Source organism: Clostridioides sp. ZZV15-6597 (assembly GCF_020657815.1).
Taxonomy (GTDB): Bacteria; Bacillota; Clostridia; order Peptostreptococcales; family Peptostreptococcaceae; genus Clostridioides.
In genome coordinates this window covers 1-57671 of sequence record NZ_JAGWCT010000007.1, presented here as the reverse complement: position 1 = coordinate 57671, position 57671 = coordinate 1, and the positions used below count along the sequence as shown (strand labels likewise).

Sequence of the window (57671 nt, the reverse complement as noted above, 5' to 3'; positions counted from 1 at the left end):
ATAGAAGTATTTAAATGTAATGGTATAGATGAAGCTTTAGATATATGTGAGCAAAATCAAGATAGAGATATCTGGTCATACTTTGAAATAAATACTGATGAGATAATATCTCAGGGTGAAATTAAAAAAATGAAAGAATTATTAAAAGACATAATAGAGATAAAACCAATAATAACATCTTGTTATGAACAAGAAAGTGTAGATATAAAAGAAAAGTCTATGGCAGAATTATTCAAAGAATTTTATTCCTTTAGTAGAGGTGTAGAACCAAAAGGAGAACTTATGGATTTATTTCTAGATATAATAAGTGAAGAAGGTGAATCAACAGATGAGACCAATTAGATTAGAACTGACTGGACTTAATAGTTATATTGATAAACAAGTTATAGATTTTGAAAAACTAATTGAAAGAGGTTTGTTTGGAATATTTGGGACTACTGGAAGTGGGAAATCTACAATTTTAGATGCTATAACTATTGCTATGTATGGAAATATATCTAGAAATACAAAAGAATATATAAACAGTGTATGTGATAAAGCAATTATATCGTATGAATTTGAGATAGGAAGCAAAAATACAAGAAGAAGATACATTGTAGATAGAACTATTGTAAGAAGTAAAACAGGAACAAAGACTTCTGGTGCTAGATTAGTAGAGGTGTTAAATGATAATACAAAAAATGTTTTGGCTGATAAAGTTGTTGAAGTAAATGAAAAGGTGGCTCAAGTTGTAGGACTAACATCAAACGATTTTACGAGGTCAGTAGTTTTGCCACAAGATAAATTTAATGAGTTTTTGAGATTATCACGTGCAGATAGAAGAGATATGTTAGAGAGAATTTTCAATCTTGAAAAGTATGGAAGAAGTCTTGGAGATAAGGTAAAAAAGAGAAAAATTTTACATTTGCAAAAGTTAAAAGACTTGAAATCAAAATTAAGTCAATACGATGGAATTACAGAAGAAGTGTATAATGATATCAATCAAGAACTAATAGAGTTAAAAAAACTAGAAAAAGAGAAAAATAAAACTTTGGATTTAGCTCAAAAATCTTATGAAGAGAGTAAAGTAATATATGAGGAACAATTGAAACTAGAGAAAAATGAGCTTAGAAAAAATGAACTCAACCTAAAAAGCAATGAGATAAAGGAAAAGACTAATCTTGTAGAAAATGATAATAATGCAAGAAAAGTGGACCCATACATAGGAACAGTTCAAAATTTAGAAAAAAGAATAGAAGAAGATAGTTTTACAGTAGATAGATTAGATAAAAAATTAGTAATTTTAAATCAAGAACTTGAAATTACAAAACATAGATATGAAAAAATAAGTAAAATTAAAAATGAAGAAGTTCCTAAGTTAAGTGAGGAAAAAATAAAGTTACAACAAGCAATAAAATTAGAAGAAGAATTAGTTTTACTAGATAAGGAATTAAAAGAATTAAAAGAAAACGGTCTTGATTTAAGTAAGAACAAAATGGAGTTAGAAAAACTAAAAAAAGATTCTGAATCTAGAAAAGAAGCAGTTATTAAGTCTGTAAAAGAAATTGAAGGGAAAATAGATAAAGTAAATATAAGTGCAGAATTAAAACAAAAAATATTTTTAGCATATGAATATGAGAAAGATTATAATAAAGTATTAGAAGAGAAAACTCAAAAAATAAATAAACTAGAAGAAATATCTAAGGATACAGAAGATATAAATTTAAAGGTCAGATATATTGATAGAGACAAAAATGACATCAACCGTAACCTAGAAAGTTTGTCTCTTCATTTAGATGTTCTTCTTAAAAAATGTCCTGGCAAAAGTGAAGATTTGCTTTTAAAATCTGAATATGTAACTGAATTAAGGAATAAGGCAAATAATACCAAAGAAAATGAAATTAAGAAAAATAATATACAAGATGAATTAAAAGTAGTTTTAGAAAATAAATTTAATATTGAGAGAGAGTTAAATCTAGTAAATGAAAAGCTTGAGAACAATAGAAAAAATAGAGAAGACCTTGAAAAAGAGTTAGAAGAACTAAAATACTTGAATTTGGCTTCTGAGCTTAGACGTGAATTAAAAGAAAATGTGCCATGCCCAGTTTGTGGCTCAAAGCACCATGAAAATCATAATATAACTAATTATGATGAAAATATAGTTTTTGTTAAAGATAAATTAGATAAATTGGAAAAAGAAAAAGTAAGCATAAGACATAATATTGAAGAATTAAATGCTAAAGTAAGTGGTTATGTGTCTGTAGAAAAAATGAAAACTAAAGAATTGGAAGATGTAAAAGGAAAACTTGGGGAAATTCCATCTAGCCAATTATTTAAAAGACTTGATGACGAACAAAGAAAATTAGCTGTACTTAAGTCTAATATTCAAGAGTGGGAAAAAGAGAAAGAAAGCACCGAAAATAAAATAATATTGGCAAAAGAAGAAAAAAATAGAATTGAAAAAGAAGAATTAAAGATAAACGAAAGTTTGAATAACTATAAGAAATTAATAAAAGATTTAAATATCGAAATTGAAAGTCTGGAACATAAATGTAAGAAATTAAAACAAGAGTATTTAGGATTAAAAACAATCACTAAAGTTTCAAATCTATCATCAAAAGTAGAAGAATTAAGAGAAAATGAAAAAAAATTAGAATTATTAAATACTGGATATTCAAACTTATTAAAAAACAGAGATTTATTAGATATTAAAATAAGAGAACAAGAAAGTAAATTACATGAAATAGAGCTAGAGTTAATAAAAGCTAGAGAGTTATATGTAGAAAAAAAAGTGCATAGAGAAAGTAAATATAAAGAAGTAATTAATATAACAAAAGGTGATTTAGCTAAAAATCTTTTACATAATGTTGAAGAACGTATATGCAAGATACTAGAACAAGAGGAGTCTAGTAAAGTAAAGCTAGAAGAACAGAGGTTAGAATATGAAAAAAATCTTGCTGAGAAGCACAATATAGATGGAAGACTTAAAACTGCTAAAGAACAATATAAAGAGCAAAAAATAATATTAAATAAACTGCTATCAGAAAATAAGTTTGAAAGTATATATGCAGTAAAAAGAGCTTTATTAGAAGGTGAAGAAGTAAAAAAATTGATTGAAGAAATATTGGAATATGAAGAAGAACAAAAGTTATTATCGTTTAAAATAAAATCATCAAAAGAAAAGTTAAATGGAAGAATTATTAAAAAAGAATACTTTGAACAATTAAAAGATAATATTTATAATATGAAAGTAGAAATAGGAAATATATCCAAAGATATTGGAGCTAATCAAAATAAGTTGTTAACATTAAAAGATTCTTTAGATAAGATAAATGATTTTAATAAGGAACTTAGATTAGTTGAACATAAAGTAGATTTGTTAGAAGAATTAGATAAATGTATACAAGGAAATAAATTTGTAGAATACGTCTCTACAAATCAGCTAAAGTATATAGCTTTAGAAGCATCAAAAAGATTAGAAGGAATAACTAAAGGAAGATATGCACTTGAAATTGACTCAACACTCAATTTTGTAATGAGAGATAATTTTAATGGTGGAGAAAGAAGAAGTATTGATACTCTATCTGGAGGAGAGACATTTTTAACTTCACTATCATTAGCACTTGCTCTTTCATCTCAAATACAATTAAAAGGAAGTGCACCGCTGGAATTCTTCTTCTTAGATGAAGGATTTGGTTCATTGGATAGTGAACTTTTGGAGATTGTTATAGAATCATTGGAAAGATTGCATAGTAATAATCTAAGTGTGGGTATAATAAGTCATGTCGAAGAACTTAAAAATAGAGTTCCTGTTAAGTTATTGGTTTCATCTAGTGAAGCTGGAGTAGGTTCAAAAGTAAAAATTGAATACAGTTAGAAACAATATGTTAATTGAATATATTATCTAACATTTCCAAAAAATATATAATTGTGATATAATTAAAACTAATATTAAATTTATTTATAATTAATATCAATATAAAAAAACAAGTAAGTAGGAGTGTGGTAAGTGTTGGAATCGCCCAATAGTTTGGTCCAGATTATAATTTTAGTAGTATTACTTATGGGGTCTGCATTTTTCTCAGCATCAGAGACAGCTTTAATGTCTTTAAGTAAAATCAGAATTAGATATATGCAAGATGAAGGAGTCAAAGGAGCTAAGTTAGTAAGTTCATTAATAGAAAGCCCAAATAAACTTTTAAGTTCTATATTAGTTGGAAATAACGTTGTAAATATAGCAGCAACATCCATATCAACGTCACTGTTTATAGGGTTGATGGGAGAAAAAGGAGTAGCACTTGCTACAGCTGTTATGACAGTACTAGTGTTAATATTTGGTGAAATTACTCCAAAGACAATAGCAGCAAGTAACTCAGAAAAGGTTTCGCTTTTGGTATCTAAGCCTATAAGAGTAATTATATTTGTATTAAGACCAGTAGTATGGGTATTTAATATAATTACGAACGTTATATTTAAATTGTTTGGTATAACACATAAAGGAGCCAAGTCATTTATAACTGAAGAAGAATTAAAAACTATGGTAAATGTAAGCCATGAAGAAGGCGTCCTTGAAATGGAAGAAAGAGAAATCATAAATAATGTATTTGAATTTGGAGATATGCAAGCCAAAAACGCAATGATACAGAGAATAGATATGGTAGCTATAGATATGGAAGATAGTTACGATGAAATCATACAAGTATTTAAAGAAGAAAAACTAAGTAGAATGCCTGTATATGAAGAAACTATAGATGATATTGTAGGAATACTTAATATAAAAGATATTATATTTTTATCAGATGAGCAAATAGAGTCATTTGATATTAAAAATTATATGAGAGAACCATTTTTCACATATGAGTTTAAAAAGATAACACAGCTTCTTGAAGAGATGAAACTTGAAAAAAGTCAAATGGCTATAGTTGTAGATGAGTATGGTGGGACATCTGGGCTTTTGACTATAGAAGATTTAGTAGAAGTAATTGTTGGTGATATAGAAGATGAATATGATGAAGAAGATGATGAAATACAAGTTATAAAAGAAGATGAGTATATTGTAGATGGAAGTACTAAAATTGGTGATGTTAATGAACTTATAGGTGTAAACTTAGAATCTGAAGAATTTGATTCTATAGGTGGGTTTATAATTGGACACTTAAGCAGATTGCCAGAAGAAAATGAAGTAATTGAAGTTGATAATATAAGATTTTGTATAGAAAGTATAGAAAAAAATAGAATCAAAAAAATAAGAATATATACATAATGTAATAATGTTCTTAAATTTATTATAAGTGCATTGAATGTAGAATTTAAATTCTATATTTAATGCACTTATTTTTATTTTATATTCAAATAAAACTAGTATGAAATGGACAAAATAGAAATATAAATTAGAAGGAAGGAGATTTTTAAGATGAACATATTAGAAAATGATTTTTTATACAAATTAAAAAATAACACTATCTTTTTTTGTATATACACATTGTTGTTTATTTTTATTTATAAAGCATTTCCATACATAGCTCCATTTTTTTTAGGTGGAATAATAGCTCTTATGATTAATCCTATATCACAAAAATTAGAAAATAAGTTTAACATTAATAAGGGTGTGTCTACATTAGTTTTGAGTTTTCTTGCAGTAGCAGTAGTAAGTACAGTTACTACAATAATCGTAATAAATTCAGTGAAAGAATTAATGGGATTTCTAAATAATATATCTACCAACCCTGAAGATATAAGCAATACAATTATGTATTTTTTAAATAAAGTAAATACCTATATGAAATCATTTCAAGAAATAGCTAATTTTGATATAGAACAATTAGTAAGTAAGTTTAGTAATGAAGTAATGCATATTACAAAAAATCTCCTTACAAGTATACTTGGACTGGCTACTTCTATTCCATATATTATAATATTTATAATTACTTTGTTTATTGCTACATATTTTATAGCAAAAGATTTAGATAAAATTGAAAATAATTTCTATAATATGTTTACTGTTGATGTCAGAAAAAAGGTAAAGAATGTAAAGAAGGAAGCAGGTCTTTCTCTTGTAGGATATATAAGAGCTTATACAATACTTATGGCTATAACTTTTTTTGCGATATGGGGAAGTTTCGCTATATTTAGATTAAAATATGGTCTGATAGTAGCTTTTGTAGGAGCTTTAATGGACTTAATTCCATTTTTAGGAATAATAACAATATATCTTCCAATAATCGTGTACTATTTTCTTATAAAAAATTATTTTATAGCTGTAAGCATGACTATAATATTTTTTGTTTTATCTCTAATAAGAGAAATACTTGAACCAAAATTAGTATCAGTAAATGTTGGGTTAAGTCCATTAGCAACATTGGCTGCAATTTTTATTGGAATTCAGGTAAAGGGAATAATAGGAGTAATTTTTTGTTTGGGTTTGGTATGTATGCATGATATACTTAAGAAGGTGGATATCTTTTAGCTATAAATAATTAAGATATTTTTGTAGTAAAATTTTATTCACTAATAAATAAAAATTCCATTAATATTGTAAGAAAGAAGGTATATGCATGAAACAAAAAGTAGTAGAAAGATTTTTAAAATATGTATCATTTGATACAACATCGAATTCTCAATGTGAAAATTGTCCATCTTCAGAAGGTCAAAGAGTTTTAGCTGAGTATATAGTTGAAGAGTTAAAATCAATTGGCATTGATGAAGTAAGTTTAGATGAAAACAGTTATGTAATGGCTACTTTAAAAGGAAATGTTGAAGGTGTAGATACTATAGGATTTATATCACACTTGGATACAATTGAAGATATAAGTGGAAAAGATATTAAACCAAGAATAATAAAAAATTATGATGGAAAAGATATAGTTTTAAATGAAGAATTAAATGTTGTTACATATGTAAAAGATTCTCCAGAATTAGTAGAATTTAAAGGAGATGATTTAATAGTTACTGATGGAACAACTTTACTTGGTTCTGATGATAAAGCTGGAATAGCTGAGATAGTAACTGCAATAGAATATTTAATCAATCACCCCGAAATTAAGCATGGAGATATAAAAATAGGATTTACACCTGATGAGGAAATTGGAAGAGGTGCAAATCTATTTGATGTTGAAAAATTTGGAGCAAAATATGCATATACTTTAGATGGAGGAGTAGTTGGAGAACTTGAATGTGAAAACTTTAATGCAGCAAATGCAACTATTACTATACATGGTAGAAACGTTCATCCAGGTTCAGCTAAGAATAAAATGGTCAATGCTATACATATAGCATCTGAAATCTCAGAAATGTTCCCAGCAGATGAAAGACCAGAAACAACAGAAGGTTATGAAGGTTTTTGGCATCTAAATACTATAAATGGAAATGTTGAAACTGTAAGCATGGCTTATATTATTAGAGACCATTGTAGAGAAAAATTTGAACAAAGAAAATCTATAATGATAGAAAATATAGAGAAAATAAATAAGAAATATGATAATAGAGTGGAATTAGACTTAAAAGATTCTTATTATAATATGAAAGAAAAGATTGAGCCAGTTATGTTCATCGTTGATATAGCCAAAGAGGCAATGGAAGAGGTAGGTATAAAGCCACGTTTAGTTCCTGTAAGAGGTGGTACTGATGGTGCAAGACTATCATTTGAAGGATTACCTTGTCCAAATATATTTACTGGAGGATTAAACTTCCATGGTAAAAATGAATGTATTCCAGTTAGTTCTATGGAGAAAGCTACTAAATTAGTTATAAGAATAGCTGAAAAATATGCTGAAAGAGTTTAGTTAAAAAGTATTCAAAAATTAAGAGTTTAAAGTTATAATAGCTATATCATTCTTTATAAAACAAACTGATTGTAAGCTTGTTTTGTATTTAAGATGATGTAGCTATTTTTATAATTATTTTGATAAAAGGTAATTATATTCACTTTGGGGTATAAATAAGTATTGCAGAGTAACAATAAGTATTAATATTTTAAATAAGGGGGAATTATATTGAAAATTAAATCTAAAAAAATAATGGTATTTGCACTTGTATTAGGGCTTGTAATGCATAGCTGTGTATATGCAGATACAACTAGCAAGAATCAAAATTCGCAGGAAAATATGAATAGCTATATTCAAAATAGAAAATCTCCAAAGGGAGAAAAGTTAATTGGGGAAGATAGATTTGATACAGCTATAAAAATATCTCAAAGTGGATGGAATAATGGTTCAGAAAGGGTTTTTCTAGTAAATTCAAATTCATTACCAGATGCACTAGCTTCAACTCCTTTAGCAAGTAAATTGGATGCTCCAATACTACTTACTAATAAAAATAATGTACCAGAAAATGTAGAAGATGAGATAACAAGACTTAATCCTGAAGAAATTATTTTAATTGGAAGTGAAGGAGCAATCTCATCAAGTGTAAAAAAATATCTTGAAGATACAGGTATTTTAGTAAGTAGAATTGGAGGAGCAGACAGAGAAGAAACTTCTTTGCTTCTTACTAAACAATTGGATGATACAGGAGATTTAGGCGTTTCAAAAATAGCAGTAGTTAATGGATATAATGGTCTAGCAGATGCAACTTCTATATCAAGTCCAGCTGCAAGTGATAATATGGCTATAATATATGCAAGTAAAGATAGTATAAGAAGTGAGGCTAAAAGTTTTATAACACAAAATTCAAATGAGACATACATAATAGGTGGAGAATATAATATAAGCAAAAAACTTGAGGGACAACTAGTAAATTCAGAAAGACTAGCTGGAACAGATAGAAAAGATACAAATGCTAAAGTTTTAGAAAAATTTTATGGAAAATTAAGTAAGGTTAGTAATATGTATTTTGCAAAGGATGGAAGTGGTAGAGAAGCTGATTTAGTTGATGGGCTTGCTGCTGGAGTATTGGCGGCAAAAACAAAGTCACCTGTCATTCTTGCAAGTGGAAGTCTAAGTAATGGACAACAAAGTTTTATAAAGAAAGTAAAAGCAGATAAATTTGTACAAGTTGGTGGAGGAAAAAATAGTAATCCTTACACAGAAGCATTAGGATTACAGTAGTTTTATCAATTAGTAATATTATGTTCAATAATTAGTAATATTATATAATAAAGATAAGTAAACTAAGTTATGTTTAATTAGAAGTTTGAATTGATGTATTTGAAATTCTAATTAAGTTGCAAATAGCTTAGTTTACTTGTTTTTGTGCTAATAGATACTTTACAATACAGTAGGTTATACAGTTTTCTAATGATATAGAAAAGACACCTCAATGTGAAGTGTCTATCTATAATATATTTTTCTTTTCAATTAAATTTACTATATATGTTTTAAGTATTAACCTTTAATGTTTTTCATACATTCTTATGGAATACTACATTTAGTTAATATTGATTATATTTCCAGTATTAATATCGATTAAATTGATATCAAGTTCAAGCTCATCTTCATCATCAGTTTTTATAATATCTATAATTGCTACAGAATGGCTTCCATCTTTGGGGATAGAAGTACTTCCTGGATTTATAACTATTAAATTATCATCCATATATAGTTTCTTTACATGAGTATGTCCTAAAACTAATATGTCAGCACCCATTTTCTTTGATTTATCAATAATTTCTTCTTCTGTTTCTGTATAACCATGATTTAATATAATCCTAATTTCTCCAAATTGGCTCATGACATAAGGACTTTGGATAGGATGTTCTATTACCATCTGGTCGACATCTGCATCACAGTTACCTTTAACAATTATAATATTTTCTAATTTGTTTAACACTTCTATAAATTTTTTAGGATTATATCCTTCTGGAATATCATTTCTAGGACCATGATATAAGACATCTCCTCCATGTAAGAGAATATCACAATCAGATAATACATTTAATGCTTTTTCAAAGTAAAGTAAACTACCATGAGTATCACTCATTATTCCTATTTTCATATTAAAATCCTCCTAAGTGCAGTCTATAAAAATTTTTCAGATACTCTATGCCAAAACTCGTAATTTGACATCCTAAGTAATTTTATTTTTGCATCAGACATGCTAACTTTTATATTTTCGATTTGTCTAAATCTGTGCTCAACACCATCAACAACAATCAACAATGAATCTTCAAATCTGTATTCTGGTGCAATCTTTATAACAGATTCATTTGAACATATTATACTTGATGTAAAACATCTATATGCATTAGTGTTTATTGGATGTAAAGGTGTAATCTGCATAAGTTCAAGTTTTATATCAACAATACTACCGCCAGCAGAATAGTTGTAGGCGGTTGAACCTGTGGAAGTAGAAATAATCATACCATCTCCACTAAAATTTTGTATATGTTTATCATCAAGGCTTAGATTAAGATGTATAGTTCTAGACTTGTCTCCTCTTATAACAACTTCATTTACAGCAAGCATGTTAGAACCGCTAGTAGTTGTATATACTTCAGCATTAAGAAGTGACATTTCTTGAATAATATAATCCTTTTTTATATAAGCTTCAATAAAGCTATCAATCTTATCTGGTAAAATATCAGGAAAAAATCCCAGATGTCCTGTATTTATACCCATTATGGGAATTTCAGGAAAATCGAAATCTCTAACTGTTCTTAAAAAAGAGCCATCACCGCCAATTGATATAATAAGTTCTGTATCTGGATAAATATCTGAATACACCTCAAAGCCAGCATTGACAAGTTTTCTAGTTAAGAGTTCTTTAGTCTCAAGGGACTTATTTAATTGGTTTGCATTTATAGTTATAATTCTTTTCATATATTCACCTCTTCATACTTTGTATTATAACATAGTTTTATAATTCTTAATTTATAAATTTATAAATGACCTAGCTTGTTGTGAATGTGTTAAAATATGTATAGGGGGTATAAAAAATTATATAAGAGGTGAAGACGTGTTTAAGGTAAAGAATATCACAAAAAAATTAGGTAAATTTAAATTAAATAATATAAACTTGGAATTAAAAGAAGGAGATATTATTGGAGTTATAGGACCAAATGGTTCTGGAAAGACAACTTTAATAAAAATTATAATGGGCATTATTGATGCTGATGAGGGTGAAATTGAACTTTGTAATGAAACAATTAACAATTCTCCAGTAAGTTTTAAAAACAATATTGGTTTTGTATATGATTCTTTACAATTTTATCCGCATTTGAAGGTGAAAGAGTTTAGAAGAATAGTATCTTTATTTTATAGTAATTTTGATAGAGAAAGATTTGATGAATATCTTGAAAAATTTGAGATAGAAGAAAATATACATATTAAGAATTTATCCAAAGGACAATCTGAGAAGCTTATGCTAGCAAATGCACTTAGCCATAATGCAAAACTACTTATTCTGGATGAACCAACTGCTGGAATAGACCCAATTGTAAGAAAAGAAATAATGCAGTATCTAAAAGATTTTGTGAAAAATGGAAATAGTAGTGTAATAATTTCAACTCACAATACTGATAATTTAATTAGGATTGCGGATTATCTTATTTTTATAAATAAAGGAAATCAGATTTTTACAATAAAGAAAGATATGTTAGAGCAGGAGTATAAAATAATTAGGGCAAATAAAGCAGAATTAGAAGAAATTAAAGAAAATATAGTTGGTGTAAAAGAGTATAAATATTATAGTGAAGCACTACTGAAAGTTGGAGATAACTTAAAAGTAAAAAGCTTATTGATAGAAATTGATAAGCATAAAGTTAAAAATCCTACTATAGAAGAACTAATGTATTATTATATAAATGAGGTGAAATAATGTTCAATTTGATAAAAAAAGATTTAATAATAGGAATTAGTTCAGATGGTGTTCGTAATTTAAAGTACATATTGCTGTTTTTTGTTTTTTATTTTTTCCTTAACTCAATTTCGTATTATACAGTAAGTGTTGTCATAGGTTATTTAATTTTTGTAAATACATTTGAATGTGATTATGAAAGTGATTCGAGAATATTTATAAGAAGTATGCCAGTTAGTATCGAAGATATAGTGTATTCAAAGTACTTATTAGGTGTGGGATTAATAATTTTTATAACAACAATTGTATCTTTAATAAGTAAATTGACATCATTAGTGTTTTTTAGAAGCATGGTTTTAAATGATGTATTCTTTTCTATAAATATATTTTTAGCAATTTTATCAATAGTACTTCCTTTGTTTTTTAAATTTGGATATGGGAAAATGAAAATTTGTGGATTAATAATAAGTATTTTAATTTATTTTGTATATGGGAGTCTTTTAAGAATGGTTAGTATGATAGTATATCAAGTAAAGCATGTTAATTATAGTAAGGTAGGAGGCGTATACCTTTCAAATTATATTACTGATATGACTAATACTAGATATATAAATCTATACAGTGTGACGTTTTTGACTATAATAATTTTTATAATATCTATGTATTTCTCTATTAAGATTTCAAAAAAAAATAAGTTTAATTATAAAAGTTTTTAATTAATATTATAGCGTAAAATATAAGGAGATTAGAAATGAATAAGTTCATAAAAGTTTCAATTTTTATTTTGGGAGTTTTTACACTATTCATAGCTATAAATAAATTAGCATATAGAGATATGGTAAGTGTCAAAGATTATGAAATAAATCATTTAGAGGAAATTGTTTTTGATTTTGATAGCAGAAGAAGTGAAGAAATTGGTACTGTAATAAGATTCAAAATAAGTAATAACAGTAAATACAGTTATAGGTTAAACAGTGCAAAAATGAGATTTGAGAATTGTATAGAGAGTAAAAAAGGAGAGAATAAATGCTCTTATTATGTAAATATAGATTTGTTTAATGAAAAAAATTCTATAACTGAAAAAACCTTAAACTATGGGATAAAGTCGAATAATCAAGGCTATGTCGATTTTGTGATTCCAAAGGGGTTAAACTTTGATTATAGGTATTTTAATGACTCTGGTATGAGTGTAGAATATAAGGGCGAATTTACTGTGGAAATACCTATCGCAAAAGGTTTATATCTAGTAGTTGGAAAAAATAATGATGTATGGAATTCTAATGTTATGGAGTAATTTGAAAAAATTGAAAAATAAAGTTATTACATATATAATTAAAATAGTATGAAATTTATAAATATTCAGATTGGGAGGGTGTTCAATGTCAATAAGCAATGTAAGAGAGTACTTTAAAGAATTTGGAAGGGAAGATAGCATACTAGAGTTTGAACAATCCAGTGCTACTGTAGAACTTGCGGCAGAAGCGGCGGGAGTTATTCCAGCTAGAATCGCTAAGACTCTTTCATTTAAAATAGGAGAGGATGCAATTTTAATTGTTACAGCTGGAGATGCTAAGATTGATAATAAAAAATACAAGGATGAGTTTAGTTGTAAAGCTAAAATGTTAGCACCAGAAGAAGTTCTAGACTTTACTGGACATGCTATTGGTGGTGTTTGTCCATTTGGTTTAAAAAAGCCTTTAAAAGTATATCTAGATGATTCAATGAAGAGATTTGATACAGTATTTCCTGCATGTGGGAGCAGTAATTCAGCAATAGAACTTACATGTGATGAAATGGAGAAGTTTTCTAAGTGTGAGAAATGGGTAGATGTTTGTAAAAATTGGTAAAAAATATAGTGAAAATTAGTAAAAAAATATCCCTGTATACAATCTGTGTGGGGATATTTTTATGTGGAAAATATTTATAAATCTAAGAGGAAAATCTAATTTAAACTAATAATCCAAAATAAAGTTAAAAAATTCTGATTTTTCTTCAAAATAATAAAAAAATGACAAAAATATGGAAAAAATGTAGTAAATATTGTTAAAAAAATAATTAGAAATTATTGAAAAATTATCCTTTGAGTGATACTATTATAGATGTAAGATATTTAAAAAACAAAAATAATCACAAAAAATATGATTATTTAGCTCTATTAAAATAATTTTGATATGATAGAAAAAATTTATATATGGGTTGAAATACTAATATACAGAACATTTACTATTGATATACCCTAGAATTAATATCATAAACAAATTATTTTATCTATAGCCATTGTGAGAGAAGTCTTATTATAGCTTGAAATTTCACAAAATTCCAAAAAGCGAGATTTTTTTTAAGCGAAGTTGATTTTAAATTAACAATTTATAATTAAATTAATATCATAATCGGTTAATATAATTGCATATAAATATAGGGCGGACTTTAATTAAGGTTATAAATTTCTCGACGTATACTCAAATACTTTATTATAGATGTTGCCGAGATTTTAATTAATAAATGAAAATAAAATATTTATAAAATACTGAGGAGGCTATTATGGATTTAAATTCTAAAAAATATCAGATGCTTAAAGAGTTATATGTAAGCTTCGCTGAAAATGAAGTTAAACCTTTAGCAACAGAACTTGATGAAGAAGAAAGATTTCCTTATGAAACAGTGGAAAAAATGGCAAAAGCAGGAATGATGGGTATACCATATCCAAAAGAATATGGCGGAGAAGGTGGAGACACTGTAGGTTATATAATGGCAGTTGAAGAATTGTCTAGAGTTTGTGGTACTACAGGAGTTATATTATCAGCTCATACATCTCTTGGTTCATGGCCTATATATCAATATGGTAATGAAGAACAAAAACAAAAATTCTTAAGACCATTAGCAAGTGGGGAAAAATTAGGAGCATTTGGTCTTACTGAACCTAATGCTGGTACAGATGCGTCTGGACAACAAACTACTGCTGTTTTAGATGGAGATGAATACATACTTAATGGCTCAAAAATATTTATAACAAATGCAATCGCTGGAGATATATACCTAGTAATGGCAATGACTGATAAAGCTAAAGGTAATAGAGGAATTTCAGCATTTATAGTTGAAAAAGGAACTCCTGGATTTAGCTTTGGTGTTAAAGAAAAGAAAATGGGTATAAGAGGTTCAGCTACTAGTGAATTAATATTTGAAGACTGTAGAATACCTAAAGAAAATTTACTTGGAAAAGAAGGCCAAGGATTTAAGATAGCAATGTCTACTCTTGATGGTGGTAGAATTGGTATCGCAGCACAAGCTTTAGGTTTAGCACAAGGTGCTCTTGATGAAACAGTTAAATATGTAAAAGAAAGAGTACAATTTGGTAGACCATTATCAAAATTCCAAAATACACAATTCCAATTAGCTGATATGGAAGTTAGAATACAAGCGGCTAGACATCTTGTATATCAAGCAGCTATAAATAAAGACTTAGGAAAACCTTATGGAGTAGAAGCAGCAATGGCAAAATTATTTGCAGCAGAAACAGCTATGGAAGTTACTACAAAAGCTGTACAACTTCATGGTGGATATGGATACACTCGTGATTATCCAGTAGAAAGAATGATGAGAGATGCTAAGATAACTGAAATATATGAAGGAACTAGTGAAGTTCAAAGAATGGTTATTTCAGGAAAATTATTAAAATAGAGATATTAAAATATACACAATAGGTCGATATTAAAATAGATATGGAGGAAGGATTTATGAAGATAGTCGTTTGTATAAAACAAGTTCCAGATACAACAGAAGTTAAACTAGATCCTAATACAGGTACTTTAATTAGAGATGGAGTACCAAGTATAATAAACCCTGATGATAAAGCAGGTTTAGAAGAAGCTATAAGATTAAAAGAAGAAATGGGAGCTCATGTAACTGTAATAACAATGGGACCTCCTCAAGCAGATATGGCTTTAAAAGAAGCTTTAGCAATGGGTGCAGATAGAGGAATATTATTAACAGACAGAGCTTTTGCAGGTGCTGATACTTGGGCAACTTCATCAGCATTAGCAGGAGCATTAAAAAATATAGATTTTGATATTATAATAGCTGGAAGACAAGCTATAGATGGTGATACTGCACAAGTTGGACCTCAAATAGCTGAACATTTAAAACTTCCATCAATAACATATGCTGAAGAAATAAAAACTGAAGGCGAATATGTGTTAGTAAAAAGACAATTTGAAGATTGTTGTCATGACTTAAAAGTTAAAATGCCATGCCTTATAACAACTCTTAAAGATATGAACACACCAAGATACATGAAAGTTGGAAGAATATATGATGCTTTCGAAAATGATGTAGTAGAAACATGGACTGTAAAAGATATAGAAGTTGACCCTTCTAACTTAGGTCTTAAAGGTTCTCCAACTAGTGTATTTAAATCATTTACAAAATCAGTTAAACCAGCTGGAACAATATACAATGAAGATGCAAAAACATCAGCTGGAATTGTAATAGATAAATTAAAAGAGAAGTATATCATATAATTTAAGGGGGGATAAAGAATGGGTAACGTTTTAGTAGTAATAGAACAAAGAGAAAATGTAATTCAAACTGTTTCTTTAGAATTATTAGGAAAGGCAACAGAAATAGCCAAAGATTATGATACAAAAGTTTCTGCATTACTTTTAGGTAGTAAGGTAGAAGATTTAATAGATACATTAGCACATTATGGAGCTGATGAAGTAATAGTAGTAGATGATGAAGCTTTAGCAGTGTATACAACTGAACCATATACAAAAGCTGCATATGAAGCAATAAAAGCAGCTGACCCAATAGTTGTATTATTTGGTGCAACTTCAATAGGTAGAGACTTAGCACCTAGAGTATCTGCTAGAGTACATACAGGACTTACTGCTGACTGCACAGGACTTGCAGTAGCTGAAGATACAAAATTATTATTAATGACAAGACCTGCTTTTGGTGGAAATATAATGGCAACAATAGTTTGTAAAGATTTCAGACCTCAAATGTCTACAGTTAGACCAGGAGTTATGAAGAAAAATGAAGTTGATGAAACTAGAGAAGCTGTAATTAATCGTTTTAAAGTAGAATTTACTGAAGCTGATAAATTAGTTCAAGTTGTAGAAATAATAAAAGAAGCTAAAAAACAAGTTAAAATAGAAGATGCTAAAATATTAGTTTCTGCTGGACGTGGAATGGGCGGAAAAGAAAATTTAGACATACTTTATGAATTAGCTGAAATTATAGGTGGAGAAGTTTCTGGTTCTCGTGCAACTATAGATGCAGGATGGTTAGATAAAGCAAGACAAGTAGGTCAAACTGGTAAAACTGTAAGACCAGACCTTTATATAGCATGTGGTATATCTGGAGCAATACAACATATAGCTGGTATGGAAGATGCTGAGTTTATAGTTGCTATAAACAAAAACCCAGAAGCTCCAATATTTAAATATGCTGATGTTGGTATAGTTGGAGATGTTCACAAAGTACTTCCAGAACTTATAAGTCAATTAAGTGTTGCAAAAGAAAAAGGTGAAGTTTTAGCTAACTAATTTCTTGGGGAGGGTATTATGAGTACAAGCGATGTTAAAGTTTATGAGAATATAGCTGTTGAAGTAAATGAAAATATATGTACAGTGAAAATGAATAGACCTAAAGCCCTTAATGCAATCAATTCAAAAACTTTAGAAGAACTTTATGAAGTATTTGCAGATATTAACAATGATGAAACTATCGATGTAGTAATATTGACAGGGGAAGGAAAAGCATTTGTAGCTGGAGCAGATATTGCATATATGAAAGATTTAGATGCTGTAGCTGCTAAAGACTTTAGCCTTCTAGGAGCTAAAGCTTTTAGAGAAATAGAAGATAGTAAAAAAGTAATAATAGCAGCTGTAAATGGATTTGCTTTAGGTGGAGGATGCGAACTAGCAATGACTTGTGATATAAGAATTGCATCTGCTAAAGCTAAATTTGGGCAACCAGAAGTAACTCTTGGAATAACTCCAGGATATGGAGGAACTCAAAGACTTACAAGACTGGTTGGACTGGCAAAAGCAAAAGAATTAATTTTTACAGGTCAAGTTATAAAAGCTGATGAAGCTGAAAAAATAGGGCTAGTAAATAGAGTTGTCGAGCCAGAAGTTTTAATGGAAGAAGTTGAAAAACTAGCTAAAACAATAGCCAAAAATGCTCAACTTGCAGTTAGATACTCTAAAGAAGCTATACAACTTGGTGCTCAAACTGATATAGATACTGGAATAGATATAGAATCTAATTTCTTTGGACTTTGTTTTTCAACTAAAGACCAGAAAGAAGGAATGTCAGCTTTTGTTGAAAAAAGAGAAGCTAACTTTATAAAAGGGTAAACAAATCTAATTAAAAATATATTTTCTGTTAACTAGATTGAATAAATACTTTAATCTAGTTAACAGAATATAAATACTAAAATAACAGGAGGTTATAACTATGAAATTAGCTGTAATAGGTAGTGGAACTATGGGAAGTGGTATTGTACAAACTTTTGCAAGTTGTGGTCATGATGTATGTTTAAAGAGTAGAACTCAAGGTGCTATAGATAAATGCTTAGGATTATTAGATAAAAATTTAACTAAATTAGTTACTAAGGGAAAAATGGATGAAGCTACAAAATCAGAAATATTAAGTCATGTTAGTTCAACTACTAACTATGAAGATTTAAAAGACATGGACTTAATAATAGAAGCATCTGTAGAAGATATGAACATAAAGAAAGATGTTTTTAAATTATTAGATGAGTTATGTAAAGACGATACTATTTTAGCAACAAATACTTCATCATTATCTATAACAGAAATAGCTTCTTCTACTAATAGAGCAGATAAAGTTATAGGAATGCATTTCTTCAATCCAGTTCCTATGATGAAATTAGTTGAAGTTATAAGCGGTCAATTAACATCAAAAGTTACTTTTGATACAGTATTTGAATTATCTAAGAGTATCAATAAAGTACCAGTAGATGTATCTGAATCTCCTGGATTTGTAGTAAATAGAATACTTATACCTATGATAAATGAAGCTGTTGGTATATATGCAGATGGTGTTGCAAGTAAAGAAGAAATAGATGAAGCTATGAAACTAGGTGCAAACCATCCAATGGGACCTTTAGCATTAGGGGATTTAATAGGATTAGATGTTGTTTTAGCTATAATGAACGTTCTATATACTGAATTTGGAGATACTAAATATAGACCTCATCCACTTTTAGCTAAAATGGTTAGAGCTAATCAATTAGGAAGAAAAACTAAAATAGGATTCTATGATTATAATAAATAAGAACTTAAATCTAAAAAATTTAACTGATATTGTCTAAAAAAAAACAATCTCAAAAATCTGATAAAAATCTAATTTAATGGGGGTAATGAATATGAGAGAAGTAGTAATTGCCAGTGCAGCTAGAACAGCAGTAGGAAGTTTTGGAGGAGCATTTAAATCAGTTTCAGCAGTAGAATTAGGGGTAACAGCAGCTAAAGAAGCTATAAAAAGAGCTAATATAACTCCAGATATGATAGATGAATCACTTCTAGGAGGAGTACTTACAGCAGGTCTTGGTCAAAATGTAGCAAGACAAATAGCATTAGGTGCAGGAATACCAGTAGAGAAACCAGCTATGACTATAAATATAGTTTGTGGTTCTGGATTAAGATCTGTTTCAATGGCATCTCAACTTATAGCATTAGGGGACGCTGATATAATGCTAGTTGGTGGAGCTGAAAACATGAGTATGTCTCCTTATTTAGTACCAAGTGCTAGATATGGTGCAAGAATGGGTGATACTGCTTTTGTTGATTCAATGATAAAAGATGGATTATCAGATATATTTAATAACTATCACATGGGTATAACTGCTGAAAATATAGCAGAACAATGGAATATAACTAGAGAAGAACAAGATGCATTAGCTCTTGCAAGTCAAAATAAAGCTGAAAAAGCTCAAGCTGAAGGAAAATTTGACGAAGAAATAGTTCCAGTGGTTATAAAAGGAAGAAAAGGTGACACTGTAGTAGACAAAGATGAATATATTAAAGCTGGTACTACAATAGAAAAACTTGCTAAATTAAGACCTGCATTTAAAAAAGATGGAACAGTTACTGCTGGTAATGCATCAGGAATTAATGATGGTGCTGCTATGTTAGTAGTAATGGCTAAAGAAAAAGCTGAAGAACTAGGAATAGAACCTCTTGCAACTATAGTTTCTTATGGAACAGCTGGTGTTGACCCTACAATAATGGGATATGGACCAGTTCCAGCAACGAAAAAAGCTTTAGCAGCTGCTAATATGACTATTGAAGATATAGATTTAGTTGAGGCTAATGAAGCATTTGCTGCTCAATCTATAGCGGTAGTAAAAGATTTAAACATAGATATGGCTAAAGTTAATGTCAATGGTGGAGCAATAGCTATAGGACATCCAATAGGATGCTCAGGAGCAAGAATACTTACTACACTTTTATATGAAATGAAGAGAAGAGATGCTAAAACTGGTTTAGCTACACTTTGTATAGGTGGTGGAATGGGAACTACTTTAATAGTTAAAAGATAGTTTTAGATTATAATTTTTAAAAATTAAACATTTAACCAGGAATTTAACCTGTAAGAGTAACTATTTGTTATTCTTACAGGTTTTTATGGTTAAAAAATAACTATTATCTATTAAACAAAAATAGTGTAAAATATATAATATCATGATTTTGAAGATATAAAAGAAAGTAGGTAAAAGTTTGTTTAAAAAAGAAAATCAAAAATATAATCTTATATCATATACAAATGAAGAAGAAATGACTCTAAAAGAAGTTTTGCTGGACAAGCTAAATTTTTCGGTGAGGTCATTGTCAAAGATGAAAAGAGAAAAAAGTGTATTAGTAAATGGTGTATATAAAAAACCAAGTTTAAAAGTGTCGTGTGGTGATTTAATAGAGGTAAAAATAGAAGAAGAAAAAGCAAATTTTGAGCCACAAGATTTAAATTTACAAATAATATATGATGATTTTGATATAATTATGGTAAATAAGCCACCATTTATGGTAGTTCATCCAACTAAAAGTCACTATGATAATACAATAGCAAATGGTATTAGTTATTATATAGAGAAGCATAAAGAAAATGTAAAAATACGATTTGTGAATAGACTTGATATGAACACTTCAGGGCTTGTTATAGTAGCAAAAAATGCTTATGCACATCATACTTTGTCTACATCAATGAGTGAAAATAAAGTTGAAAAAACATATATAACAGTAGTGAATGGGATTATAGATGAAGATGAGGGAACTATAAATGAACCAATTTATAGACCTGAAGAGGATTCAATAAAGAGAGTAATAGATGAAAGAGGACAAGCATCTGTTACCCATTATAAAGTAGTAGAAAGATTAAAAAATGCAACCATGCTAGAAGTAAAGCTAGAAACTGGTAGAACACACCAAATAAGGGTGCATATGGCTTATATAGGTCATGGAATAATAGGTGATGAGTTATATGGTTATATAGATGAAAACCTTATAAATAGGCAAGCTCTTCATGCATATAGCTTAGAGTTTGAACAACCAAGAACAAAAGAAATTTTAAAATTTAAAACAGATATACCGAAGGATATGCAAGAGTTAATATCGAAATTAAGATAGATGGGGTGATATATATGATAATACATAAATTTATAATACATGTTTTGGATAAAAATAGTGATGTTCCAATATTAAATGATTTTGAAGGTAAAGTTAATCAAGAAGTAGATGGATTTTTTCAAAAAGCAATAAAGAGAATTTCAAAGGATGAAGATTTAAGAAAAGGTATCTTTAAAGATTATAATGACAATTTAATCAAAAATTGTTGTGAACAAATAATATACGATGAGAGTTCATTTTTAAAAAATTCTAAAGAAATAGCATCTTATCTGTTTGAGGTCATGAAGATTAATGCGGCATTAGAATCTTGTGATTTGGCAGTTTGCTTGTATACTGTAAAAGATGAGAAGAGTGTTGCTATATTGAAATTAGATTATAAAAAACTGTATACTCATTCAATTGAGTTTGTAGATGATAAATTTAATATTCAAATGGTATCAAATGAAATTGGAATTCCAGAAACTATAAGACAAAAGCAAGGGGCTTTAATTGGATTAAGTGGAATGAATGATGAGTTTCATCTAAGACTCTTAGACAAAGATGCAGAAAAAGAGGGTTCAGAATCAAAGTTTGTAACAGAATTTTTGAATGCTAAAAAAATAGATGATGATAAGTATAAGACAAAAGTATTTAAAAATACAGCCGAAAATTGGATAACTAATGCTCTTAGCAATGATATAAAGCAAGCAGAAGATGTAAGAAGTATATTAAATTATACATTAAAAGAAAAACATGAAATTGATATAAATGATTTTGTTGATAATTCAATTAAGGATGAAGAATTAAAAGGTAGTTTTAAAGAGCACATGGAAGAAAAAGGTCTTGATGAAGGTTTTAGCATAGATAAAAAATGGGTTGAGAAAAAGCTCAAAAAGAGAAGTATAAAAACTGATAATGGCTTTGATATAAAAGGTAACCTAACTGATTTTGAGGACCCAATGAAATATACTGTAAAGCAAAATCAAGATGGAACTATAGATATAGTAATAAAGAATGTAACATTTTATGAAGAAAAGTAATCTTAATTTGAGTAATTTATATAATTAGATATAAATTAAATTAGAATAAATGTATAGTTAATATAATTATAAATAAATGTAGACTAGTCTGTGTAAACTTCTAATAGAAATATTAAATAGAAGTAGACACAGACTATTTATATTTGTAGAAAAGATGATATTATTTATTTTCTTCGATATATTTACATATATCACCAATACATTTAAAGTTTTCAGCTTCCTCATCTGGTATTTCTATACCAAATTCATCTTCAAGAGCCATTATAATCTCAACAGCATCTAATGAATCAGCTTCTAAATCTTCCATTAAAGATGCTTCCATAGTTATTTCATCTAAATTATCTAACCCTAATTGTTCTGCTATTATTTCTTTTATTTTTTCAAACATTTTAAGCCTCCTACAGCAGTTTTAATTAATTTTAATGTTAGTTTAATATAATATCAAAAATTTTTCAATATGGAATTAGTAAAAAGTAATAAAATTTTATAAAGGTAGTAATAAAGTCTTATCTGATGAATAAACTTTATTGATAACAAATATAACTTAGGAGGAAATGCTATGAAATATGTAGGCTTATTACTAACATCTGTAGGAATATTTTTACTTATAGCAGTAAATTTTTATTATAATTCAATAACTTTAGATATGCAACGAATAGAGGACTATGTAATGGAAACAAATTTAATTCTTGAAGATGTAGCAGAGAAGGAAGGCTATGTATCTAATGAAAAGGACGATTATATATCAAGATTAATGCATGTAAAGAAAGGGATAGAAAATTCAAAAACATCCTTCTTGATAGAAAGATATAAAGAATACAAAGTAAAATCAATAGAAAGTTTAATTTACACTATATCAGAAGAAAAAAAGGATTATTTAGATGAAGTTGATAGATACAATAAATTGGGAGAAAAAGAAATAAATAAATTAATTAATAAAAACTTTTTAGAAGTAACTTATCTGTCTATTACTACATATATTTAATTAAAGAGACAAAAGTTAGTCTCTTAATGATTCAAGGAGGATTAGTTATGACAAAATTAGAAGACAATATGGAACGTTTCTTTGGAGGATGCGAAGGATTTTTTGGTAATAAAATGTTGATAATAATAGTTATAGTATTCTTATTATTATGTACAGACATTTTAGAAGACTTATTATGCGATGACAATATATGGATATGGGTTATATTGATAGTATTGTTGTTATTTAACTTCGATGATGGTTGTTGTTGCTAAAAAATATTGATTATTAAATAGGCAGAACCAGTAACTTATACAAGTTATGGTTTTGCCTTTTTTAGTTAAGATAAAAAAATTAAAAAAATAATAAAAATACATTAGCAAAATGGAAACCAAATGCATAGTATATGTTAGGAGCGAAAAGCTCAACAAAATATCAACAGGAGGTAACGTGGAATGTTAGATAGATTCTTTGGAGAAGATGGATGTTTTGGTGGAGGAGGATGGTGGATAATCGTACTATTCTTCCTATTCTTAGCTTTTGGAGATAGCTGGGCAGAATTTGACATAATGGCATGGATTCCATTCTTAATAGTTTTATTAATACTTTGCTGCTGTAGTGGATGCTTAGATTAAGGGTAACAGTTATTAAAAAAGGAGGGTTTTATTATGTTAGATAGATTTTTTGGAAACGATGGATGTTTTGGTGGGGGAGGATGGTGGATAATCGTATTATTCTTCCTATTCTTAGCTTTTGAAGATTGTTGGAGAGATATCGATATAATGTCATGGATACCATTCTTAATACTATTATTAATAACTTGTTCATGTGGTGGATTCTTTGATGGTGATGACGGTTGTGGCTGCTAAAACTAAACCGTTAAAGTGAAAAAATGCTGGTATATTTTATACCAGCATTTTTTTTATTTTATTTTTTAATATAATTTAAATTAAGAATGAATATTATTAAAATTGTTGAATATAGGGTATAATATAAAATATAATGTATTTAAATGTACTTGCTTTTATGGTAAAATAAGAACTTATATAAATATAGTTAAAATAAGAACCTGTATAAATTTGGTTCAGATTTAGATAAATTTAGCAAAATTAGGAGGATGAAAATGAAAAGTAATATAACGATAAAAGATGTTGCTAAACAAGCAGGCGTGTCAATATCTACAGTATCTAGAGTTATAAATGATTCAAAACCTGTGACTGATGAAGTCAAACAAAAAGTTTTAGATGTTATAAAAGAAACTGGATATATACCAAATCCACTTGCAAGAAGCTTAGTAACTAAGAAGAGTCAATTAATAGGGGTAATAGTTCCAGAAGTTTCAGATTCTTTTGTTAATGAGGTATTGAATGGAATAGAAGAAGTTGCTAAAATGTATGATTATGATATTCTTTTAGCTAATACATACTCTGATAAAGAACAAGAATTAAAGAGTATAAATCTATTAAGAGCAAAACAAGTTGAAGGTATAGTTATGATTTCATGGGTAGTTGAACAAGAACATATCAACTATATACAAAATTGTGGTATACCAGCAACGTATATAAGTAAAACTGCTAGAAATTATGATATATACACAGTAAGCACTAGTAATAAAGAAGCTACTTTTGATATGACAGAACATCTTATAAAGAAAGGTCATGAAAAGATAGCTTTTATAATGACAAGTAAAGATGATACTGTTTTAGAGATGGAAAGACTTTCAGGCTACGAAAAAGCACTTTCAAGTAATAATATAGAGTTGGACAAGAGTTTAATCAAATATGGTGGAACTGATTATGAAAGTGGATACAATAGTATGAAAGAATTATTGGATGAAGGAATAATACCTCATGCAGCTTTTGTTACGGGTGATGAGGCTGCTATAGGAGCTATAAACGCTATCTGTGATGCTGGATATAAGGTTCCAGAAGACATATCAGTTGCAGGATTTAATGATGTTAAGATAGCTAAAATGTATAGGCCTAAACTTACTACAGTTTATCAGCCTTTATATGATATGGGAGCAGTGGCGATAAGAATGGTTATTAAATTAATAAATAAAGAATTAATTGAAAATAAGAAAATAGAATTACCTTATCAAATTATTGATAGAGAAAGTGTTATAGAGAGAAAGAAATAAAGTTATTAAAGTTAATCAGGTAGTGTTTAAAACACTACCTGATTTTTAATTTAAATAATATGAAATTTAAAATATTTTAATTAAAAATAATAGTTTTAAGTCTTAAAAGTAGTTTATTTTTGTTTATTCGTGAGGATTGGATTTTTTAGTTTTCTTAAATATACTTTTAGATTTTTTCTGTTGATTATTTGGTGTATTTTTTGGTGCAGGTGTATTTGATTTACCTTTAGTAGGTTGTTTAGTCTTTTTAGTTTTAGTAGTTTTAGCAGGTTTAGTATCTCTTTGAGTCTCTGCATCTGATATTTTATCCATTATAGTATCTAATTTTTTACGTTGATTGTCATCTAAAAATGCTTTGAATTTTGATACTACTTCCTCTCTTCCATCTAGGTTTTTACCTATTTTTATAAGTTCCTCCATAAGTTCACTTTCTGATTTTCCTTTGTAATTATCAGCAATCTTTTCTATCTTATCCTTGTCAATATTTTTTTGCTTAGCCATCTTTTCTAATGAATCTGTATCTATTTTTTTCATAAAAAAACCCCTTTCTATAAATATATATTGAATTATATTCATACTATTTATATATAGAAATAATATTGAAGTGGTGAATTGTGAGTGATATATAATATAAATAAAAATTCTTATAGATAATATATATGCACTGAGCTTTAAAAATGGAACATTAAAATATGAAAAACATACTTTAATATAGGGCAATTATATAATATAAGGGGGAATTGTCTTGAATAATTTACTATTTTTGATTGGAGTGATTGCATTGAGTAATGGTAATATCTCTATATTTGATGATAAAGATAAATCAAAGAAAAATAATAGAGTTAGAAAAAACAAAAAAAATTCAAATGAGAAATTATCAAAAGCTATACATGAAACTTTAAGGTTTGATGCAAATGATATAAAAAGAGGTCTAAGACTTATGGATTTGAGTGAAGAAGACCTAGAAATGGGAATGGAAATAATAACAAGAACTAAAAAATACATGTCAAGAGATGAAAGGAAAATACTAGTAAAAATAGAAAGTGTTTTAGACCTAGTTAGAGGCATAAAGAAACTCAACAATATAGATGTGGTAGATGTTGAAGAGGAAACAGATTTTTTTAGAAAAATGGATAGTGAAGACAAAAAAAATATGATGATAAAAGAAATTATAGATGTATTTCCAGAAAAGAGAAAAAATTCTGTTGAAAAGGCTATAGGAATGAAAAAAAAGATAGATTTATTTGCAGAATTGTTTTTACCTGATGATTTTGGAGAAGGTGGATTTAGTTTAAGTTCTTTGGCAAATATAAATAATCTAGGTAGTATGAATAATCTTAAATTGCTAGGAACTCTTTTAAGAGGTGATGATAGCAATAATGATGATGAGGATGAATATGAAGATAATGAAGATAATAATGAAGAATTTGAAGATGAAGAGTCAACATATGAAGATAATGAATTAGATTATGAAGATGAGATAGATGATAATGAAGAAGAATTAATGGAAGATGAAGAAACAGACTATGAAGATGAAGATAATGATGAAAATATAGTGTATGATGAAGAATTGTATGATGTTAATGAACACAAGCATGAACATAATCATAATGAAAAAAATACTAGAAGTAAAGCTAAGAGAAAGTGATAATTAACTAAATACATAAAGAGAAAAGGCAGAAAAAGTAATATTAGAATAAGATTATCTCAATTACTATATAAAACCACTTTAAAAAATTCGAAATTTATTATATAATAATAATATGAAATCCTGAAACATACGATAAGGCTTTTTTAAATTCAACCTACAAATGAAATACGGGAGACCGTGTCTAGTAAATTATAACATGCCTGTTTAGTTTGGACGTTAAAGGTTACTGGCAAGTCACCCACCTGGGAGTGCCTAGGGTGTGAATTTACTTAGCCACCGGTGTTTCGGGACAAAAAAAGTGCTACTATTTTAAATAGTAGTACTTTTTTTTATTAAAATGCATTTTTCTACCAAATATACTTAATTATATATAAACTTAAAAAGCAAAAGTAACAAATGATATTATAAGTGCATAGTATTAATTAGGCTATAAAAAGCCGAAGACTTAATAAGAATCGCTTACAGGGAGGGCAATGAAAAATGCAAGATTACAAAAAAAATAAAAAAAGAATGCTAAATCAGCCAATGTCTACAATGAATGAAGAAGAAGTGTATACAGATGAGATAAATTCAGATGATATGAGAGGATTCAAAAAATCACATCATCATAATGGATGTAACAATGATAATAATTGTGATTGTCATGATGATTGTAAACCATGCAATCCATGTAAACCTAATCCATGTGATCCATGTAATCCATGTAAACCTAATCCATGTGATGACAATTGTGGATGCCATGATAATTGCAAATGTGATTGTGAACCATGTCAAATGGATTCAGATGAATGTTTTGAAAACAAATGTGGACCAAACTGCTGTAATCCTATATCTCCAAGAAACTTTTCTATAGCAAATGCAGTTCCATTTGCAATAGAAGCTAATAGAATTTTTGATACTATGCAATTCCAAACATTTACAGATGCAACTGGACCAAATGGAGAACCATTAACTTTTGAAACAGAAGTAGTAGAAGTATTTGGTTCAGTTCCAAGTGCAGGCAGAGCAAGTGTAACTATAGACAAAATATGCTTAAGTAATGATGGAATAGTTATTGACACAGGAATGACAACTTTAGAAGATTTTGAATTGGAACCATTAGGAGATATAATAGGAAGAAACTGTGAAACAACTTTTGAATATGCAGTATGTGGAGAAAGAAACGCTGAATGTTGTAGACAAGGAAAAGGCAAATCAGTAGCTTATAAACAAAGAGGATTAACTGTAGCAGTTCGTAATCTAGTATTAGAACTAAGAGGTAGATGTGGATGTACAGAATTCGTTGCATTAGCTTTCCCAGCAGTCAGAGCAGGAGGTGGATGTAAGAGAAGAGTTGATTTTGTAGAATTTACTTTTAACACACTTTCAGCACCAATATGCTTGCCAGCTGATGGAAGAGCTGTCACTTTAAGACAAGAGTTCCAAACTAATTTAACAGTTGATTGTATAGGAAAATCTATATTAAAATTAGAATGTAGAGAAGGTTGTGATCCTTTCTTTGAATTAATCATACCAAATGATATAGATTTAGTACTTTGCTTACAAGAAACAGTTAGCACATTAATAAGTGAACAAATAGTAGTTTTAGCATCACCAAACCCAATCCAACCAAGACTTGTTGATACTTTCTCTAAAGTATGTGATTTTTCGCAATGTGGACCTAATCAAGGAAATGAAAATTCAGGTTGCCACAGATAGATAGGTAGATATATAGACAGTTTAAATTATAAATAAAAATCATTTAAGGAAGGCTACCAATAGTAGACGATTTACATTGGTAGCCTTCACGTTATTTATAACTAATGTATAGATTTTATAGATTTAAAAAGTACTATAGTATGTAATAAACAAGTAAATATTGATACTATTGTCATTGTGTATATGTATGCATAAATATTAAGCCCTGGAATAGGAAGAAATACATATAGAGCTACTAGCTGAATTAACATACCAGTGATAGTATTTATACTTGAAGCTAATTCTTTTCTTATTGAATGTAAAATACCAGATAGCGTTTGATTTAGTGACATAAATAGTGGTACTAAAAACATAGCTTTTAAATATTCTCCAGCAAGTTTATTTTTAAATACTAATATACATAAATCTTTTCCAAAGAAATAAAAAAACACTGATGATAGCATACCTACAAATAAAGTTAGGAGTATAGAATACTTTATTTTTTTTAGGACACTTTTACGTTTTCTTAAAGCAATTTCTTGTGATATAGTAGGTATCAAATTTACAATAAGTGCTGAGCCAACAGTAAATGGTAAAAATATAAATGGCATTACCATTCCACTGACGACACCGTACATACTTAATGATTGTTGATAAGTCATTCCTGATAATGCTAATCTTGATGGTATCATCATAGAACTAATAGATTGTAAAAGTATGTTTGACATTCTATTGCAAGTTATGGGTATAGACATTTTTAATGTTTCCATAGAAGAATTATAAAAATCCTTTATACTTATAATATATTTATTGTCAAATGAAGAATCTCGACATAGACATATGAGCATAAATATGATATTACTCAATTCACCAATAGATATACCTAAAAGAGCAATATAACAGTTCATAGACTTATCATTTACATACATAACGAGTAAAAAAACAAATAGAATTTTACCCATCTGTTCAATAATTTGTCCAATAGCAGGGACTTTTACGTTCTTTATGCCATAGTAATACCCCCTAAGTACATTTGAAAGTGTTATTATAACTATAGCAGGACAAACTGCGAGTATAAATAAATTCAATTTAGGGTCTTTTAGAAACTTAAGTGATAAAAAAGAACTATTGAAAGATGCAATTATAGATATAATTAATGCTACAAAAAATGATATGTATAAAGTTGATATAAATAAAGCATTAGTATTGTGTTTATCGTTTAAAGCTTTTCTTTTTGCAACTAGGCAACTAAGTGCAGTAGGTATTCCAGTTGTTGTAACAGCTAAGCAAATCATTAAAAAGTTAAAAATCATATGATAAATACCTAAACCTGTTTCGCCCAAAGCTCTTGATAAGAATATTTTATATAAAAATCCAAATATTCTTACGACAAAGTTAGACATAAATAAAATAACTGTTGATAGTACTAAATAAGGTACTTTCAAAAAAATCACCTCCTTATCTTTTAAATATATTCATAAGGAGGTGTAAAAATTTATAATTTTATAAATTCTGGCTTCATTTTATTAAATTTAGATACATACTTAAATCCCATCTTTTTTAGCAATGAATATATGTAATCAAACTCGTATGCAATTTGACTTACATGATGTGAATCTGAGCCTGTAGTTATGATTTCTCCTCCTAAATCTTTATACATCTGAAGGATATATCTAGATGGAGTTAAATCTGGAAGGTTGTATCTGTAGCAAGATGTGTTTATTTCAATACCTTTACCATCATAGATGGCTTGTTTAAGAGTTTCTTCAATTATATCTGAAAATAGTCTATCATCTAAGATAGTATCATAAGGTGCATATCTTTTAATTAAATCTAAATGCCCTAAAACAGAGTAATCCTTATAGTTTTTAACAATATTATACAAATAAAGGTAGTAATTCTCATAGACCTCATGTTGAGTCTTACCTTCAAAATAGCTACCAAGGTATAAATCCATTGTATCTATAGCATGAATAGAACATATTATAAAATCTAATGGATATTGATGAGCTTCTTTTCTATATGTATCTATTAATTGAGTTTGAACTCCAAATTCAATCCCTTTTTTTATTGATATTTTATCTTTATATCTATTTTTAAGAGTTTCTAGACTTTTAAAATAATCTTCGTAGACAATTGAAAAAGAATCATCAGCATAAACATCATAATCGACATGGTCTGTGAAACAAATTTCATTTATACCAAGGTCTATAGATTTTTTTATCATTTCTTCCATTGTAGATTTTCCATCAGTAGAGAAACTTGAGTGCATGTGATAGTCGTAAAACATAAATATTTCCCCTTTTTATAAAAATTTTGGTATTATATATACATACTAAATAATATCAAATATATACTAAAGCATCAACAAAATATAAAAACAATAAGCGGTGATAAATGTGGAAAAATACAAAATAGATTTAAGTGAAAGGAAGTCAACTAAATATATACAAATATTTAATCATATAAAGCAGTTAATAATAAACAAAGAACTAGTTGAGCATGAAAAACTTCCACCAATAAGAAAGTTATCAGATTATTTACATGTAAATAATACTACTATAGTCAAAGTATATGAGCTTTTAGAAAATGAAGGATATGTATATAAAATTATAGGAAGTGGAACTTTTGTATCAAATTCAAATTCTTATAAAAATGGTATAGATAAAGGGAAAAACAAGAATATTAGACAAAGAGATGATTTAATTCATTTCGATAATGGAAATCCATCTAATGATATGTTTCCTATAGATTCATTTAAAAATGCTGTAAATATGGCACTATCTAAAGATGGAAGTTCAATATTTGATTATGATGAAGGTCTAGGCTCTGAGGAATTAAGAGAAAAGATGGTAGAGTATTTAAGTGATGAAAATATAAATACTACTAAAGAAAATATTCAAATAATCTCAGGAGCACAGCAAGGTATAGATATAGTTTGTAAAGGTCTTATAAGTTATTCTGATGTTGTTTTTATGGAAGAGCCCTCTTATAATGGGGCAATTGAAGTATTTAAAAGTAGAGGTGCAAAAATAATATCTATACCTATGTTAGATGATGGAATTGATATAGGTATTTTAAAATTAAAATTGGAAAAAATAAAACCAAGGCTTATATATATTATGCCTAATTTTCAAAACCCAACAGGTATATCTTATTCAACATATAAAAAAAAGAAGCTAATAGAATTGGCAGAAGAACATGATTTTTATATAATTGAAGATGATTTTATAAGTGATTTTATATTTGACTCAAAAGACAATAGAACAGTCAGAAGTTATGATGATAAAAATAGAGTAGTATATATAAAGAGTTTTTCAAAAATACTTATGCCAGGTTTAAGAATAGGGATTGTAGAAATGCCAAACGAATTATTAAAAAAAGTTTTATGGGCTAAATATTCATCAGACATATCAACCCCAGGTCTTATTCAAAAATCAATGTACTACTACATGGAGAATTTTAATTGGAAGAATTATTTGAGTCATATAGAGAAAATATATACTGATAAATACAAGTTAGCAAAAAGCTTGATTAATGATAAATTGAGTGGTAAATTAAAAGTTAGAAAATCTTGTGGAGGGATAAACTTTTTTTTAGAATTGCCAAGAGGATATACATCTCAAAGTTTTACAAGTTTTATGTTAAATAAAGGAGTATCCATGCTTCCAGGGACTTATTTTTTTGATAATCTAGTGGATGATAGATTTTTTAGAATAAATATAGCTCGTCCAAGTATGGAAGAATTAGAAAAGGGAATATCTATAATAAGCGATAATATAGATGAGTTTTTCTGTGAATATAAAAATAAATTAGATATAAAAAGTAATAAATTATTTTATTAATAAATAGAAGTTTTTTAGGAGGAAAAAATGTTTGACAAGAAGAAATTAGATAGGATTAATGAATTAGCAAAGAAAAATAAAGAGGGAGCTCTTTCTGATGATGAAATCAAAGAAAGAGAGACTTTAAGAAAGGAATATTTAGAAAATTTTAGAGCTCATTTTAAATCAAGACTTGACAGTGTTAAAGTAGTCTCACCAGAGGAATATGAACAATATATGAAAAATAATAAAAATTAAAACTTAATAGGAGGAAAACATGGACTTAAAGCATGAATTTAAGAATGCATGGGAAATTGAAAAAAAAGAAAATGCTATTGAACAGGTTATGGAATATGCTCGCAATTATATGGATTTTTTAAGTAAATCAAAAACTGAAAGACTTTCAGTAAAAGAAATTATAAAATTGGCTAAAGAAAATGGTTATATTTCAATAGATGAAGCTATGGAAAAGGGAAGTGTGAGTCATGGGGACAAGATTTATGCTATAAATAAAGAAAAAGCAGTAGCACTTTTTGTGATAGGTAAAAATTATATAGAAAAAGGTATGAAGATTATAGGTAGTCATATAGATTCGCCAAGATTAGATTTAAAACCAAACCCATTGTATCAAGAAGCTAATCTAGGTTTTTTTAAGACTCACTACTATGGAGGAATTAAAAAATATCAATGGACAGCTATTCCTCTTGCTTTACATGGAGTAGTTATATTAAATGATGGTACAAAAGTGGATGTATCTATTGGTGAAGAAGACAGTGACCCAGTATTTTGTGTAACTGACCTATTGGTTCATTTAGCTGGAGACCAAATGCAAAAGAAATTGTCAGAAGGAATCAGTGGTGAAGCCTTAAATGTATTGATTGGAAATATGCCTTTGGATGGCGAAGAAAAAGAACCTATAACAGCAAATATATTAAAAATTTTAAATGAAAAATATAGTATAGTTGAAGAAGATTTATTAAGTGCTGAGATTGAAGTAGTTCCAGCTGGGAAGGCAAGAGATTTGGGATTTGATAGGTCAATGGTATTAGGATATGGCCATGATGATAGAGTATGTTCATATGCTGCTGTAAAAGCTATATTAGAGACTAGACAACCAGAATTTACTTCAGTTACATTATGTGTGGACAAAGAAGAAGTTGGCTCCCAAGGAAATACAGGTATGCATTCAAAGTTTTTTGAAAATACTGTAGCTGAGTTAATAGCTTTAGAAGGCGATTACTGTGATATTAAAGTAAGAAGAGCTTTAGCAAATAGTAAAGTATTATCAGCTGATGTTGCAGCTGGATATGACCCAAATTTTGGTGAGGCATATGAAAAAAGAAATTCTGCATATATGGGAAATGGAATAGTTTTAAATAAGTATACTGGTTCGAGAGGTAAGAGTGGATGTAATGATGCCAATGCTGAGTTTATATCAGAAGTAAAAAGAATTTTTAATGAGGGTAATGTAGTATGGCAAACTGCTGAACTTGGGAAAGTGGACCAAGGTGGAGGAGGCACAATAGCCTACATCCTAGCAAATCAAGGCGCAGAGGTTATAGACTGTGGTGTTGGTGTTTTAAATATGCATGCACCACATGAGATTGTTTCTAAAGTAGATATATATGAAATGTACAAAGGATATAAGGCGTTTTTTAATATAAACTTATAAATTTAATATACAATAATATAAGTAATAAGTAATAAGTAATAAGTAATAAGTAATAAGTAATAAGTAAATAGAGTAGTATTATACTATGCTCATTAATTAAATGAACATAGTATAAATACTACTCTATTTATTTTATTAATTCAGTAGTTTATAATTTAAATTTGAGTTCCATGTATTAAAATTATTATATTATGATTTCAAAGTACTCACATAGTCTGTTTAGAAATTTATCTTCTAATGGAGAAAAAGTTTTCTTTTTAGAATAAATAAAGAAAAATTTTCTTGTAAAATCAACATCTTTTATTTTGTAGCATTTTATTTTGCCTGCATTTAGATAATCAATAGCTGAAATATATGATATAAAAGATACACCAAGGCCTAATCTAACCATTTCTTTAATGGCTTCATTTGATTCTACATGAGCTATTACATTTAATTTGTTTACCGGAAAGTTATTTTTGCTGAGTGTGTTTAGTATTAAGTTTCTAGTACCAGAGCCTTCTTTTCTCATAATAAAATTGAAAGAAGCCAATTCTTCTATGTCAATGTAATTATTCTTGTTATCAATTTTAAAATCTGAAGGAGTAATAAGTACAAGTTCATCATCTAATAAGTCTAGATATTCGATTTGAGGATTGTTAATTTTAGAACCAACTAATCCAAAGCTTATCCGTTCATTTAAAATTTCTGATATAGCGTATTGAGAATCATAATGGCTTATAGAAAATTTTACATCTGGATAACTCATAGAAAAATTCTTCATAAAATCAGGGAGAATATAAGTTTCCGGTATAGAACTACATGCTATATCTATAATACCTTCTATTTTACCTGAATATTCTTTTATATCATAAATTGCACGTTTACAGTTGTTTAATATATATATAGCGTGCTCGTAAAGAATTTCACCAGATTTTGTGAGTGTAATAACTTTGTTGCTTCTGTTTATAAGTACAGTCTCTAATTCTCTTTCTAAATTTTGTATATGTGCACTTACAGTAGGTTGAGTTAAAAAAAGCTCTCTTGCAGCCTTTGAAAAACTTTGGTGTTTTGCAACAGCAACAAATACTTCGAGTTGTTTAAAATCCATTATTTAATCCTCCTTAAATTATCTAAAACTATTATAACATATTTGATAAATTAATGGTTGAAGGGGATTTTTGAAATAGAAAACCTTAAAATGTTTATGGAGTTTTTGATTGTTTAGGAATAATTTGGTATAATGTTATAAGGATATTTACCACAAGTATCTTGCAAATTGAATTTTCAAAATTCAACTTTAAAATGTGTTTTGTTACAAAAAAATTACAAATAGCTTCTTAATCTTATTAAATTTAAATAAATATTATATAATTATTTTATAAAATAATGAACGTAATTATTGAAAAAAGAGATAATCACACAATGAGATATAGATAAATATTATAGAATTTAAGAAAGGAGGATTGATTTATGAAGTTAAAAAGGTCATTAGTTTGTGTAACTATTTTAGGGATTGTACTTGTTGGATGTCATAAGGAAACTACTAAAGAGAAAAATCAAGTAGCAAGTAAAGCAACACAGCAAAAAACTATGACAAAAGTTCAAAATAATGTTAATGAAATGATAGATAAAGATTATAAATATGTTATAAAGAATATGGGAATACCTTATAACACAATTTATTATATAAAAAATAAGAATTTAAAAGAATCAAATACAATGCAAGATATAAATACATCAAGTTATATGACATTAGTTTACCCTAAATATACTGGAAACAATGAATTAGATGGAAGTGCTTTATACATTAATATTAATAAAAATAAAGTTGTTAATGTTGAAACAAATTCTTTTTCATCACAAAGTATAATAGCTGTAGATGAAAATTATGGTATTATGATTGAAAAAAATGATAATGAAAAATCAGCTGTATCTTTAGAAGAATATAAAAACATTGATTTAGGAGAGTATATTGGAGTTGAAGAATCTAGAATAAATGAAATCGTGGGTAATGCCAATTATGATTTAACAGCATATAACCATGAAGGCAATAGGGTAGTGAGGAGTTATAGATTAAAGAAAGATAATAAAGTATTAGAAAAAGAAATACTTACAATAAGTATAGTAGACAATAAAATAAAGTCTATAAAAACTATTGAGAGCGATAAATTTGTAAAAATAATAAAAGGAGCTTTATTAGAATAATGAATTTTAAAGCATATAAGCCTGTTTCAAGGTAGAAGTAAATTTCTAACTTGAAACAGTTTTTTTTATGTATAAAATTGAAATTAATACAATTAATAATAATTTTATAAGATTCATTAAATTTAAACTGCACTTATAGACAACAATTAGTTATAATTAAATATAAGCTAAAATGATTTATATAAAAAATATATTGGGGTGTATTTAAAATGATAGGATTAGCAGATGCCATAAAAATTATTGAAGAAAATGTTATACCAATAAGTAGGATTAAGAGAGTTAATCTTATAGAAGCAGTAAATAAAGTAGTTGCAGAAGATATATATTCAACAATTGATAGTCCTCCATTTGACAGGTCACCATATGATGGTTATGCATATGATGCAAATTCTGAAAATAAAAATTTAAAGGTCATAGGAATATTATATGCAGGAGAAGTATTTGATGGTATATTAAATAAAAATGAAGCAGTGAAGATAATGACTGGTGGAAAAATTCCAAAGGGAGCAAACTGTGTAGTAAAAAAAGAAGATGTGACAATTAGAGAAGATATGATAACTTTAAATGTAAAACTAAAGGAATATGATAATTATATATTTAAAGGTGAGGATATAAAAAAAGGTCAATTAATTATTAGTAAAAATCAAAATATAGGGTATGATGGTATAGGAGTATTAGCGAGTCTTGGAATATCTAAATTAGATGTATATGATGATTTAAAAGTGGGCGTTTTAAATACAGGAACAGAATTACAAGATATAAATGAAACTTTAGAGGATGGTAAAATATATGATAGTAATAGATATACATTATATTCAAAGCTTCTAAAGCTTGGAATACAAGCAGATACAATATGTACTTGTTCTGATGATATACAAGAGTTAGAAAAAAAAGTAAAGGATATGCTAGAAAATGTAGATTTTTTAATTACTACAGGTGGTGTATCTGTTGGAGATAAAGATTTAATACCAGATGTATTTAGAAACATAGGAGCAAAAGAATTGTTTTGGAAGATAAATATTAAACCTGGAGGTGCTTGCTATGTAGCTACATTGGGAGAAAAAATATTGTTTGGGCTTTCTGGTAATCCACATGCAGCAATTGTGGTATTTGATAATGTAGTTGTTCCTGTGATTGAGTATTTAACATATAAAGAAAGCAGTCATTATATAAAAGCTATATTTAAAGGAGAATTTAACAAATTCTCAAATAACGATAGGTTTGTAAGTGGAAAATTATATACAGATGAAGGTAAATTATATGTTAAGTTAAATGATAAAAAAGATGCCAAGGCTAGATTATCTGCAACATTAAGAAGTAATTGCATGATTAAGATAAAAAAGAGAGAAATAATAAAAGAAAACCAATTAGTAGATGTTGTTGTTATATAGTTTTATGAAGGGGATATGGTTTTATGTATAATATATTATCAATTGTTTCCTATTCAGGAGTAGGTAAAACTACATTAATTGAAGGTATAGTAAAAGAATTAAGTAAAGAAGGTTATAATGTTGGAGTTATCAAACACACATGCCATGATTTTGAGATGGATGAGGAAGGTAAAGATACTTATAAACATAGAAAATCAGGTGCGAGAAAAGTTTGTATAATATCAAATAAGAGGTTAGCATATATTGAAGAATTAAAAGATAAAAATCCACTATATAAAATGATTAGGTTTTATGAAGACATGGATTTGATTATTATAGAGGGGTATAAAAATTACAGATTTAAAAGATTAGAGATAACTAGAAAAGATAAGTATAAGGATATTTTATCAAATAAATCTGATTTGATAGGTATTGTAAGTGATATAGAATATGATTTAAATGTTAAGCAGTTTGGTTTGAATGACTACAAAACTATATCAAAGTACATAGAATCTTGTATAAAAAATAATACTTTAAAATTAAATGATAGTGAAATAAAAAACATATTAAAAGAATAATTTTAAGATATTATTTTGATATAAAATGGTATAATTATTTATATATAAATAAAGATATGAGAAATTTATTTAATTATAAAAATCGTATTTTGAATTATAAAACATTATAGTAATCGTAGGAGGATAATATGAAAAAAATATTAGTAGCATGTGGAGCAGGAATTGCAACGTCAACAGTAGTTTGCGACAAAGTAGAAAGATTGGTTAAAGAAAATAACATACAAGCAGAAGTTATACAATGTAAAATCGCTGAATGTGCAACAAAACAAGAAGGTGCTGATTTAATAGTATCTACTACTATATTACCAACAACTTATGATATACCTGCAATAAAAGCAACAGCATACATAACAGGTATAAATACTGCTGCATTAGATAAGAAAATATTGGATGCTTTAAAATAAGTTTTTAAGTTTACAGTTATAAAAAATATTTAGTACTAAATATAGAGTTGTATCTTTGTAAAATTTTATTTACATAGATACGGCTCTTTTTAGGTGTATTTTAAATATGTAATTATATAAAATAAATATTCAATTTTATGAAAAATATTTTTTTGAATTGTAATTTTATAAAAGATTTAAAATTAGTGTTATGTTATACTAATTTAAGGGTATTTTTTAGACGTATTGATAAAGGAGGATTTAAAACTTATGATAAAACAATTTGTCAAATATTATAAACCATATAAGAAAATCTTTACATTAGACCTTATAGCAGCATTCTTATTTTCTTTATGTGATTTAGTTTATCCTATGATAACTAGAAATATAATGGATGACATTGTTCCAAATAAAAATTTAAGAATGCTAGTAGTTTTTGCAGTTGTACTTATACTTATATTTATAGCAAAAGCAGGACTTAATTATTTTATGCAATATTGGGGACATGTCATTGGTGTAGATATGCAAGCTGATATGAGAAATGAGGTATTTACACACTTACAGAAGCTTCCAAATACTTATTTTGATAATAATAAATCTGGTGTAACTATGTCTAGAATAGTAAATGACTTAATGGATATAACAGAACTTGCACATCATGGTCCTGAAGATTTATTCATTTCTATAGTAATGTTAGTTGGTTCATTCTTTATACTTATAGATATAAATATTCCTCTTACTCTTATAATATTTGCTATATTGCCATTTATAATTTGGTTTGCGATAACAAAAAAAGATAAGATGAATATAGCTTTTATGAAAAGTAGAGTTACTATAGGTGATGTAAATGCAACTTTAGAAAATAGCATAGCTGGAATGAAAGTAACTAAGTCTTTTTGTACTGAAAAGGAAGAATTAAACAAGTTTGTAAGAAGCAATAAATTATTTAGGAGAGCACGACAAGATTCTTATAAAGTAATGGCAGAATACTATTCTGGTATGAACTTATATATGGATATTTTGGAATGGGTAGTTGTCATAGCTGGTGGATACTTTACTTATCTTGGAAAAATTACTTTAGGTGATTTTGCTGCATATATATTATATGTAAAAATGTTTATACAACCTATGAAGAAATTGATAAACTTTACAGAACAATATCAAAATGGTATGACAGGTTTTAAAAGATTCATAGAGATAATGGAACAAGACCATCAAAAAGAAGCTAAAAACCCTGTTGAGCTTGAACATGTAAAAGGTAATATCGACATAGAAAATATATCTTTTACATATGAAGATGATACTCAAGTATTAGATAATCTGAGTCTGTCTATAGAAGCTGGGAAAACTATAGCTCTAGTTGGACCTTCTGGTGGAGGAAAGACTACATTATGCAATTTATTGCCAAGATTTTATGAATTTGATAAAGGTGATATAAAAATTGATGGAAAGAGTATAAGGGATGTAAGCTTAAAATCATTGAGAAAAAATATAGGTATAGTACAACAGGATGTATTTTTATTTACAGGGACTATAAGAGATAATATTCTTTGTGGAAATCCTAGTGCTACAGATGAAGAGATGATTGATGCTGCAAAAAAAGCTAGAATACACGATTTTGTAGAAACTCTGCCAGATGGATATGACACTTATATAGGAGAAAGAGGAGTAAAATTATCTGGTGGGCAAAAACAAAGAATTTCAATTTCGAGAATCTTTTTAAAGAATCCTCCAATAATAATATTGGATGAAGCTACTTCCGCTTTAGATAATGTAACAGAAAGAGAAATTCAAGAGTCTTTAGAAGAATTAAGCAAAGATAGAACAAATTTAGTTGTTGCACATAGATTGACTACTATAAAAAATGCTGATGAAATCATAGTACTGACAGATAAAGGAATTGAAGAAAGAGGTACTCATGAAGAGTTAGTAAACAAAAATGGCGTATATAGTAGATTACACAATAACTAACATATAAATTAAATTTATAAACATAGAATATATTAAGATTTATAAAGCAAATTCATTTTATATTAATGAGATGTTTTATGAAAAATGTATTCTATGTTTTATTTTTTGCAAATTATGCTCAATTCTATTTATAAGAGTACTGTAAAATAGCCAATGTGTAGGGTAACGTTTTTACAAAAAGAATAATTTAGAAAACTAACTTTAATTAATAGAATTTATAGAATTTTATGAAAAAAATCGAATTTTGACTTGAAATGTTTTTCAAAAGTAGTAAAATAATGGATAACTATACATACATTGTATACAAATATATTTATTTATGAGGGGGGATTTTGTATGGAAGCAATAACAGCTTTTTGTCTAGTTTTAGTATCACTGACGATAGGAGATGTAGTTTCAGCAAAAACTAAAGCTTTTGTTCCATCAGTTTTTGTATCAGCAATTATATTTATAGTAGGATTTTGGACTTTTTTCCCAGAAAATATCGTGGACCTAGCAGCTCTAGGAACACCATTGGCACAGTTAGGTATGCTTTTATTAATAACTCATATGGGAACTATGATGAGTATTAAAGAGTTAGCAGGTCAATGGAAGACAATAGTAATAGCACTAGCAGGGATAGTAGGAATATGTGTAGGAGCTTTAGCATTAGGAACTCTAGTGTTTGGATGGGATACGGCAGTAATAGCTACACCTCCTCTTACTGGAGGATTAGTTGCATCTATAATGATGGCAGATGCTGCTACAGCAAAAGGTCTTGCAAGCTTAGCAGTTCTAGCAATTTTAATGTATGTGGCACAGGGGTTTGCAGGTTATCCTATCACAGCATTAATGCTTAAAAAAGAAGGAAAAAGACTTTTATCAGATTTTAGAAGTGGAAAAGTGACTGTAACTAAAGTTGAAGAAGAAACTAAAAAAGTACCTGAGCAAAAGAGTAAGTTTAAGATAATTCCAGATTTACCTGAAAAGTATGATACAACATATATGATAATACTTAGATTAGGACTTGTAGCATGGTTAGCAGTGCAATTCACAAATCTTACACATGAAGTTGTATCAAGATATGTTATCTGTTTAATATTTGGTGTAATAGCATCAGAACTTGGAATAGTTGACAGAAAACCACTTAATAAATCAGGTTCATTTGGGTGGTTAATGACATCATTGATGGCTTTCATATTTGCAGGATTAGCAAAAGCTACACCAGCAATGCTTGCTGAAATGGCTGTTCCTCTTGTAGGAATTATAATTTTTGGTGTAATAGGTATGGGGATATTCTCTATTATAGTAGGTAAGCTTTTAGGTGAAAGTAAGGAAATGGCATTTTCAGTTTCACTTACAGCACTTTATGGTTTCCCACCAAATTATATATTAACTGAAGAAGCAGTAAAGGCCTTGGCTGAAACTCCAGAAGAAAAAGAATTTTTGATGGATAAAATGCTTCCAAAGATGCTTGTTGGTGGATTTACTACAGTAACAATAGCTTCTGTAGTAATAGCAGGTATTTTTGTAAATCTTATATAAATTTTAACTAATAAATAAGGCATTTAAATAATAAGAAGAATATGTTACACTTGGAGGTCTGGAATGAATATTAAAGAAATAACAAATGGATATAAAGATTATGTAATCAAACTTAGAAGAGAATTTCATGAAAATCCTGAAAAAAGTATGGAAGAATTTAGAACATCAAAGAGAATTAAAGAAGAACTTGATAAGATAGGAGTACCATATGTATCAGCTGGAGGTACAGGTGTAATTGCAACTATAAAAGGAGCTAACCCAGGAAAAACTGTAGCACTTAGAGGAGATATGGATGCACTTCAAGTTGTTGAATGTACAGGCGTAGAATACAAATCAAAAAATGAGGGGCTTATGCATGCTTGTGCACATGATGGTCACACATCAATGCTTTTAGGAGCAGCTAAGGTTTTGAATGATATTAAAGATGATATTAAGGGAACTGTGAAATTATTTTTTCAACCAGGAGAAGAAGTAGGTAGAGGTGCAAGAGCTATGATTAAAGATGGTGCTATGGAAGGTGTAGATGGTGTATTTGGAATTCATCTTTGGAGTGATGTGGAGTGTGGGACTGTATCAGTTGAAGAAGGTCCAAGAATGGCTTCTGCTGATTTCTTCAAAATTACTGTAAAAGGTAAGGGTGGCCACGGTTCACTTCCTCATCAAGGTGTTGATGCAGTACTTGCAAGTTCTGCATTAGTTATGAACCTACAATCCATGGTTAGTAGAGAAGTAAGTCCTTTAGAGCCACTAGTTGTAAGTGTTGGAGTTTTAAATTCTGGAACAAGATTTAATGTAATAGCAAGTGAAGCTGTTCTAGAAGGCACAATAAGATTATTTAATCCAGAACTTAGAAAACAAATTCCTACGATTTTAGAACGTATTGCAAAATCTACAACAGAAGCATATAGAGCAGAAGCTGAGTTAGAGTATGGATATTTAACACCAGCTGTTATAAATGACAAGGAATGCTCAGAGATAGCTACAGATGCAGTAATTAAGCTATTTGGAAAAGAAAGTATAGCACTATTTGAAAAAGTAACAGGAGCAGAGGATTTTGCTGAGTTTATGAATATTGCACCTGGTGCATTGGCATTTGTAGGCGCTAGAAATGAAGCCAAAGGAGCTTGTTATCCTCATCATCATGGGTGTTTTAATATAGATGAAGATGCCTTAGAGATTGGAACTGCTTTATATGTTCAATATGCAGTAGACTTTTTAAATAAATAATTTTAATATACTATAAAGAAAAAGCAGAGACTAAGTTTATACTCTGCTTTTTTATTGTCTATAGTTACTATAAATGTTGACTATAAAAAAAAGATATGATACTATAAAAGAAAATGATAATCAATATCAATTAAAAAGAAGGTGATTTAATTGAGTAATATAATGTTTGCGTTTTTAATAACTTTGTTTGCTGGCTTGTCTACTGGAATAGGAAGTTGTATAGCGTTTTTTGCTAAAAAGACCAATACTAAATTTCTTTCTGTAAGTTTAGGCTTTTCTGCTGGTGTTATGATTTATGTATCTATGGTAGAAATATTTCCTAAGGCACAAGATGCTTTAACGAAGTCTATGGGAGAAAAATTAGGAAGCTGGTCAACTGTAATAGCTTTTTTTGCAGGAATGGCTATCATTGCAATTATTGATAAGTTAATTCCTCAAGAAGAAAATCCTCATGAGATAAAGAAAATGGAAAATGTAGATGAAAAAAATATACAAAAAAATAAATCTCTCTTAAGAACTGGGATATTTACAGCAATGGCTATAGCAATTCATAATTTTCCAGAAGGATTAGCTACATTTATATCAGCGCTTGATGATGCTACAATAGCAATACCAATAGCTATAGCAATTGCTATACACAATATACCAGAAGGAATCTCTGTATCTGTACCAGTGTATTATGCTACAGGAGATAAAAAGAAAGCTTTCTATTATTCTTTTTTATCTGGAATGTCAGAACCTTTAGGAGCAATTATTGGATATGTACTTCTTAGAAATTTTCTAAATGATACTACACTTGGAATTGTATTTGCCATTGTTGGAGGTATTATGGTATTTATATCCCTTGATGAACTACTACCATCAGCTAGAGAATATGGTGAACATCATTTATCAATTTATGGATTAATTGCAGGAATGATTGTTATGGCTATTAGTTTATTGCTATTTAAATAGATTTTTAGATATCTAATTGTAACCTAAAATTAATATCAAAATGATATAATTATTAAAATAGATTATTATATGTCAAAAATATCATTTTGGAGGTGAATCTTATGGAAAAGAAAATGAAGTTTAAATTTGATTGGTATAGTTCACCTGATAGGATAGAAGAATGGTTAGAAGATATGGAAGAACAAGGATATAACTTATATAAGATAAGTAAACTTGGAGGAATCTTTTATTTTTACAAAGGAACTCCAAGAAAAATAAAATACGCTATTGATTATTATTATGATGCTGAGGAAAATTATTTTAATAAATATAAGTCTAGAGGATGGAACCTCATATTTAGAAGTATTGGTAGTTTTATAGGTACATCTTCATGGTATGTATGGACTAAAACATATGAAGATGTACCTCCTAAATTATATAGTGATTTAGATAAAAAAGATAAAGTAAAATCAATTTTATTCATGAATTTATTTTTATTTACTATTTTAGTAGTTATTTTTATATATTTATTGTTCACTGAAATAAGAAATTTATTTAATGGTTATGGAGTAGATATTTGTACTATCGCATTACAAATCATGTTATTAACTTTGTATTTGGTACAATTATATAGAAGAATAATGTATTACTTAAGGATTAAAAAATTAAATAAGTAAAGGTGGAGAGTGTCTTAAAGTGATTTTAAAAAATTATTTTAAGACACTCTCTTTTTATATTGATAAATTATCATTTTATTTTTGAACAAGTATTTTTATTCAAAAATACATTATTTATGGTTGCCATTTTATGTTAAAGGACAGTATAATATAATTAAAGTATGTTATAACATACAAAAATTAATATATATTATCCAAAGGGGGATTTTAAATGAGTCAAACTGATAGAATAGAAGCATTTAGACAAGAATACGTTAATTCTAAACCTATGATATGTTGTGAAAGGGCTAGAATTTTTACAGAATCACATAAAAAGACTGAGGGAGAAGCCATATGTATAAGAAGAGCAAAAGCTTTTTTAGATACATGCAAAGAACTTCCTATAAAAATATTTGAGAATGAATTAATTGTAGGTACAGCTGGTAAATTCAGAAGAACAGGTATATTAACACCAGAATTTTCTTGGCAATGGGTAGATAAGGAAATGGATACTTTTGATGAAAGAACTCAAGACCCATATGTAATATCAAAAGATCAAATAGAATTTATAAGAAAAGAGATATTTCCATATTGGAAGGGTAAATCTTTGGAAGAAGTTTTTTTAGCAAGAATTCCAGAAGATACAGCTAAGATATTGGTAGATACAGGAATAATAGATAATGATTCTAAGTGGAGACAGGCAGTAGGGGAAGTAACTCCAGATTATCAAGATATATTATTTGTAAAAGGATACAAGGGTATCAAGGAAGAAGTAGATAAGAAGATAAAAGAACTAGACATATCAATTTCAGAAAATATTGAAAAAATAGATTTCTATAAGTCTGTTTCTATCGTTGCAGATGGTATCATGACATTGGCAAATAGATATTCAAAACTTGCAAAAGAAATGAGTGAATCAGAGAAAGATTCAAAAAGAAAGTTAGAACTTATAAAAATATCAGAAGTATGTGAGAATGTACCAGCAAATCCTCCAACTAGTTTTTATGAAGCGATACAATTTGTATGGTTTGTGCAATTAGGTGGTGTTTTATCTGAAAATCCATTAGCGTTGAACTTAGGTAGATTTGACCAATATATGTATCCATATTATGAAAAAGATACTAAAGAAGGGAATATAACTAAATCAGAGGCTCAAGAGTTGATAGAGGCGCTATGGATTAAGCTATCAGAGTGGGTATGGACAATATCAGCAAATACAGCAAATTATTTTGCAGGATACAACCAATTTCAAAACCTTACTGTTGGTGGCAAAAAGAGAAATGGAACTGATGGAACTAATGATATTTCATATATGTGTTTAAAGGCAACAGAAAGTGTAAAAACTCATCAACCAGGTTTAAGTGTTAGAATAAGTCAGGGAGCACCAGATGATTTTGTTATGGCAGTTGCGAAATTGGTAAAACAAGGTACTGGTTTTCCTGCTATACACAGTGATAGTGCAGGAGCACAAATGTTACTTCAAGATGGATATGATGCAGAAGATGCAAGAGATTGGAGCAATTGTGGTTGTGTTGTTCCTCACTTTAGAAAGACAGGTCAATGGACTTCAGCAGTAAATATTAATTTTGCAGCAGCACTGGAATATGCTATGAATGAAGGTAAGAGTAGATTAACTGGAGAAAAAATGGGATTAGATGTAAAAAATATCAACGAATTTGCATCTTTTGAAGAAGTTAAAGAAGAGTTTTTAAAGCAACTAGCATATCTTATAAAAAATTCTGTTATAGGAACTACTGTTGCTCAACAAATTCATAAAGAAATAGTACCGAGACCATTTTTATCTACTTGTGTAGATGGTTGTTTGGATAAAGGTATTGATTTGAGTAAAGGTGGAGCAAAATACAATATAGGACCTGTCTTAACAGGTATAGGATTAGGTGTAGTTTCAAACTCATTGGCAGCTATAAAAAAATTAGTATTTGAAGATAAGGTTACTACATTAGAAGAGTTAACAAAGGCATTAAATAATGATTGGGAAGGCTATGAAGAATTAAGAAAGTTTGCTTTAGATGTCCCTAAATATGGAAATGACAATGATTATGTAGATTCATTGGCTATTGAAGTTTCTGATTTTTATTATAGTGAAACTAGAAAATATAAGGATATTTTTGGATCTAAATTTAATAGTGCATTTATGGGTATATCAAACTATGTTCCAACTGGAAAAATAGTAGGTGCAACTCCATGTGGAAGAAAAGCCACAAAACCTTTGACAGAAGGAGTTTCTCCATTTGTTGGAACTGATACAACAAGTCCATTAGCAGCTATGAAATCTGCATCAAAAATAAATCATGATGTTCACACTGGAGGAACACTTCTAAATTTAAGATTTAATCAAGATTTGGTTGAAACAGAAAGAGGACTTAGAAACCTAGCTTCTATGGTTAAATCGTATTTTGCACTAGGTGGATTCCATGTACAATTTAATACAATATCAAATGATGTCTTATTAAAAGCTCAAGAGAATCCAGAAGAATATAAAGATTTATTAGTGAGAGTTGCTGGGTATAGTACTCAATTTGTTAATTTATCAAGAGAGATGCAAGATGCTATAATAGCTAGAAACTCACATAGTAAATTTTAATTATGAGGTAGATTATGAGTAAAAAAGGTAAAGTTGTAAAGGTACAACATTTTTCAGTAAATGATGGTGATGGAATAAGAACTACTATATTTTTAGAAGGATGTAAATTAAAATGTAAGTGGTGTTCTAATCCAGACTCATGGAGCAATATAGTAAAGCTAGGAGTTATGAAGGATAAGTGTATATCTTGTAATAGGTGTATAGATGTTTGTCCTCAAAATATAAGTTCATTATCTGATAGAAGTCAAATAAATAATAAGTGTGATTTGTGTGGAAGATGTGTTAAAACATGTCTCAATGATGCTATCTGTATAATGACTGAAGAGATGAGTGTTGAAGAGATTGTAAAGGAAGTTGAAAAAGATTTTATATTTTTCTTTGAGTCTAACGGAGGAGTAACTTTTTCTGGAGGAGAACCCACACTTCAAATTGATTTTTTAAGAGAATTAGTTGATGTTTTTTATAATAAAGGTATAAACATAGCAATTGAAACTTGTGGATATTTTGAGTGGAATAAAGTGAAAGATGTCTTTGAAAAAATAGACCATATATTTGTAGATATAAAATCTATGGATGATAATGTTCACAGAGCATATACAGGAGTAAGTAATGAGATAATATTAGAAAATATATGTAGACTTTCAAAATTAAACAAATCTATGGTTATAAGAGTACCAATTATTTCTGGAGTGAATGATAGTGAAGAAAATATAAGAAACACTGCATTATTTGTAAAACAAAATGTTTTAGGTGGAAAGATGGAATTACTTCCATATCATAAATTTGGACTTGATAAATATAAAGCATTAGGGCTTGAAGATTATATGTATGAATTTGATGAAATTTGCAATAGCCATATGTTAAAATTAAAAGAGATAGTAGAACTTACAGGCGTAAAAATCATAGAATACAAATAGACTATCAGGAGGATTTTAACATGGATAATAAATTTCCTAATGTAGGAGAAAATTTAAGGTTATTAAGACAAGACATGGGCATAAGTTTAGATAAAGCTTCAAAGATGACAGGAGTTAGTAAAGCAATGCTGGGACAGATTGAAAGAGGTGAATCTAGCCCCACTGTATCTACCTTATGGAAAATTTCATCTGGATTCAAAATAAATTTTACAACACTGTTAAATGAAAATACAAACACTTATGAGGTTATAAAAAAAGAGGATGTGGAACCTATTATTGAACAGCAAGGCAATATGAAGTTATATCCCATATATCCTTTTAGCCCTCAAAGAAGGTTTGAACTTTTTATAATTGAGCTTGAAGCAAATTGTACTCATGTTTCATCTACACATAGTCATGTTCTGGAAGAGTATGTACTTGTAATAGAAGGTAAACTTGAGCTTAATGTAGATGGAAAAACTTATATTTTAGAGTCTGGACATTCAATTAGATTTGATGGGACGCTAGAACATTTATATAAAAATTTAAATAATGGAAGAACTGTATTTCATAATATAGAAGTTTATAGATAATTTTATAGTTATCCATTTTGGGAATAAATATTTATTACCAAAATGGATAACTTATTTTTGTAATGTCGAAAAGATTTGTATACATGTACTAACATTATTGTTTTAAAATAAACATAAAAGCATTATAATAATATTAATAAAATATAATAAAGAGGAAGAATATATGATTATGAAAGTTTTATTGACAGTATTAGTATTAGCAATCTTATATATTCTGTATAAGTATGAAACTCAACATATAGAAACAATAGAATATACCATATTTAATGAAAAAATTCCAAAGGAATTTAACGGCTTTAAAATAGTTCAAGTAAGTGATTTACATAATAAGGTATTTGACAAAAACAATAACAAAACATTGATAGATAAAATTGAATCCTTAAATCCAGATGTTATATTTATAACAGGAGATTTAGTTGATGGAGAAAATAAAAATTTTCAAATTGCATTAGATTTAATTGATAATTTAGTAAAAAAATATGAAGTATACCATATAATTGGAAATCATGAACAAAAATCTTTAATAAAAAAATACAAACATCTATATGAGGATTATTTTAAGGAATTGTATTCAAAAAAAATAATAAATATGGAAAATGAATCTGTAAGAATATATAAAGGAGATAGTTATATTAATCTATATGGTTTAATCATACCATTGGGATGCTATCCATATTTTTTTGCTAATAACAAAAAGTTAGAATTGAGTGACAGTTTTGTAGAAGATAAGTTAGGTAAAATAAACGAAAATGAGTATAATATACTTTTAGCTCATACGCCGTTCTTCTTTGAAAAATATGTAAAATGGGGCGCTGATTTAGTTCTGGCTGGTCATGTTCATGGCGGTATAATAAGAATACCTTTTATTGGAGGTGTACTATCTCCAAATAGAGAGTTTTTTCCTAAGTATGACTGGGGAAAATATGAAAAAGGTAGTAGCACTATGGTTTTAAATAAAGGCTTAGGAGGCTCAAAAGTTCTTATTAGACTTAATTGTAAACCAGAAGTAGTAAGAATTACATTAAGGTCTAATTAATAAGGTTTTTTGTGTATATAAACATCAATGACATATATATAAAATTGATGTAAAACCATATCAAATAGATACAATTATAAATTTTTAATAATTATTTGATTGATGCAAATAAAATGCTATTTTTAGCATGTAATATTTAAAATATAGGGGGTAGTCAAAAATCATGGGTGATATGAGTAGATTTTATGAATCTGTAAAAAACAAATATCCAAAATTAAAAGATGGAACTAGAGTTCATATGTGGCCAAAAGAAAATATCATAATTGGTCCCATTTATGATGAGGCAAATGGATATGAAAAAAGTATAGGGAGTGTGGATAGTTTAAGTTGGAAGCAAGTTGTTGTACTAGCAGAATGTGATGGGAAAAATACTACTAAAGATGTATTAGATATATTATCCAACAGATACAGAAATATCCCTGATATGAGAGATAAAGTTATGGAATTTTTTATGTTTTATGATAATGAGTATTTAACCTTTGAAGATGAGGCACAAACATTATCAAGTGTTTTTGAGATAACAGGAAATAAAGTATATCTTACACCTTTATACTTTACAATAGAGATAGATGGTAATGACAATAGGGTTCAATATTTTTCTGAAGTTATAAGCTTATTAAAGTGTATGTATGAAAAAGGATGTAGGTTTATAGAAGTTATTGGTGAAGATATTCTAAAAAATAAAGATATGAAAGAAGTATTTCAATATATGTTAGACCATTTTGACTTAATTATAGTAACTAAAGATAGTTTTACTATTGAAAGAAGTTTGATAAGAGAATTAGATGATTATCGTCATAAAGTAATATGGAATGTATATTCAGAGAATGACAATATACATGTTAAATTAAAAGAAGATATAAAAATAACTAGTTTGATAAAAAGAGGGCATACAGTAGTAAGAGGAGCTAGAGGAAAAGCAATAAAAATAGAAGATATGAGGTTTAAAGATATAAGAGAAAGATTTTCAAAATATGGTGCAGAATGGAGCCATGTATACATTTCTTCTGACGGCAGTGTAAAATCTTATTCCATTCAAAAAGATAAAAGAGTTTATTTAGGCAATATATTTGACAATTCAGTTGAGGAAATTTTCTTAGAGATGCAAAATAAGATTGATAATCTAGAAATTGTATATCAATAATTATCAAAATTAAGTTTTAGGAATAATTTATAGATTGGTTGTTTAGTTTTGTGTCAATAATCGTTAATGAGGTGATATAACTTGTTAAGATTGTTGAACAAATTTTTTTATGATGTTTTACTTAAATGCTGGCTTTTTATGATGTTATGGATTTTTAGAGGACTTTTTACAGAGACAAAATTAGTCAAAAATTTTAAACTTCATAAAATATTTATGTAAAAATCATATAAAATTCATATAACAGATGTATTATATAGAGTATAGAAAGACTAGCTTAAAAACCATAATATAATACCCTATTGTAATGATAACCCTCCCTCACATCCTCAAATAGAGTTATCATTACAAGAATTAATCCATAAATTTAAAATTTATGGTTTTTTTTTATTTAATTTGTTTTATTATCTAGGAATATGATTTATTATAGAATATATAATAAGTAATATAAAATACATTTGATTAAGTTTTTGACATGTTTTTAACTATACTAATAAGGAGGAGTATTTATGAATGTAAATAATCGCAAGTGCCCAGAGTGTGGTGAACATAGTAAAAAATTTGAAGTAATAGAAGAGAGTGAGGAGTGTGTGACATTTGAATGTTACACTTGTGGAACTATATCTATACTAAAGTATTGTGACAACTGTAAAGAATTTGTATTTGTAAATATTCCAAACAATGTAGAGACATATGAGTATTGTTGCAGTAAATGTAATAATAAGATTTAATATAATTAAAATATATAATTTCATATGTCGTTTATACAGATATCATATAAAATTCATATATGTAATGTATTATAGAAATATAGAAAGAACTAGCTTAAAACATAATATAATTACCCTAAATTTATAATGACAACTCTCCCTCACATCCTCAAATATAGTTGTCATTATAAAATACTTTGGCTGTTTCAAAAATGTAAAATCATTTTAGAAGCAGTCTATTTTTTTGCAAAAAAATAAAGAAGGCAACGGGAAGCCTTCTTTCGTGTAAAAAAAGTTTAATTTTTTGTTAAGATTTGTTTGTTTATTTTATATTATCTTTATAATATGTTTTTATTTGAAGGTTGGCAATGGATTTTGCACAACTGGTCATTATGAATGTAAAAGTGGAATATTATTAATAAATAATAATTACAAAATTGTAATTATTATTTATTAAACAAATGCGTAAAATATTACATTAATGGGTATATAATTAATAATATACTAGTTTGGGGAGGATAAAATTATGAATTATAAAACAATCATATTAAATAGAAAGTCTGTTAGAGAATATAAAAAGGCAGATATTAAAGAAGAGTATCTTAGTGAGATTAAGAAATACTCAGAATCTTGTAAGAAACTAGTTCCAGAGATAGAAGTTGATATAAGAGTAATGAATAGAAGTGAAGTTTTTGACAATTTAGATAAAATAGCAGGATATAAAGGAAATATGATAGATGCTCCAAGTTATATTATAATATTATCTGAAGTAAAAGATAATTACATCGAAAATTCAGGATACATAGGAGAAAATATAATTTTTAAGGTAACAGACCTTGGAATAGGCTCTTGTTGGGTTACTTTTGAGGATAGCAAAAAGGTATTAGATAAACTTGGTATTGACTCAGACAAAGAGGTAACAGGAATTATTGCTATTGGATATGGAGAAAATGCAAGCAATACTAAAGTACTAAATGCTACAAAGACTGGTGAGAATTATTCAAAATCTGATATGCAAGTTGTTTCAGACAATAGTTCTTCTCGTTTAGGTGTAGAAGAAGTAGTTTATATGGATGAGTGGGGAAATAATGCAAATACAAATATATTAGAAGAGAGAGCACTTCTTGATGCATTCCATTATGCAAGATTAGCTCCATCTACATTAAACAGACAGCCATGGAGATTTATAGTTGATGGAGGAGTTGTAGTTTTAGCAGTTAGAAAAGATGGTCATACTAATCTATATGAAGAAAAAATAGATATTGGTATAGTTATGCTTTATTTTGCAACAATAATAAGTGCAACTATGTTTGAGTTAAAATGGAATTTAGGTACTCCAGATAAAGATTATAAAATACCGGAAGAATATAAAATAGTTGGATATTGTAATATATAAAACAGTTTAATATTTAATTTAGTTTTACTTAAATTAATTTCTATAAAGAGATCAATAACATTATATAGAATAATGTCATTGAACTCTTTTGTTGTATAATTTAATTTTAGCATTATTAGTTGACAAATTTTATGTAAAAGAGGATTATTAATGTAAATTATTGGATTTGATATAAAGCCAATATAAAATTGATAGCTAAATGAGTAAATGTTATACTTTAAACTGAATCTGTATCTATTTTTGAAATAGTATTTTAAAGCTTACAATTTTGTGCATAGATTGAGAGGTATATTATTTTATTAAACTGTATAATTTGCTTGGAGGGAATGTTAAATGGAATGGATAAATAAATTAAATCAAGCTATTACTTACATTGAAGACAATCTTGAAAGTGGAGTGGATTATGCAGAAGCAGCAAAAATTGCATGCTGTTCCACCTTCCATTTTCAAAGAATGTTCTCATATATTGCAGAAGTACCTTTGTCTGAATATATTAGACGTAGACGTATGACTAAGGCAGCGCTTGAACTACAAAATAGTAATATCAAAATTTTAGAGCTGTCTGAGAAATATGGTTATGATTCGCCTACATCTTTTAATAGGGCTTTTCAAAACATACATAATATTTCTCCATCTGCTGCTAGAGCGAAAGGCGTTATTTTAAAAGCATATCCTAGGATAACCTTAACTATTTATGTAAAGGGAAATGTAGAAATGCAATATCGTATTGTGGAAAAAAAGGGATTTCGTATTGTTGGAGTAAAAGAACATATGAATATGATTGTAGAGGAGTGTTTTGATAAGGTTCCCAAGTTATGGGCTAAATCTATACAAAGTGGAATGATTGAAAAACTTTTGAAATTAATAAATCATGAACCTTATGGATTACTTGGAGTCAGTACATGTATGAATGGAAAGGACTTAGACTATTATATTGCTGCACCAACAGATAGACATACTTTAGAAAATACTTATGAATATTTTATACCATCAGGTACATGGGCAGTATTTGAATGTGTTTCTCCAATGCCAAATGCTACTGCTATACAGGAATTGCAAAAAAGAATTATTACTGAATGGCTACCAAGTTCTGGGTATGAGTATGCTAGTTTACCAGATATAGAACTTTATCCTAAAGGTGATATTAATGCTCCTGATTATACAGTAGAAGTTTGGATTCCAATTAAGAAACAAATTCAAAACTAGAGAAATAAGATGAAATTTTAAAATAGCAGACTAAAAATAGTCTGTTATTTTTTGTGAAATATGGAAAGTAAACTTTACATAAAACGTATATAGGTGTATAATTATGGAAAGTAAACTTTACATAAAATGAAATGATTTAAGGTGATAAATGTGAAAAATAGATTAGAAGAAATAAGAAAAAAGAAAGGGATAAAGCAAGAAGAGCTTGCCATTGCCTTACAAGTCTCAAGACAAACTATTGGTTCATTAGAAAATTGCAGATATAACCCATCAATTATTTTAGCATTTAAAATAGCAAGATATTTTGATATGAGTATTGAAGAAATATTTATTTATGAGGAGGAGTAAAAATGAAAAAGAACAGATTATATATAGGTATTGTTTATCTTGTTTTTGGAGTTTTATTTATTTTATTAGCTACATTGACAGAATTTTCATTTGAAGCTTTTATATGGGGACTTGCTGGAGCATCTTTAGGTCCTGGAATATGTATGATACTCCAGTATATATATTGGAGTAAACCTGAAAGGGCTAAAGAGTATGAGAAAAAGGTAGAGAATCAAATAATAGAGATGAATGATGAGAGAAGAGTTATGTTACGTGATAAATCTGGACGTATTACCAACCAAATTATGTCTTATGTTTTAGTGATTATTATATTTATAGTATCTATATTGAGTGTATTCTCAGTAATGGTAATAAGTAAATGGGTTTTAATTGGGCTTGGGTTACTTCTTTTATTTCAATTTATTTGTAGCGTAGTTGTATATAATAAATTGGATAAAAAGTTGTAATAAAAAATTAAAAATCACAATAAAAATATTAACGTTTTAAGTTTTAGATTTTTAAGATAATTTCAGATGATATCTTTAATAATTATATATACAAATTTATAAAAAGCCACAAGTATATATTATATTTTGTGGCTTTTTTATAGATAAAGATTATATAGGCTTTAAAGAAAAATATTGTAGTACTTTATTTCAGAGTAATTTCTATATGCTTTTAAAGGGATTAATCTTCATATAAATCGCCACTGTTTTCTTTATTAAGAGTTCCATCCAATTCAACCATTAGAAATTTTGTAAGTTTTTTAACTACAGGTCTATGTAGTGTATTTTTGGGTACAATAATAAATTCTCCTTCCTCAACTTTTGTTAATCCTTCTTGAGTTTCTAACTCAAACTCTCCTTCGATTACATAAAATAGTTCATCTGATTTTTCATGAATATGAAAATCTAAGCTTCTATTTGCCACTTGAACAACACTTAGTACATTATTATTGATAATTCCTATTTTTTTATAGATGTATAGTTGTTCGATATTATTTACTTCTTTAATTATATTAGATTTTGTTAACATTATAAGCCTCCTGTAATTATTGGTTTTATTTGACTTTTAGTATATGTATATGCTAACATTTATTTGACTATTTGTTAAATAGATTGATTAGATTATATCAATCTTAAATTTAGATAATACTGGAGGTGTAATAAATATGGAGTTAAAACATCTGAAGACCTTTTTAACACTTAGTAAAATCAAAAATTTTACTAAAACTGCTGAATATCTTAATTATGCACAATCAAATATTACAACTCATATACAGCAACTAGAAAAAGAATTAGATGTACACCTTTTTGAGCGTATAGGAAAAAGTGTCACACTAACTAGAGAAGGAGAAATGTTAATTCCCTATGCAAAAAAAATGATTCTACTTTCATCTGATATTAAAAATATGTATGAAAACCACACTGATTCAGGGCGTATTGTTATTGGGGCTTCAGAATCTATTTGTATTTTTAAACTACCTGAAATTATTAAAATATATAAAGAGAAATATCCTGATGTTGATTTGTTTTTGAAGACTTTGGATTCATCTGATTTTATTCCATTACTTGCAGACAATACAATTGATGTTGCGTTTATCCTTGATTCTCCTGTTACTGATAAGTCTGTTGTTTCTGTATTGAAAAATGATGAGCCAATATGTATTTTATCTGCTCCAGATAGTAAACTAGTGTTAAAAGAAAATGTGTATATTCAAGACTTTCAAGATATTCCTTTTATTTTAACAGGGGAGGGCTGTTGTTATCGAAGTCTATTTGAAAAAGAATTATCTGAATCAGCTGTAGTTCCTAAAATAGTTCTTGAAACAGGGAGTATTCAGGTAATTAAACAAACAGTGCTTAGTGGTCTTGGGTTGTGTCTTCTCCCAGAGCTTGCAGTAGAGAAGGAATTAAAAAGGCATGAATTAATTAAGATTCCATATTCTACAAACTATAATATTGTTTCTCAACTCATTTATCATAAAGATAAGTGGATGTCTAAGAATCTTTGTGATTTTATTTCTATTGTTAAACAGATGTACTAGAGTATTTTTAAATTGGTTATGTTACACGAATAGAAAATATAGACTACTTTAAAGCAGTCATAATTGCATATTTTGGATAAGTTGAAGTTTACTGAATAAAAGCTAGAAACAAATCAAAAATCATTTATTTCCATACATAATATTGAAAGTAAAAGAATAAGTTTTAATGAATATTTAGGGAATATGGCAATAAAAAAGCTCTTTAGTCTAAACTAAAGAGTTGTAATTTATTGGTGCCGCTGATGGGACTCGAACCCATATGGTTTCCCGTACGATTTTGAGTCGTATGCGTCTGCCAGTTCCGCCACAGCGGCTTATATTTTAAATCCGAACTACTTGTATATCCTACCAGATTTTCTGAGAACATGCAAGAGGAATATTGAATACAAAACACTCATTAAACTGTCAAAATATCATAAATACTAGCATTTTCTTACGCAAACTTATGAATCAACACAGTTGATTTTGAGTTAATTGCATCTACCAATTCCATCACTCGGTCATGTCATGTTTATTATTATAGCAAAAAAATATATTGTTTGCAACATATTTAATTTTAATATACTATTATTA

General features: G+C 28.0%; 56 protein-coding genes, 1 tRNA gene and 1 other RNA gene (1 of these 58 running past the window's edge). 49 read left to right on the top strand and 9 right to left on the bottom strand.

Translation table 11 applies throughout. The features are described from left to right. The 6 genes from KGF52_RS03100 to KGF52_RS03075 all read left to right on the top strand — a co-directional run. Positions 1-342: the end of an exonuclease SbcCD subunit D gene (locus KGF52_RS03100; RefSeq protein WP_227839107.1), read on the top strand. 870 nt of this gene lie to the left of the window's left edge; the window shows 342 of its 1212 coding nt (coding positions 871-1212); its start codon lies off the left edge, out of view; the stop codon is at positions 340-342. Then, entirely contained in the window at positions 329-3856 is a 3528-nt protein-coding gene (locus KGF52_RS03095) for an AAA family ATPase (protein WP_227839106.1), read from the top strand. Before KGF52_RS03100 ends, KGF52_RS03095 begins: the two co-directional genes overlap by 14 nt. 132 nt (positions 3857-3988) lie before the next feature. Beyond that, positions 3989-5242, top strand: a complete 1254-nt coding sequence (locus tag KGF52_RS03090) for a hemolysin family protein (RefSeq protein ID WP_227839105.1) — start codon at positions 3989-3991, stop codon at positions 5240-5242. Between the two features lie 150 nt (positions 5243-5392). Next, positions 5393-6445 carry a sporulation integral membrane protein YtvI gene (ytvI, locus tag KGF52_RS03085; protein ID WP_227839104.1) on the top strand — a complete coding sequence of 351 codons (1053 nt, stop codon included), beginning with the start codon at positions 5393-5395 and terminating at the stop codon, positions 6443-6445. Positions 6446-6533: 88 nt separating this feature from the next. Then, on the top strand, positions 6534-7760 hold the full coding sequence (gene pepT, locus KGF52_RS03080) for a peptidase T (protein WP_227839103.1): 1227 nt from the start codon (positions 6534-6536) through the stop codon (positions 7758-7760). 210 nt (positions 7761-7970) lie between these two features. Further along, positions 7971-9023, top strand: coding sequence for a cell wall-binding repeat-containing protein (locus KGF52_RS03075; RefSeq protein ID WP_227839102.1), 1053 nt, complete (start codon positions 7971-7973; stop codon positions 9021-9023). A gap of 319 nt (positions 9024-9342) precedes the next feature. Here KGF52_RS03075 and yfcE read toward each other — a convergent pair whose 3' ends face one another. Both yfcE and KGF52_RS03065 read right to left on the bottom strand, forming a co-directional pair. Next, the gene (yfcE, locus tag KGF52_RS03070; RefSeq protein ID WP_227434011.1) at positions 9343-9909 is read right to left on the bottom strand and encodes a phosphodiesterase; all 567 of its coding nucleotides are present in this window, start codon (positions 9907-9909) and stop codon (positions 9343-9345) included. A gap of 23 nt (positions 9910-9932) precedes the next feature. Next, positions 9933-10733, bottom strand: coding sequence for an NAD(+)/NADH kinase (locus KGF52_RS03065; RefSeq protein ID WP_227434012.1), 801 nt, complete (start codon positions 10731-10733; stop codon positions 9933-9935). Positions 10734-10869: 136 nt separating this feature from the next. Here KGF52_RS03065 and KGF52_RS03060 point away from each other — a divergent pair, with 136 nt between their 5' ends. From KGF52_RS03060 to KGF52_RS03005, 12 genes are all read left to right on the top strand, one after another. Beyond that, positions 10870-11730, top strand: coding sequence for an ABC transporter ATP-binding protein (locus KGF52_RS03060; RefSeq protein WP_227839101.1), 861 nt, complete (start codon positions 10870-10872; stop codon positions 11728-11730). Further along, positions 11730-12425 (top strand): ABC-2 transporter permease, encoded by a 696-nt coding sequence (locus tag KGF52_RS03055; protein ID WP_227839100.1) that lies wholly within the window; start codon positions 11730-11732, stop codon positions 12423-12425. Before KGF52_RS03060 ends, KGF52_RS03055 begins: the two co-directional genes overlap by 1 nt. Before the next feature lie 35 nt (positions 12426-12460). Further along, entirely contained in the window at positions 12461-13003 is a 543-nt protein-coding gene (locus tag KGF52_RS03050; RefSeq protein WP_227827014.1) for a hypothetical protein, read from the top strand. A gap of 85 nt (positions 13004-13088) precedes the next feature. Beyond that, the gene (locus tag KGF52_RS03045) at positions 13089-13556 is read left to right on the top strand and encodes a YbaK/EbsC family protein (RefSeq protein WP_227827015.1); all 468 of its coding nucleotides are present in this window, start codon (positions 13089-13091) and stop codon (positions 13554-13556) included. 694 nt (positions 13557-14250) lie between these two features. Then, positions 14251-15387 carry an acyl-CoA dehydrogenase gene (locus KGF52_RS03040; protein ID WP_227839099.1) on the top strand — a complete coding sequence of 379 codons (1137 nt, stop codon included), beginning with the start codon at positions 14251-14253 and terminating at the stop codon, positions 15385-15387. A 56-nt stretch (positions 15388-15443) separates the two neighbouring features. After that, positions 15444-16226: an electron transfer flavoprotein subunit beta/FixA family protein gene (locus KGF52_RS03035; protein ID WP_227827017.1), complete on the top strand. Its 783-nt coding sequence runs from the start codon at positions 15444-15446 to the stop codon at positions 16224-16226. Positions 16227-16244: 18 nt separating this feature from the next. Further along, complete coding sequence (locus tag KGF52_RS03030; RefSeq protein ID WP_227827018.1) at positions 16245-17255, top strand: electron transfer flavoprotein subunit alpha/FixB family protein; 1011 nt, start codon at positions 16245-16247, stop codon at positions 17253-17255. Between the two features lie 18 nt (positions 17256-17273). Then, the gene (locus tag KGF52_RS03025; protein WP_227839098.1) at positions 17274-18071 is read left to right on the top strand and encodes an enoyl-CoA hydratase-related protein; all 798 of its coding nucleotides are present in this window, start codon (positions 17274-17276) and stop codon (positions 18069-18071) included. Positions 18072-18171: 100 nt separating this feature from the next. After that, entirely contained in the window at positions 18172-19017 is an 846-nt protein-coding gene (locus KGF52_RS03020) for a 3-hydroxybutyryl-CoA dehydrogenase (RefSeq protein ID WP_227827020.1), read from the top strand. Positions 19018-19108: 91 nt separating this feature from the next. Beyond that, a complete protein-coding gene (locus KGF52_RS03015) occupies positions 19109-20284 on the top strand; it encodes an acetyl-CoA C-acetyltransferase (protein ID WP_227839097.1) in 1176 nt (391 codons plus the stop codon). 178 nt (positions 20285-20462) lie between these two features. Then, positions 20463-21365 carry an RluA family pseudouridine synthase gene (locus KGF52_RS03010; RefSeq protein WP_227839096.1) on the top strand — a complete coding sequence of 301 codons (903 nt, stop codon included), beginning with the start codon at positions 20463-20465 and terminating at the stop codon, positions 21363-21365. Positions 21366-21379: 14 nt separating this feature from the next. Beyond that, positions 21380-22384 (top strand): nucleoid-associated protein, encoded by a 1005-nt coding sequence (locus tag KGF52_RS03005; protein ID WP_227827023.1) that lies wholly within the window; start codon positions 21380-21382, stop codon positions 22382-22384. 160 nt (positions 22385-22544) lie between these two features. Here the strand turns inward: KGF52_RS03005 and acpP are convergent, their stop codons facing one another. After that, entirely contained in the window at positions 22545-22772 is a 228-nt protein-coding gene (gene acpP / locus KGF52_RS03000; protein WP_227434025.1) for an acyl carrier protein, read from the bottom strand. Between the two features lie 171 nt (positions 22773-22943). Here acpP and KGF52_RS02995 point away from each other — a divergent pair, with 171 nt between their 5' ends. The 5 genes from KGF52_RS02995 (at position 22944) to ccpA (ending at position 25488) form a co-directional block, all read left to right on the top strand. Continuing rightward, positions 22944-23369, top strand: a complete 426-nt coding sequence (locus KGF52_RS02995) for a hypothetical protein (protein ID WP_227839095.1) — start codon at positions 22944-22946, stop codon at positions 23367-23369. 47 nt (positions 23370-23416) lie between these two features. Then, a complete protein-coding gene (locus tag KGF52_RS02990) occupies positions 23417-23623 on the top strand; it encodes a hypothetical protein (protein WP_009888870.1) in 207 nt (68 codons plus the stop codon). Between the two features lie 180 nt (positions 23624-23803). Next, complete coding sequence (locus tag KGF52_RS02985) at positions 23804-23983, top strand: hypothetical protein (protein WP_227827025.1); 180 nt, start codon at positions 23804-23806, stop codon at positions 23981-23983. A gap of 33 nt (positions 23984-24016) precedes the next feature. Beyond that, positions 24017-24217, top strand: a complete 201-nt coding sequence (locus KGF52_RS02980; RefSeq protein WP_227839094.1) for a hypothetical protein — start codon at positions 24017-24019, stop codon at positions 24215-24217. A 248-nt stretch (positions 24218-24465) separates the two neighbouring features. After that, the gene (gene ccpA / locus KGF52_RS02975; RefSeq protein ID WP_413894785.1) at positions 24466-25488 is read left to right on the top strand and encodes a LacI family transcriptional regulator CcpA; all 1023 of its coding nucleotides are present in this window, start codon (positions 24466-24468) and stop codon (positions 25486-25488) included. 123 nt (positions 25489-25611) lie between these two features. Here ccpA and KGF52_RS02970 read toward each other — a convergent pair whose 3' ends face one another. Then, positions 25612-26022, bottom strand: coding sequence for a hypothetical protein (locus KGF52_RS02970; protein ID WP_227827028.1), 411 nt, complete (start codon positions 26020-26022; stop codon positions 25612-25614). A gap of 211 nt (positions 26023-26233) precedes the next feature. On the opposite strand from KGF52_RS02970, the gene KGF52_RS02965 reads away from it, so the two are divergent. The 3 genes from KGF52_RS02965 to KGF52_RS02955 all read left to right on the top strand — a co-directional run bounded on the left by KGF52_RS02965 (position 26234) and on the right by KGF52_RS02955 (position 28837). After that, a complete protein-coding gene (locus tag KGF52_RS02965; RefSeq protein WP_227839092.1) occupies positions 26234-27136 on the top strand; it encodes a hypothetical protein in 903 nt (300 codons plus the stop codon). Positions 27137-27253: 117 nt separating this feature from the next. After that, positions 27254-27434: non-coding RNA, 6S RNA (ssrS, locus tag KGF52_RS02960), on the top strand. Between the two features lie 185 nt (positions 27435-27619). Continuing rightward, positions 27620-28837: a hypothetical protein gene (locus KGF52_RS02955; protein WP_227839091.1), complete on the top strand. Its 1218-nt coding sequence runs from the start codon at positions 27620-27622 to the stop codon at positions 28835-28837. 101 nt (positions 28838-28938) lie between these two features. Here the strand turns inward: KGF52_RS02955 and KGF52_RS02950 are convergent, their stop codons facing one another. Next, on the bottom strand, positions 28939-30261 hold the full coding sequence (locus KGF52_RS02950; RefSeq protein ID WP_227839090.1) for a polysaccharide biosynthesis protein: 1323 nt from the start codon (positions 30259-30261) through the stop codon (positions 28939-28941). Positions 30262-30311: 50 nt separating this feature from the next. After that, positions 30312-31106, bottom strand: coding sequence for a histidinol-phosphatase HisJ family protein (locus KGF52_RS02945; protein ID WP_227827032.1), 795 nt, complete (start codon positions 31104-31106; stop codon positions 30312-30314). 109 nt (positions 31107-31215) lie between these two features. Between KGF52_RS02945 and KGF52_RS02940 the strand changes: the two genes are divergently transcribed. Genes KGF52_RS02940 through KGF52_RS02930 form a run of 3 tightly spaced genes read left to right on the top strand, consistent with a single transcriptional unit; the run spans position 31216 to position 34312 of the window. After that, positions 31216-32661 carry a PLP-dependent aminotransferase family protein gene (locus KGF52_RS02940; RefSeq protein WP_227839089.1) on the top strand — a complete coding sequence of 482 codons (1446 nt, stop codon included), beginning with the start codon at positions 31216-31218 and terminating at the stop codon, positions 32659-32661. Between the two features lie 27 nt (positions 32662-32688). Beyond that, on the top strand, positions 32689-32898 hold the full coding sequence (locus tag KGF52_RS02935) for a DUF896 domain-containing protein (protein ID WP_227827034.1): 210 nt from the start codon (positions 32689-32691) through the stop codon (positions 32896-32898). Between the two features lie 19 nt (positions 32899-32917). Beyond that, positions 32918-34312 (top strand): aminopeptidase, encoded by a 1395-nt coding sequence (locus tag KGF52_RS02930; RefSeq protein WP_227827035.1) that lies wholly within the window; start codon positions 32918-32920, stop codon positions 34310-34312. 184 nt (positions 34313-34496) lie between these two features. On the opposite strand, the gene KGF52_RS02925 is transcribed toward KGF52_RS02930, so the two are convergent. After that, positions 34497-35402, bottom strand: a complete 906-nt coding sequence (locus KGF52_RS02925; protein ID WP_227839088.1) for a selenium metabolism-associated LysR family transcriptional regulator — start codon at positions 35400-35402, stop codon at positions 34497-34499. A 362-nt stretch (positions 35403-35764) separates the two neighbouring features. On the opposite strand from KGF52_RS02925, the gene KGF52_RS02920 reads away from it, so the two are divergent. The 19 genes from KGF52_RS02920 (at position 35765) to KGF52_RS02830 (ending at position 55518) form a co-directional block, all read left to right on the top strand. Continuing rightward, positions 35765-36499 (top strand): hypothetical protein, encoded by a 735-nt coding sequence (locus KGF52_RS02920; protein ID WP_227839087.1) that lies wholly within the window; start codon positions 35765-35767, stop codon positions 36497-36499. 209 nt (positions 36500-36708) lie between these two features. After that, positions 36709-37890, top strand: coding sequence for a molybdopterin molybdotransferase MoeA (locus KGF52_RS02915; RefSeq protein WP_227839086.1), 1182 nt, complete (start codon positions 36709-36711; stop codon positions 37888-37890). 23 nt (positions 37891-37913) lie between these two features. Then, positions 37914-38447: a molybdopterin-guanine dinucleotide biosynthesis protein B gene (gene mobB / locus KGF52_RS02910; RefSeq protein ID WP_227839085.1), complete on the top strand. Its 534-nt coding sequence runs from the start codon at positions 37914-37916 to the stop codon at positions 38445-38447. Positions 38448-38575: 128 nt separating this feature from the next. Beyond that, on the top strand, positions 38576-38851 hold the full coding sequence (locus KGF52_RS02905) for a PTS sugar transporter subunit IIB (RefSeq protein WP_227434042.1): 276 nt from the start codon (positions 38576-38578) through the stop codon (positions 38849-38851). A 249-nt stretch (positions 38852-39100) separates the two neighbouring features. After that, positions 39101-40801 carry an ABC transporter ATP-binding protein gene (locus tag KGF52_RS02900; RefSeq protein ID WP_227839084.1) on the top strand — a complete coding sequence of 567 codons (1701 nt, stop codon included), beginning with the start codon at positions 39101-39103 and terminating at the stop codon, positions 40799-40801. A 336-nt stretch (positions 40802-41137) separates the two neighbouring features. Next, positions 41138-42325: a hypothetical protein gene (locus tag KGF52_RS02895; RefSeq protein ID WP_227839083.1), complete on the top strand. Its 1188-nt coding sequence runs from the start codon at positions 41138-41140 to the stop codon at positions 42323-42325. Between the two features lie 63 nt (positions 42326-42388). Beyond that, on the top strand, positions 42389-43552 hold the full coding sequence (locus KGF52_RS02890) for a M20 family metallopeptidase (RefSeq protein ID WP_227839082.1): 1164 nt from the start codon (positions 42389-42391) through the stop codon (positions 43550-43552). 162 nt (positions 43553-43714) lie between these two features. Then, positions 43715-44506, top strand: a complete 792-nt coding sequence (zupT, locus tag KGF52_RS02885; protein WP_413894786.1) for a zinc transporter ZupT — start codon at positions 43715-43717, stop codon at positions 44504-44506. A 101-nt stretch (positions 44507-44607) separates the two neighbouring features. Continuing rightward, on the top strand, positions 44608-45162 hold the full coding sequence (locus tag KGF52_RS02880; RefSeq protein WP_227839080.1) for a DUF2812 domain-containing protein: 555 nt from the start codon (positions 44608-44610) through the stop codon (positions 45160-45162). 211 nt (positions 45163-45373) lie between these two features. Continuing rightward, complete coding sequence (locus KGF52_RS02875) at positions 45374-47746, top strand: formate C-acetyltransferase/glycerol dehydratase family glycyl radical enzyme (protein WP_227839079.1); 2373 nt, start codon at positions 45374-45376, stop codon at positions 47744-47746. A gap of 14 nt (positions 47747-47760) precedes the next feature. Then, positions 47761-48663 (top strand): glycyl-radical enzyme activating protein, encoded by a 903-nt coding sequence (locus KGF52_RS02870; protein ID WP_227827049.1) that lies wholly within the window; start codon positions 47761-47763, stop codon positions 48661-48663. Between the two features lie 20 nt (positions 48664-48683). Next, on the top strand, positions 48684-49235 hold the full coding sequence (locus tag KGF52_RS02865; protein ID WP_227434053.1) for a helix-turn-helix domain-containing protein: 552 nt from the start codon (positions 48684-48686) through the stop codon (positions 49233-49235). Between the two features lie 163 nt (positions 49236-49398). After that, on the top strand, positions 49399-50271 hold the full coding sequence (locus KGF52_RS02860; RefSeq protein WP_227839078.1) for a metallophosphoesterase: 873 nt from the start codon (positions 49399-49401) through the stop codon (positions 50269-50271). Positions 50272-50434: 163 nt separating this feature from the next. After that, positions 50435-51415: an SPASM domain-containing protein gene (locus tag KGF52_RS02855; RefSeq protein WP_227839077.1), complete on the top strand. Its 981-nt coding sequence runs from the start codon at positions 50435-50437 to the stop codon at positions 51413-51415. Between the two features lie 506 nt (positions 51416-51921). Continuing rightward, a complete protein-coding gene (locus tag KGF52_RS02850) occupies positions 51922-52143 on the top strand; it encodes a hypothetical protein (RefSeq protein ID WP_227827053.1) in 222 nt (73 codons plus the stop codon). Positions 52144-52648: 505 nt separating this feature from the next. After that, positions 52649-53518, top strand: coding sequence for a nitroreductase family protein (locus tag KGF52_RS02845; RefSeq protein ID WP_227839076.1), 870 nt, complete (start codon positions 52649-52651; stop codon positions 53516-53518). Positions 53519-53851: 333 nt separating this feature from the next. Beyond that, positions 53852-54724 carry an AraC family transcriptional regulator gene (locus tag KGF52_RS02840; RefSeq protein WP_227839075.1) on the top strand — a complete coding sequence of 291 codons (873 nt, stop codon included), beginning with the start codon at positions 53852-53854 and terminating at the stop codon, positions 54722-54724. A 150-nt stretch (positions 54725-54874) separates the two neighbouring features. Continuing rightward, on the top strand, positions 54875-55072 hold the full coding sequence (locus KGF52_RS02835; RefSeq protein WP_227839074.1) for a helix-turn-helix transcriptional regulator: 198 nt from the start codon (positions 54875-54877) through the stop codon (positions 55070-55072). A gap of 2 nt (positions 55073-55074) precedes the next feature. Continuing rightward, positions 55075-55518: a hypothetical protein gene (locus KGF52_RS02830; protein WP_227827056.1), complete on the top strand. Its 444-nt coding sequence runs from the start codon at positions 55075-55077 to the stop codon at positions 55516-55518. Between the two features lie 220 nt (positions 55519-55738). Here the strand turns inward: KGF52_RS02830 and KGF52_RS02825 are convergent, their stop codons facing one another. Beyond that, a complete protein-coding gene (locus KGF52_RS02825) occupies positions 55739-56086 on the bottom strand; it encodes a cupin domain-containing protein (RefSeq protein WP_227827057.1) in 348 nt (115 codons plus the stop codon). Between the two features lie 136 nt (positions 56087-56222). Between KGF52_RS02825 and KGF52_RS02820 the strand changes: the two genes are divergently transcribed. Further along, on the top strand, positions 56223-57098 hold the full coding sequence (locus KGF52_RS02820; RefSeq protein ID WP_227839073.1) for a LysR family transcriptional regulator: 876 nt from the start codon (positions 56223-56225) through the stop codon (positions 57096-57098). A gap of 231 nt (positions 57099-57329) precedes the next feature. On the opposite strand, the gene KGF52_RS02815 is transcribed toward KGF52_RS02820, so the two are convergent. Beyond that, positions 57330-57412: transfer RNA gene (locus tag KGF52_RS02815), tRNA-Leu, on the bottom strand. Positions 57413-57671: the final 259 nt, after the last annotated feature.

Excerpts from the sequence above, each read along its gene's own strand:
- KGF52_RS03095 (WP_227839106.1), top strand. The coding sequence starts at position 329 with ATGAGACCAATTAGATTAGAACTGACTGGACTTAATAGTTATATTGAT.
- ytvI (WP_227839104.1), top strand. The coding sequence starts at position 5,393 with ATGAACATATTAGAAAATGATTTTTTATACAAATTAAAAAATAACACT.
- pepT (WP_227839103.1), top strand. The coding sequence starts at position 6,534 with ATGAAACAAAAAGTAGTAGAAAGATTTTTAAAATATGTATCATTTGAT.
- yfcE (WP_227434011.1), bottom strand. The coding sequence starts at position 9,909 with ATGAAAATAGGAATAATGAGTGATACTCATGGTAGTTTACTTTACTTT.
- KGF52_RS03065 (WP_227434012.1), bottom strand. The coding sequence starts at position 10,733 with ATGAAAAGAATTATAACTATAAATGCAAACCAATTAAATAAGTCCCTT.
- KGF52_RS03055 (WP_227839100.1), top strand. The coding sequence starts at position 11,730 with ATGTTCAATTTGATAAAAAAAGATTTAATAATAGGAATTAGTTCAGAT.
- KGF52_RS03050 (WP_227827014.1), top strand. The coding sequence starts at position 12,461 with ATGAATAAGTTCATAAAAGTTTCAATTTTTATTTTGGGAGTTTTTACA.
- KGF52_RS03045 (WP_227827015.1), top strand. The coding sequence starts at position 13,089 with ATGTCAATAAGCAATGTAAGAGAGTACTTTAAAGAATTTGGAAGGGAA.
- KGF52_RS03040 (WP_227839099.1), top strand. The coding sequence starts at position 14,251 with ATGGATTTAAATTCTAAAAAATATCAGATGCTTAAAGAGTTATATGTA.
- KGF52_RS03035 (WP_227827017.1), top strand. The coding sequence starts at position 15,444 with ATGAAGATAGTCGTTTGTATAAAACAAGTTCCAGATACAACAGAAGTT.
- KGF52_RS03030 (WP_227827018.1), top strand. The coding sequence starts at position 16,245 with ATGGGTAACGTTTTAGTAGTAATAGAACAAAGAGAAAATGTAATTCAA.
- KGF52_RS03025 (WP_227839098.1), top strand. The coding sequence starts at position 17,274 with ATGAGTACAAGCGATGTTAAAGTTTATGAGAATATAGCTGTTGAAGTA.
- KGF52_RS03020 (WP_227827020.1), top strand. The coding sequence starts at position 18,172 with ATGAAATTAGCTGTAATAGGTAGTGGAACTATGGGAAGTGGTATTGTA.
- KGF52_RS03015 (WP_227839097.1), top strand. The coding sequence starts at position 19,109 with ATGAGAGAAGTAGTAATTGCCAGTGCAGCTAGAACAGCAGTAGGAAGT.
- KGF52_RS03005 (WP_227827023.1), top strand. The coding sequence starts at position 21,380 with ATGATAATACATAAATTTATAATACATGTTTTGGATAAAAATAGTGAT.
- acpP (WP_227434025.1), bottom strand. The coding sequence starts at position 22,772 with ATGTTTGAAAAAATAAAAGAAATAATAGCAGAACAATTAGGGTTAGAT.
- KGF52_RS02995 (WP_227839095.1), top strand. The coding sequence starts at position 22,944 with ATGAAATATGTAGGCTTATTACTAACATCTGTAGGAATATTTTTACTT.
- KGF52_RS02990 (WP_009888870.1), top strand. The coding sequence starts at position 23,417 with ATGACAAAATTAGAAGACAATATGGAACGTTTCTTTGGAGGATGCGAA.
- KGF52_RS02985 (WP_227827025.1), top strand. The coding sequence starts at position 23,804 with ATGTTAGATAGATTCTTTGGAGAAGATGGATGTTTTGGTGGAGGAGGA.
- KGF52_RS02980 (WP_227839094.1), top strand. The coding sequence starts at position 24,017 with ATGTTAGATAGATTTTTTGGAAACGATGGATGTTTTGGTGGGGGAGGA.
- ccpA (WP_413894785.1), top strand. The coding sequence starts at position 24,466 with ATGAAAATGAAAAGTAATATAACGATAAAAGATGTTGCTAAACAAGCA.
- KGF52_RS02970 (WP_227827028.1), bottom strand. The coding sequence starts at position 26,022 with ATGAAAAAAATAGATACAGATTCATTAGAAAAGATGGCTAAGCAAAAA.
- KGF52_RS02955 (WP_227839091.1), top strand. The coding sequence starts at position 27,620 with ATGCAAGATTACAAAAAAAATAAAAAAAGAATGCTAAATCAGCCAATG.
- KGF52_RS02945 (WP_227827032.1), bottom strand. The coding sequence starts at position 31,106 with ATGTTTTACGACTATCACATGCACTCAAGTTTCTCTACTGATGGAAAA.
- KGF52_RS02935 (WP_227827034.1), top strand. The coding sequence starts at position 32,689 with ATGTTTGACAAGAAGAAATTAGATAGGATTAATGAATTAGCAAAGAAA.
- KGF52_RS02930 (WP_227827035.1), top strand. The coding sequence starts at position 32,918 with ATGGACTTAAAGCATGAATTTAAGAATGCATGGGAAATTGAAAAAAAA.
- KGF52_RS02925 (WP_227839088.1), bottom strand. The coding sequence starts at position 35,402 with ATGGATTTTAAACAACTCGAAGTATTTGTTGCTGTTGCAAAACACCAA.
- KGF52_RS02920 (WP_227839087.1), top strand. The coding sequence starts at position 35,765 with ATGAAGTTAAAAAGGTCATTAGTTTGTGTAACTATTTTAGGGATTGTA.
- KGF52_RS02915 (WP_227839086.1), top strand. The coding sequence starts at position 36,709 with ATGATAGGATTAGCAGATGCCATAAAAATTATTGAAGAAAATGTTATA.
- mobB (WP_227839085.1), top strand. The coding sequence starts at position 37,914 with ATGTATAATATATTATCAATTGTTTCCTATTCAGGAGTAGGTAAAACT.
- KGF52_RS02905 (WP_227434042.1), top strand. The coding sequence starts at position 38,576 with ATGAAAAAAATATTAGTAGCATGTGGAGCAGGAATTGCAACGTCAACA.
- KGF52_RS02900 (WP_227839084.1), top strand. The coding sequence starts at position 39,101 with ATGATAAAACAATTTGTCAAATATTATAAACCATATAAGAAAATCTTT.
- KGF52_RS02895 (WP_227839083.1), top strand. The coding sequence starts at position 41,138 with ATGGAAGCAATAACAGCTTTTTGTCTAGTTTTAGTATCACTGACGATA.
- KGF52_RS02890 (WP_227839082.1), top strand. The coding sequence starts at position 42,389 with ATGAATATTAAAGAAATAACAAATGGATATAAAGATTATGTAATCAAA.
- zupT (WP_413894786.1), top strand. The coding sequence starts at position 43,715 with ATGTTTGCGTTTTTAATAACTTTGTTTGCTGGCTTGTCTACTGGAATA.
- KGF52_RS02880 (WP_227839080.1), top strand. The coding sequence starts at position 44,608 with ATGGAAAAGAAAATGAAGTTTAAATTTGATTGGTATAGTTCACCTGAT.
- KGF52_RS02875 (WP_227839079.1), top strand. The coding sequence starts at position 45,374 with ATGAGTCAAACTGATAGAATAGAAGCATTTAGACAAGAATACGTTAAT.
- KGF52_RS02870 (WP_227827049.1), top strand. The coding sequence starts at position 47,761 with ATGAGTAAAAAAGGTAAAGTTGTAAAGGTACAACATTTTTCAGTAAAT.
- KGF52_RS02865 (WP_227434053.1), top strand. The coding sequence starts at position 48,684 with ATGGATAATAAATTTCCTAATGTAGGAGAAAATTTAAGGTTATTAAGA.
- KGF52_RS02860 (WP_227839078.1), top strand. The coding sequence starts at position 49,399 with ATGATTATGAAAGTTTTATTGACAGTATTAGTATTAGCAATCTTATAT.
- KGF52_RS02855 (WP_227839077.1), top strand. The coding sequence starts at position 50,435 with ATGGGTGATATGAGTAGATTTTATGAATCTGTAAAAAACAAATATCCA.
- KGF52_RS02850 (WP_227827053.1), top strand. The coding sequence starts at position 51,922 with ATGAATGTAAATAATCGCAAGTGCCCAGAGTGTGGTGAACATAGTAAA.
- KGF52_RS02845 (WP_227839076.1), top strand. The coding sequence starts at position 52,649 with ATGAATTATAAAACAATCATATTAAATAGAAAGTCTGTTAGAGAATAT.
- KGF52_RS02840 (WP_227839075.1), top strand. The coding sequence starts at position 53,852 with ATGGAATGGATAAATAAATTAAATCAAGCTATTACTTACATTGAAGAC.
- KGF52_RS02830 (WP_227827056.1), top strand. The coding sequence starts at position 55,075 with ATGAAAAAGAACAGATTATATATAGGTATTGTTTATCTTGTTTTTGGA.
- KGF52_RS02825 (WP_227827057.1), bottom strand. The coding sequence starts at position 56,086 with ATGTTAACAAAATCTAATATAATTAAAGAAGTAAATAATATCGAACAA.
- KGF52_RS02820 (WP_227839073.1), top strand. The coding sequence starts at position 56,223 with ATGGAGTTAAAACATCTGAAGACCTTTTTAACACTTAGTAAAATCAAA.